Raw genomic sequence first — 57,671 nt, 5'->3', positions numbered from 1 at the left:
TCCTGTATTCAGAAAACCTGAAAGCCAAACAGAATGAAGTCATAGAGGAAACTTCCAAGCTGAAGGATGCACAAATGTGGGTAGGAACCCAGATGGTGGCAGCTAATGATATTCAGAACAGAATACTCAAAGGTTTAAAAGAAGTTTCCGGAACCTTACAAAATGGACTTCAGGTAAAAGAAATTTATTCAGAACTAAATAAGTGTTATAAATATTCTTCTGATGTGGTTCAACTAGCTTCTGCACATCCACAGTACGCCATTTTTGGAACTAAAGCGTCCCAAAAAACGTATGAGCAAAGTTTGAAAATCGTAACAGATGTATCGGATATTCTTTCTTCGGGAGAGCTCAACCTTGCTACGGCAGGTGATCGCTATAAAATTCTGCATAATATTTCGGGAAATGTAAAAAGTCTAAAGCTGTGGCTTCTGGCCATAAAACTGAGACTTGAAAAGGCTAATAGACTGGGGTTTTGGAATTCCATTAATCCTTTTGCGGGATACATCAATACGGATAAGGCTATTGTTGAAGACATTATGAACCGATACAAACGCAATTTTTAAATTTTTTGTATGAACTCGAGAAATAAGTTTCACCGACTTTATGGGCTCAAAAAAAAGATTTTTCTACGCCTCTTTATTCCGGTAGTTTATGTGGTATTAACTTCTTCAGGAGGGGGTTCCACCCCTGCCTGGCAGAAAGAAAATGTTTCCTTTCCGATGATGAATATAGAGATCAATGCCACGATGAAAGAGCATGACAGGCAAAAGGAAATGCGAAAGAATCAGGCTCTGAATGCTGGTATTGAGACCACCAACAGAAGCGAGTGGAATAGCTTTAAGGATAAGGTTACTAAGGTACAGGATAGGCTCAGGATTGTTTCATTTGCTCTGCAGGCCATTCCAACCGGAGTAGCGATGAGCAGGGAGGTTAAGAAAATTACTCAAAATCAGGCTTCCATTATTGATGAATTGAGTACAGCACCTTATTCCATTATAACGGTTTTACCTTCCACAGTGCAGTATGTGGATGATCTGCAAATGGTGACCCGCCTGATTACAGGAATTATCCTCTCTTACGGAGCGATCAACCAAATGGAAAAATCGGAGCGTAAAATTTTATTGGACTATGCTTTAGGAGAGGTGAAAACCCTTAGCAGGAATTCTACCCACATGCTTTTAAAAATACGTGACATTAAAGCCAAAGTTCTAAGGAATAAGAGAGCCTTCCAATATTATGTCAACAGGGATAGGCAGGTTGTGGAAAATATCATGAAGAATATCAAATCCTTTTAATAAGAAATGAAAAAAATAGTAACCTTCGGAATTATAGTGTTTTCTGCGGTTTACGTAAAAAGCCAGCAGATAGTGATTAATGACAAGCTGTTATCCCAGATTACCGTCAATCACGGCGTTCGTTTAGGAAGTGAGCAGGTGTTTTTAGATTCTTATGAAAAGCAAAATGAGCTCTATAATGAGATTAAAAATAAGACTGCACAAGTAATTGCCATTCAGGAGTATATCTATCAGCAGCTGAAAAATGTTAATTCAGCCCTTACCCAGAGTAAAAAGCTCATCTATCTCTATCAGTATGTGGGAAAAATCGTAAGCAATTCTAACAGAATGCTGGATTTATCGATACAACATCCTGAATATGCGGTTTTAGTTTCAAAATATTATAGCGCAATAGGAGAACAGGTACTAAAGCTTCAGCAGGAAGTATCGGCGGATATATTAAATGAAAACAAAGACTTTTTGATGGATGCTATGGATCGGGAAATGCTTTTGGAAAAGGTATTTACAAGGGCTAGAAACATCAATGGTAATATTCTCTATATCATTTTACGCTTAGAGAATGCCAAGAAGATCCCTTATCTCTATCAGGTCCCTGTCCTCAGGAACTATATCAATGTCGACAGAGCGATTGTAGGAGATATTATTCAAAAATATAAATACATATTTAATTAAACGATGAAATATCAATTCAGAAAATTAATAGGCTTTTCATTCTTGTTTATAACTATGGGTGTTTTTGCACAAGTGAGTGTAAAGCGCCTGAATGATCCTGCCATTGTTGCCCAACATAAAAGAATGGTTTTTGAAAGCTGGGGAGACTGGCGACCCTATCCCAAATATTTTTTAGGGATTCAAACCAATTTTGCTTACGCCACGGTATGGGGGATGTGGGCTCCAAATATCAATAGAGATTATAAGGATGGAGAGGACATAAGACCATTAAAGCCTACAGGAGTGCAGAATCAGCGATTTGCTCAATTGAAATATGAGGAAGAAGAGGCTAAAAAAATAAAGGCAGCTTCCGATACCATTTACAAAAGGAGCGTTCAGGATTTTGCCCATTGGACGAGTGTTACTGTAGATGCTGATCCGTTATGGCTCTTGTATTACAAGCGGATGTTAAAGCCAATCACAGAATTTCCTGATACGCCACAAAATTTTATGCAGTGGCGGCTGAAAAATCAGGAGGCTTATGAAACACTTCATACTACAGGAACACTCAAAAGACTTCAGGAGGAGCTTGATCTCATTAAAGAGAAATACGCTATGTCCCGATCTATGGATATGCCAAGGGGAAAACGCTTTATAATGTACCACGAAACACTCTTACGGTGGAGGAAATTTGTACAGGAATTAAGAAAGCAAAATAACAAGACGACCCTTCTTCTGGATTATAAAAATATTTTGAAAGATCATTCTCCTTCTGCATTGCCTTCGGGTTGGACTTCGGCATCAGATAAGCAGCGTGCCGAGCGTATAATGCAACAATACAAACATCGATATTAAATATGAATAAAAAGCTAACCTTATTTTGTTGTTTACTGGCAATAGTACTACCAGTAATGGGCTTTGCCCAAACAGACAGTGATTATGGTAATTTACTTCAGTTTTTAAAAGGTGATGGTGCTTTTGAGAAATGGTTTATGGAGGTATTTACAAAGCTCGATACCAGTGTTCAGGATAGTGCAAATGATGCTGCACTGGTTGGAAAGGCCATAGGCGGATTAGGTGCTTTGATGTATCTGGGGTATATGGGATGGCAAATGGCTGCGGGAGACAGAGAATGGGAAATTATGCCTATGCTAAAACCTGTTTTGATTGGATTTACCCTGATCTACTGGACAGGATTCGTGAATTTGATTCAAGCTCCCTTTGAAGCGATTGCAGAACCGGGAGTCGCCATTTTTAGTGATATAGAATCAGAGGTCAATGATTTAAGAGTAGAAAGGTTCAAGAAGCAACAACAGTTATTGGATGCCGTCATAAAGCTCAAAGCCAGTGAAGATGCCAAGCAGGAGGTTATTGAGAATACGGGTAAAGATGCAGATGACTCCTGGTTTGATATTAGTGACGGATTAGATAAACTTATCCAGCCTATTAAAGAATGGCAAATCAGAATGCAATTCCAGATGCAAAAATTAGTAGCTGAAGTCATTGAATTTATTTGCCTCTCCATTCTTCGGATTTGTGTCTATCTTATTTTCTTTATTCAGAAGATTTGGGCTTATATACTCATTATTTTGGGGCCTATTGCTGTGGGAATGGCTCTTGTTCCGGGATTTGAAAACTCTCTGTACAGCTGGGTTTCTAAATTCATCAACATCAATCTGTACACTTTCGTTGCTTATACCATTATCAATATAGGTCAGCAACTCATTGCTTCCGGTTATACTATGGAAATAGACCGCTACAATACACTTTTAACAGATGGTACTGTTACCAATTTAGATGCTCTAATGGTCTACATTAATAATTCAGGAATGATCTATAATCAGCTTTTTACATGTGTTGCTTATATCGTTACAGGCATAGGTGTTTTAATGACTCCTACAATTGCTGATACGATTGTAACGGCTGGAGGAGCAGGAGTAATGACCAAAATGAAGAATGCCGCTGGTAAAATGGCAAGTACTGTAAAAACGGCAATACTAGCAGCCAAAACAGGAGGTGTAGCGGCTGCAAAATCTGCTGCGGCAGGCTCTGCATCCGGCAGAGTAAACAGAGCCATGAAAAATGGAAAATAAATAAAATACTTAGTGTCTAATTTCTAATTCCTAAAATAAAAATGCTTATCAAAAATATTGAACAAAGAATAAAGATTAACAAGATTGTTTCTCTGGCGAGTATTGCTTTTGCTGTTTTTATTGTTATCGGTGGTTTTTTCTTTGCTTACAGAATCATTGAAGATTCCAGAAAATCCATTTACATATTGGATAATGGCGTTCCGGTTTTGGCCAAGCAAACCGATGTTTTGCTCAACAGACCTGTTGAATATAAAGCTCAGATTGAACTTTTTCACAGATTATTTTTCACGTTGGCTCCTGACGATACCTATATCAAGGACAATATTCAGAAATCCCTTTATCTGATTGATGACAGTGGAAAGAAAGAATACACCAACTTAAGAGAAAAAGGTTTCTATAACCAGATTATAGCTTCGAGTTCAATGGTTAGTATCCATACGGATTCGATAACCCTAAATCCGGAGCAAAAGAAATTCGTTTTTTTCGGAAAACAGATGATTACCAGGAAGTCATCCATTATTACCCGAAAATTAATCACAGAGGGTTTCTTTGAAGATCTCATTCGCAGTCCTAACAACCCGCATGGTGTGATCCTCAGAAACTGGCGTATCATCGATAATGAAGACATTTCTAATCAATCTAAAAATTCGTATTAGCCATGAACTCTTTATTTAAACAAACAAGGCGGAAATGCTTGGACTGGATAGTCCATCATCCTAAAAAGTTTTTTACCTATTCGATGATTTTTCTCTCAGTGTCCTTTGTAGGTTCTCTGATTCAAGGCATTTTCTTTCCCTTGGGGACGGTATTTAAAATTAAATCTCCCACTCTTTATTCCAAAAGTCAGATGCCCCAGAATCCTAATGTAAACAATGAAAAAGAGATGAAAAAGATTGTGGAAGAGCTTAAAATTTTAAAAGTGAAAAGGGACGAGAGACAACTGCAAAAACAGGACAGCTTGAGGATTGAATATTTGTTTAACCAATATCAGCAATTAAAAAATGACCGGTAGCACCGGGGGGCAATTTATCTAAAAATCGAAACTCAATGAAAAAACTGAATTTTAAGGAAAAAAAATATGTGCTGCCTCTTTTGGCTTTGCCATTCCTGCTTCTTTTTGCTTATGTGGGAGCAGGGTTTACCCAAAAGGAGCCGCCTACGGATAAACCCAAAGAGCTTTCTCTTTCCCTTGGTGAGTCTAAGGATTCTATTATGAGTAAAAATGATGCTTATGATGCATTTTTCAAAAAAGAGGATAACAGAACAATGCTGGAAGGGCTTGACAAAGAGAAGGATAGTTTATTACACTATGAAGACCAATTATCATTAGCTCAAAAAAGAAAAATAGATTCACTTAAAACCCTATCCAAAAGACAAAACGAATACGGGTCCAAGGGAAATTCATCCTCTTACTATAATCCCAAACAAGAGCAAAATAACGACAGAGACTATAAAAGGTCTTCGGAGATTATCCGAATGCTGAACAATAAATTATATGGGAGAGGGGAAAGCAGTAGTCCTATGGAAAGTCCAGGAACAAAACCTCGAAATAATGAGAAGGCTCCTGATCCGGCTAAATATCTGAAACAACAGATGCTGGTGATGGATTCTTTAGAAAAATCAAGAGATCCTGAATACCAAAATAAACTCATGGCTGAAGAAAAGCTGAAAGCCAGTAAGGAAAAGCTTGAAGAATTCCTTAATTCAACATTCAATGTCAGCAAATCAGGGATCAACAGTGAGTTTAATGCTTTTTATAGAGAGAGGGAAAATAGTTTTATCAAAGCGGTCATTGACGAAAATAACAAAGGTTATTTAGGAAGCAGAATCCGGCTGAGGCTATTAGAGGACATTTTCGTGGGAACTAAAAGATTAGAGAAAGGCTCTATACTGTATGGACAAATCTCTGGATTCTCGATGCAAAGGGTGAATCTTACTATAGTTTCTGCATTCATTAAAGGAGAAATCTATCCTGTCAACTTGTCTATATACGATGTCGATGGAATGAAAGGACTATATGTTCCGGAGAGCGTTTTTCGGGATATGATCCGGGAAATGGGAAGTAACTCCGTACAGGGAACGCAGATGGATATGGGAGGACAGGGATTTTTCACCAGTATAGGCTCCAAGTTATTCACCTCCACTTCAAAGTCCATTGCCAATCTGATTAAAACCAATAAAGCCAAGTTAAAATATGGCTCACAGGTATTTCTGATAGATGAAAAACAAATGAAAGACTCACAAAACCAACAAAAAAAATAAACAGATGAAAGCTCTATTATATACGTTACTTATTTTCATAGCTCAATTTTTTACTGCACAGACCGCTACAAAGCAGCAGGCTATTTCGGATTTACCGGAAATAGACATTACTGAAGGAATCAGCCTTCATCTAATTTCTCCGGAACCCATCCAATATGTTGATCTCTCAACTCAGCAGCTGACGGGTGATTTACCATTGAGCCATATTGCCAGGGTCAAAATTACAGATAAGTCTAATGTGAGCGATAAAGAGGGAAATAAAAACCTATCTGAACACAGCAACGGAGATCAAATTGGCATTATCACGGTAGTAGCACAGTCATTTATTGCCCAATATAAAGCAGTTTACAAGAATTCTGAAACCAGGAGTACTGTTACCAATGTCCATATTCAACCAGAGGCAATGCAGCCTATAGAGTTTAATAAAATGGTGTTTTCCAATTTCGAGCTTAGAAAATTTGCACTGAATATTATTCAGACAAAATCAGAAAAAGATCCGATTCGGCAAGAGAAAAACCTTAGACTCAGTGTTCAGCTCAATAATGTCTATGTCATGAGTGATTACATTTTCTTGGATATGACATTTAAAAACAATTCCAACTTAAGCTATGACATTGAAGCTTTGAAATTTTCTGTAGAGGATAAGCAGATTCATAAGGCTACCAATAATCAGAGCATTGAAATGACCCCGATTTTTCAGTTGAATGCTCAAAAATATTTTAGGAAAAATTTCAGGAATATTTATGTGTTCAAAAAATTTACTTACCCGAATTCTAAAGTGATGATAATTCGTATGATAGAAGAGCAGCTTTCCGGAAGAACTCTGGAAATGAAGATCAACTACTCGGATATTTTAAAGGCCGATACTTTTTAATTATCAATATCATGGACAATTTTAAAATTATCGCCATTATAGTTTTTGGGCTCATGCTAATTGCAATTATCTATTATTCGGTTTGTATAAGCATTTTTGAAAAAAAGCGGAAAGAACTTATAAAAGATTATGAACAATTATTAATCCTTAAAGACTGGTATGAGAAAATACCTGAAGAGGCAAATCGATCATATATTTTAGAAAGGGTTGAAAAAAGAGGACGTCAATTAATTGACCAATTGAATCTGTTAAATACCAATTTTGTTAAAATACATGAAGATCATGAAAAATTACAGCAACAGCAACAGAAGCTGCACAACAAGCTATTGGAGGAACATAAACTACTGAGTGAATACTTTGAAAATTATTCCTAATGCAAGAACAGCAGCATCAGATCAGGATTTACGGATTCCTGCAAAAAGTGGTATATGCCGTAGTTGCGTTGGATTGTGCATCACTATTTTATCTGCACGCAGATATTCCGGTACTCACGAATTTACTTAGGAACTTTTCTAAGATGAGCTTTATTTACCCTCCTGTCAATGCCAAATTTGCGACACTTATTCTGATAGGATTAGTAGCCATCGGTACAAAAGCCAAGAAAAAGAAAGATTTAAATATCGCTGTAGAAATAGTTGTTCCTATGGTACTGGGGCTTGTGATGATGTTCTCTTCTTTGGTTTGGCAAAAAGAAGCCGGAGATTCTTCATTACCTAAAATCTTTCCGGGAATGCATCTTTATCAGGTTGTTTATGCTTTTCTTTCTTTTCTGGGAGCAGTGATCCTTCAGATGGGAGCCGATAGTATTTCCAAACTGATGCAGCAGAAAATGGGAAAAGATAGATGGAATGTGGAAGAAGAGTCTTTTGATCAAAATCAGGAGCTTGTACAATCCGATACCAGTGTCAATATTCCCTATATATTTTGGTATGGAGGCAAAAAGCACGAGGGGTGGATAAATATAGATCCATTTCGTGGGACAATGGTCATTGGCGTTCCTGGCTCCGGTAAATCTTTTGGCGTAATCAATCCCGCTATCAGGCAGATGATAGCCAAAGGATTTTGTCTTATGATTTATGATTTTAAGTTTCCTGATCTGGGTCAGATTGCCTATTACCATTATTTATTACGTCAAAATAAACTTGCAAAGTCTGGGAAAAATGTAAGCGGAACTTCCGCCTTCCATGTTATCAATCTTAATGAGGTTGAAAAATCAAGAAGAGTAAATCCTTTCAAAAAAGAATATGTGAAAACTCTGGCAGAGGCGCAGGAGATGGCAGAAGCTATGGTATCTTCTCTGCAAAAGGGGAGTACCAGTTCCGGAGGAGGATCTGATCAGTTCTTCACCCAATCGGCAATTAATTTTCTTTCCTCCTGTATTTATTTTTTTGCTACCCACGAGAATGGAAAATATTCGGATTTACCTCATATCCTTTCTTTTATGAACAGAAGCTATAAGGAAATTTTCGATACACTTTTTAATCATGAGGAGCTGTATTCTTTATTATCACCCTTTAAATCAGCTTATGAAAACAAGGCTTTTGACCAATTGGAAGGGCAGGTTGGAACACTCAAGATATTTTTGTCCAGACTGGCTACCAAGGAAAGCTTTTGGGTGTTTTCAGGTGATGAAGTGGAACTGAAAATAACAGACCGGAATAACCCTTCCATTATTATTCTAGCTTCAGATCCGGGGACTCAGGATATTAATTCCGCCTTGTATTCTTCGGTACTCAACAGGACACTGCGTTTAATAAACTCCAAAAACAATCTACCGGGAGGTATTATTGCTGATGAGTTTCCAACGATTTACATTCATAAAATTGATAATGTCGTTGCCACAGCAAGAAGTAACAGGGTTGCCGTAATGTTAGGTCTTCAGGAACTCCCACAGCTTCGCCAGTTTTACAAGAAGGAAGTGGCGGATACTATTTCTGCTATTGTCGGAAATATTCTTTCAGGCTCTGTAAGAGATAAAAATACACTTGACTGGCTTGAAAAGCTTTTTGGTAAAATAAAACAGAAATCATACTCCCAATCAATATCTCAGCAAGGAACAACCACCAGTATCAATGAGAAAATGGATTTTATGATTCCCGCAGGAAAAATAGCAGCACTTAAAACCGGGGAAATGGCAGGGATTATTGCTCAGGGGGAAGAAAATAATACCGAAGAATATAAAACTTCTGCGATAAATGGTAAGATCAATTTAGATATGAAAGCCATTAAAGAAGAAGAAAGGCATTATGTTACAATGCCGACTTACTACTCTTTTATAGATAAAGCAGGAGCTAATCGTAAAGAAGAGGTCCTGATGACCAATTTTAGAAAAATTAATAAAGAAGTGGAATTAATCGTCAGAGAATTAGTAAAAGCATAATTATGATACAGAATAAAATAATAATTGCCAGGCTTTACAAGATGGTTTTACCCATTTTCCTATTAATAAGCAGTTTTACGTCTGCCCAATTCAATACACTTTCACCCTTGCAGCCTAAGAAAACCGAAAGCTCGAAGATAACTGAAACGGCAAAAGAGGATGAGCAGTTAAACAAAAAAAATGGGAAAAACTTTTGGAAAAACATCTTTAATACAACCACAAAAGCGGATTTGAAGAATGACATCGATTCTTTAAAGATACTGCTGAAAGAATATAGCCATGTAAATAATTCCAGAAGAGATATTCAAAGAATAAAAGATTCTTTACTTCTGGTGACTCAGCTTAGGTCTGAGAAAAAAAGAGAGGATTTAAAAAATCAAACCTCCGGTGCTTTATATGATTTTGTAGAAGAGCCTAAAGAAGTATTATCAAAAATTGTAATGCCTCTGCGTAATACGATGAGTATCACATCTCCTTATGGAACGAGGGTACATCCTATTTTCGGTACGAAGAGAATGCATGGAGGTATTGATTTAAAAGCTCATTATGAAAATATATATGCAGTAATGGATGGTGTTGTAACAGCCAGTGGTTGGGACCCTGGTGGCGGTGGTAACTATATTAAAGTACGGCACTTTAACCGCTTTGAAACGGCTTATCTGCACTTATCGGAGAGCTATTACAAAGTCGGAGAGCTGGTGAAAGCCGGATTTATCATTGGAAAGAGTGGAAATACCGGAAATTCTACAGGGCCTCATTTACATTTTTCGGTAAAAGAATTCGGACAAAGCATTAACCCTGCTGATTTTCTAAATGATTTAATAAGAGCCAGTAACCTTATGGTAAACCATCCTAATACCAGTACAGCATTATACAAACCCTACTAAATAGATTAAAAAAATGAAAAATAACAATTTACCCACAGATCAGCTGAAGAAATATGGAATTATCGACCAGGACAATACATTTTCCAAAAAATTAAGTCCTGAAGATATTCAGAGGTTTTTACAGGGATATACAATCGTTGCGGACAATGATAAAAGAAGAGCCACTTTTCAGCTCGTTGAGAACAATAGCCGGCTTAATGTCATTTTTTTAGAACGTGATAAAAATCTCTCGGAACTCCTTGAAAACAGTGAAAAGAGAATTGAATACACTGATATAAAAGAAGTCTCAAATAAATTGCCTTTGGGGTTTCCGGGACTTGAAAAGAAAGCTTTTGTCTTTGATGAAGAAACGGGAAAAGTATTTGAGTTTGATTTGATTAGACATGCTACTGAACTTACCGCCATCATTGCAGATAAAAAGGATGCTCAGGAACTTGGTCACTATAAAAATGAGTTATTAAAGCTCAAGGCATTTATTCAGGATAAGTTAGAGCTAGGATTTCCACCTGAAATAGCAAAAGAGATTTCCCGTGATCTGAATATAGTATCAAGAGAGATAGATATTGTTGATGGAATTCTCCAAAAACAGGAAAAATCGGATGTTCAGTTGAATGTAAACGATCCTGATCTCTATGAGGATGGTAACCGAATGAGAGAAGAAGAGGAGCAGGAGCGGGACGAAAAAAGGGGCTTTAGAAGATAAAACTCTGTTGATAAGCCTAGTATATAGTAGAATCTCAAAGTAAATAAAATTTAAGAATGGATTTATTTGAAGATTATGAGCATATTCCTGAAGAACTGAAGGCTGTATGTGATAAATGGCAACAAAAGGCAATGTACGAGGGACTTGACTATAATGATTGTGCCATTTTTCAGGAAGAATGCGAAGCTATCGGTTATACGTTTGATTACGGGCTGGATGCAGATCCTTTTGATTTACGTGCCATTGATCCGAAAGAGCAAAAATTAGAAAATCAGACTATTAATAATCAAAAAAATATGGAATTGGTCAATGATTTAGGCTGGTATGATAAGAATATTACTCCGATAACCCGGGCTTATAAAAATTTTGTAAAAGAAATGAAAAATACGTCTCCGGAACAATGGTTTAAGGATGGTGAACGGAAGTTTTCCGGTCAGGAAAAAAAGTTCATTGCCATTTATCAATTTAAGAATAAAGCTAAAATGGCTCATTCTGTAAATACTCATCCTTATTCTATAAATGAATTGATTGGTAATAGTTTTCAGGAAAAATTCAGAAATATGACGGCAAAATATGCGGTAGAAGTTCTAAATAATTATGATGATGATAAAATCCTACAGTTTGTAGATAACAAAAGAAATACAATAGTCAGAATAGATAATCCGTCAGATAGGCACAATTTACTTTTTGATTTATGGGCAAAAGAATTTCAGAATAGGACTGATTTAAGCTCAGGATTAGACAATAGACAGATTGAGGAACGAATGGTTTACCATTACCACAAATACGAAAGAATAGAGAATAACTTTAATATTGAAGTCAATCAACTCATCAAAGATTCACCTGAAAGCTGGAAAAGTACCCGTGATCTTGATTGGGAAGAAAACAATCTTGGATTTGAAGATCTGTTTTTTGAAGAAGATTTTGAAGAGAATCTGGTTCCCGCATCCGGTCTTCCGCAAGGATGGAACTGGCGGGAATATGATGATGGTAGCGGTTCGTTGATAAGCCCGAGTGAAAATAGCTACTACAGCTATGATCTTCAAACTCAGGAATACAGATTACCCGATGGCAGTGGATGGAGAACTATGAGAGATCATTATGACCATCCACAAACATTATTCGACTTTAGAATCTTTGCGGAACAGAACTTAAAAGAAAAGGTGGCAAAAAATGATTTTTCCCCGAAACTTTCACAGGAGGAAAAAAAAGATCTGCTCAACTACAGAACCTTTATGAAAGAAAATGAATTCATACTTGAAAAATTACAGATTACTGAGAATCAAAGAGCATCTTACACGCAAAAAACTGAATTTGGAACAACAAACGATGATTATTCTTTGACAAAGCAACAATTGGATCAAATACCTGATTTTCTTGATGGGCACCAACTATCGAAGAATGATAAATACGCATTAGTTTTTGGCTTATTGGAAAAGCAGGAGTACGGCGAATCTTATGAATTATTAGGAAATGGCGAAATTTTAAAAAACTATCTAAACGAAGATAACTTGCCTTCCTTTAAAATATTAACAATAAATGATATAAAGTTTAACAACCAAAATTCTAACATTATGGAAACAACAAAAGAATTTAATCAGGTACAATACCTAAAAGACCAGATGAAATATCTTGGTTTTGGAGAAGGTGAAAAGCTTCACAAAGATTTGGAAAAAGGAGTTAAATCAAAGAAAAATGAATTTGAAATTAAATCCTCATCCGATAAGGCTCTGCCCGGAAATAAAGTAGATTTTATATTGAAGTTCAATAAAACTGAAAGTGGTGGAGTTTTCCTTAATTCTTATCATTCAAAATTAACAAATGATAAAAATGAAGAGATATCCCATAATTTTCCGGTAAACCGTGAAAATACTTTTACAGCCAAGGAAGCCGTAAATCTTCTGGAAGGGCGCAGTGTGAAAATAGAGTTTCTGAATCCCAAGACTGATCAAAAGGAGCCAGCCTTTGTGAGATTTGATTTTAGTGAACCCAAAACTGAAAAAGGAAATTACAAATTCCAGAATTTTTATAAAAACTATGGTATTGATACTGCTGAGATTGTAGAAAAATCCAACCTGGTATTTGATAAACCGGAGTATAAAGAAAGCACCATCAAATCTCTGGAAAAAGGGAATATAGTTAAAGTAAAGATAAAAGAGAATGATCAGGTGGTTGAAGCAAAAGCGGTTTTAAACCCACAATACAAAAACCTGAACCTCTATGATCAGGATATGACCAGGATCAATACCAACAAGCCTTTACAGGGGATGGAAGATGAAAAAGGACATGATAAAGCTAATGTAAAGGAACAAAGCATTAAACGATAAAATCATACCTGTCCATTATTTTAAAGCGGCAAGTCTAAGAATGATTTGCCGCTTTTTTAAAATCCTTTAATATGAAAATAAATTTAATACTTCCATACCTGCTTTTTCTTTTCACCATCAGTTCCTGCCATAAAGAAATCAAATCTGATAAAGGAGGAATTGATATTATATCGAACGTCTATTTTGATGCGTCCAAAGGACTGGGTAAAATGCAGAGTTTTCATGTATCAAAACTAAATTACTCTAAAAATGAGCTTATAGAAGAGGTTCCTGATCTTTCATTTCCTGAAATGAGTAAGCAAATGTATTATATCAGGGATTCTCTTTGTTATCCTTTTGACCTCGTGGAGCGAAATCTCATTTTTTCTGACCTTTCTAAGAATAGGCAGCCTTTTCTGGTTTGGAACAAGAAAGAAGGGGCTGTGTTTTCAAAAGAGTGGATTCCTAATTATAGAAACAGAAGAAATCTATCTGATACGATCTTATTTCATAAGAAGTACAGGCGCTTTGAGATTAATTCTCCCTGGAGTTATACAAGATTTTATATCTATCCAACAGATACGATTTTACCGTATTCACTGTATAAACATGCAGAAAGGGATTATAACGGGAGATTAGAGCGTATCGATTCCTATAATAAGAAGGACGACATATTTGTGACCCTTCAATTATTACCCAGAAAGAACTGGGATGCTGGTGCCAAAGAACTGTTTGAATTTAATCATTTTGTAAAAAGCCGAGAAAGTGAGTGAAAATAGCTTAGTATATAAAGATAATGATCTTTCTGTAATAGAAGGAAATAAGGACGAGCTTATTGTTTTTAAAAACATTAAGGATAAACATTCTTTTTTGGAACTTCTGAAATTAAATAATCAGAATAATAATAGAACTCTTGTTGCGCTTCATTCCGGAGAAAATACCAAAAAGTTTATTGGCAGGTATCAGAATTATACTGGTAAAATATTTCTTTGTCTGGATGGAGACAGAGCGGGAAATATGATGACCCTTAAAATTCTTACAGACATGAATGGGAAGAATATAAAGGATATTCGTCCATTATATGGAATCTCAGAAAACGGTAATCAAAATTTAAGTGAATATTTAGAAAATAAACTAGGTCTTCAAAATAAAAATACTATTTTAGTCGAACAAAGAAAATCACAAGATGGATACATTAATACTAGATCAAACGAAATTTCCGACACTCAGCACTTGGGAACCGAATCTTCTGAACGAAGTTCTGGAAAACCTATCCCAAACAGCCAATCCGAGCAAAACGGAAATAACCAGGGAGGACAAGCTATGGGCAGCAACCATGTTGGAAATGGACTTGCAGGCACAGGGGGGAGCGATTTGGGAAACCCCGCAAGAGAAAGATCCACTTCTGGAGCACAACCGCAAAATGATGAAGAAGATGAAGGAAGAAAACATTCCGTGGGCGGAATCATATCCGGGAGAACTTTATCCGACAGAACAGGATCAGAATTAAATACATCCCATAAAAATAATGAGGATGTAGCCATTCTTATTTCAAAATATAAAGGGCAGAAAGTTAATAATGAGCAGGTTGCAGAAATTGTTTCTGCAACCTGCTTTGTTTCAGGGGACCGCAAAATTATTCTAAATGAAAATTTTAATCTCACGGATGATCTGAAAGATGTCTGTGGACAGTTCAAAAGTGGTGGTACAGCGAAAGAGGGTAGAGGAATATTAGATGAATACTACACTGATTCAAAGATTGTACATACTATCCGTAATTTGATCAAAGATCAGTTTAAAAACCGGCAGGAAATTTCGGTATTAGAGCCCAGTGTAGGAACAGGAAATTTTCTTTATGCTGCAAAAGAGTTGGGAGTAAAGACAAATGTTACAGCCTTTGAAATTAACGAGACCACAGCGAAAATTGCAAAAGTCTTTCATCCTGAAGCTGATATTCATCTCCGTTCCTTTGAAACTGAATTTATTGATGAAAGGGGTAATAAAAGGGAATTCTCTGAAAAATATGATTTGGTTATTGGTAATCCACCTTACGGGGAACACCGAGGGCTTTACAAAGGTTTGGGAGAAGAACCGAAAATCTCAAAATATGAAGATTATTTCGTTAAACGTTCTTTAGATTCTTTAAAACCAGATGGTATTTTGGCAATGGTGCTCCCTTCTGGTTGGCTAAACAGACAAAGCCAATTAAAAAATGCGCAGTTAATAGAGGGATTCCGTTTACCCAGTGGAGTTTTTGCCGGAACTGGTATTGGTACGGATATTATTATTCTAAAAAAGGATTCGCAGAAAATTTCCAGAGATATTTCCGATTATTTTGAAATTAATCCTGAAAAAATTCTGGGTGAAACCCGAGAAAAGACTAATCGTTTTGGACGAAAAGAAAATTATGTTCACGGAAATTTAGAAGATGCCTTATTAAAAATAGAGCGGCTGCGAGGCAAAAAGGAAGTTGAAAGAATCGGGAATCTTTTTGAAGATTTATTTCTGGAAGCTGAAGAATCTAAGATCATCTTAAAAAATAAGGATTCGGAGGACAAATCGGAAAGTATTACAGACACTAAACCAGATGAAGTAGACCTTACTGAAACCCATGAAAAAGTTGAACAGGTACTTTTGGCTCTTAATGCAGTAAAATTTAAATCTCCTGCTATTACAAAGGAGATTGATAAATATAAGGAACTTCAATCCCAAATTACCAATGAATCTCAGAAGTTCGATCAAAATCGAATTGATGATATTCTTCAGAGAGCGGATAAGATTATTCAGTCTTATAGTGGAAAAAATACGGAGTATAGAATTCAGACCCAGGTAGAGCTTAAAAAAGGAGTTCTAAAATACCAATTCCTTAAATCTGATGATATTGTAAATACTTCGCTCCAAAACAGCTCTGAGCTTTCTAAGCAGCAGATTGAGGCATTTCAGGATACTTCTTATGATGGGACTTTACATAATCACGGAAAGCACTCTCAATTTGCCAACTATATTGGAGGAAAATGGGTACATGATTTTTACTATGCTGAAGGGAATATTTATGCAAAATTGGGACAACTGGAAAAAGACTTCATAGATAAATATGCTGTTGGAGGAACGGAAAACCAGTATGAGAAACAAAAGGCACTATTAGAAAGTGTTTTGCCTAAGACAAAATCACTGGATGAGATCTTTATCAGTCCGAATCATGAGTTTATACATCAATTTGATTTGGGTTATGTAGAAAAAGATCAGTGGAATTCTAAGACAAGACAAACAGAGCCGGCAATGGTGTCATACAATCTTGCTGATAAGTTTAAAGATTTTGTCGGAACATTATCCAGTGAGGCTTTTGCTGGTTCTTCAGCATGGGAAGTCCGAAGTTTTGTAGATAATGAAACGGTTACAGGAAGTGATAAAGAAAGAAATGCTTTAGTTCGTGAAAGGAGAAAAGCTGCTGCCAATGATTTGTTTTATAAATTTTTGCGGGAAGAATTATCAGATGAACTAAGGCAACGTTTTGTAAAAGACTTTAACAGGAGCTATAATAATATCCATGTTCCGGACTATTCGAAATTTCCGCTATTTTCTAAAATCCATAAGAATTTTAAAGGACGGGAGTTAAAGTTAACCGAAGTTCAGAAAGCAGGAATCGGAAGACAAACCACAAAAGGTGTCGGATTATTAGCCCACGAGGTTGGTTTTGGAAAAACCTTGTCAGGAATACTGTCCATGCAAGAGGCGGTGGAACGTGGAAATGCAAAAAGACCACTTATTGTTGTTCCTAATGAGAGTATTCTTAAACAATGGGTAGAAACGATCTTTGAAACAATTCCTAATGCTAAAATGAATGTGCTGGGGAATCTTGGTAAAGATTACGACCTCTCAAAGTTTGATAATAAGGACGGAGAAATTACTATAGTTACCTACGAAGGTTTTAATAATATCGGCTTTTCTGAGAGCATTACTAAGGAATTGGCTTCCAAATTTTCTTACATTTCTGAAAGTGAGCTGAAAAGTGTAAATGCCATTAGCGAAAGGGATTTTCAGAAAGATTTGGAAAAAGAAAAGGAGGTGGAAGGAAAGATGAAGCGTGGCAAAATCTATGACTGGGAAGATTTTGGATTTGATCACCTTACTTATGATGAAGTACACAATGCCAATCATATTGTAGGAAAGGTTAGAGTGGAAGACCGTAGATTTGCTTCGGATTTCAGGAGTCAGAACCAGCAGACATCAAAACTGGGAATTAATACGTGGATGGCTGCGCAGTACATTCAGGATAAAAATAATGGTAGAAACATAACGCTGCTTTCGGCTACACCTTTCACCAATAAACCTCTGGAATATTATTCGATTTTATCCCTGATCGCTAATAAACGTCTCGAAGAGTCTGGTTATTTCAATGTCAATAATTTCTTTGAAACCTTTATGGAAGCGGATAATGATATGGAGATCGATGCCCGAGGAGATGTTAAATTCAAAGCTAATGTTCGACGGTTTAAAAACAATTCTCTTTTCCAGCAGCTACTGTCTGAATTTATTGACATCAAAGGAGAAGAAGATAATCCGGAGCTGAAGCGGCCTAACAAAATCAATAAAGAATATAAAACCGAGCAAAATGATCTGACGAAAGAGCAGTATGATTTGCTCAACGAGAGTTTTAGCGAAACGGAGAAAGGAGCAATCTTGACTCATATTCTCAATGCCCGATTGATTGCAATTTCTCCATATCTGTCGATTTATTATGATGGAGAAATTCCTACGATAAAGGAGTTTATAGAAAATTCTCCGAAGCTGAAACAGACTATGGATCTGATCCGCCAGAATAAGAAAGACATACCGGACTTAGGGCAAATTATTTATTCAGAATTAGCTGTTGCAGAATTTCCAAAGCTGAAAGAATATCTGGTACAGGAAGTAGGCTATAAGCCTGAAGAAATTGGAATTATTACCGGAGCGACAAGTAAACCTAACAGGCTAAAGATTCAGGATGATTTTAATTCTGGGAAAATAAAAGTAATTATCGGTAGTGAAGCGATTCAGGAAGGGATGAACCTTCAGGAAAACACAACAGATGTATATATACTTTCTCTTCCCTATAATTTTACTGCTCTGCGGCAGGTGGAAGGACGTGCATGGCGACAGGGGAACAAAAATGAAAATGTAAGAATAAATTTTATGCTAACCAATGATAGTATTGATGTTTTCATGCTCCAAAAGTTACAATCGAAACAATCTAGATATTTAGAAGCTATGAAGAAAGGGGCAGATGTTTTGGATATATCAGACATCAGTACCCAGGAATTAAAAACTGCTATTATTACCAATCCGGAAACAAGAGCTAGTATTGAAATTGAGCTCATAAAAAAGCGAATTGAAAATGAGAAAAGCAGGTTTCTTGCAGATAGAGCCTTTGTATTAAGGAAGTATGAAGATTTTATTAAAGTCCAGGAGGATGTAACCAAGGCGCAGCATAATTATAATAGGATTTTAGGATATTCTAAGGAAGAAGGAGAAAATGCTGAATATTGGAAAAATCAGCTTTCTTCCTATCAGAAAACAATTGATCTTACAAAATTAGAAGTTCAAAAAACAATCGGGTATCTGGCTGAAAAAGGAGTGAATGTTACAGAAATTGAGGACCAGACAAAAGCTACTGAAGATAAAATTACAGAGTTGGATGAAAAGTTAGAAGAGCTTCCTGAAATAAAAGAGAAATTAATAGAACAATATCAAAAGGAAAAAGATGAGCAGTTGAAAGTTAATAAGAATAAAGATTATGTAGGAGAAAGAGCTGCTGAGAATAGAACTTTGTTTAATGCTATATTGGAAGTTAACCCTGTACTTAGTATGAATGTTGAAGATTCTTCGGATATAGTGTTAAGCCAAAAAGAAGATATAAACATAGAGAATAATCCAGTTGTAATTAGGAAAAGATAAATGGAAAATATTCAGAGATACTTCAATGTTTCCTTCACTTTGACAAAATAAGAATATTAATATAACTGACCTAAATTAGAAAAATTATCTCAATTACATTTTGAGATAATTTTTTTGTGTAAAAATAGAATACAATATGTCAAATTTTAGTGAATAACTGGTTTGATTTAATAATATATTAGAAAATTTAACTATTTTTATAATTCAAATTTATTGACTTTTAACTATATGTATAAAACTGAACATGGTGATTTTGATGGAAATTCATGGGAAGAATTTTGTCAATTATGTTTTAAACATAAATACGAAAAAGAAGGTTATCAAGAGCTTCCTGCATGGCAGGGAGACTTAGGTATTGAAGGATATACAAGAGCAGGAAAAGTTTTTCAATGCTATTGTCCTGATGAAAATTATAATGCTGATGTACTTTATGGAAAGCAAAGAGATAAAATTACAAAAGATTTAGGAAAATTAATTTCTAATGAAAAAGAACTCAAAAGATATTTAGGTAATCAAAAAATATTACAATGGATATTTGTCACTCCTAGATATCAAAATAAAGAGTTAGTACGTCATTGTGCTGAAAAAGCTGAAGAATTCAAAGAAAAAAAATTGGACATTCTGGATCCAAATTTTGACATTCTTATTCATGATCTAGATTTTTTTTCGGAGCAGATACCTCTTATTATTGATGGGAAAGGCAGGAAAATAGAAATTAATCATCAAGATGAAACAGATCAGAATGCCGCTCAATGGATAAATTCCGAAATTGATCTTGTTGAAAATGCGAATCGGAAAAATGGGCATAGAATTATTGCAACAGCAAATAATCGTGATAGGAAAATTGAGAAATTAACAAAAATCACTATTTCAAATTTCCTAAATGGTAATATTACTATTAATAGGCTACAGCAGAAATTTCCAGATGACTATGAAAAGTTAATTAGAGTTGTATCTCAATTTGAGAAAAAAGTTGAAGAAATTTGTTTAACTAATGCTTCTAGCAGTACTGAATTATATTCGACAATAGAAAAAGATCTTAAAGATAGAGTTAGGATTACACTTCCTTATTTAAATGAAATAACTATTGAAAAATTGACAGAACAAATATTAGCAGACTGGATACTTAGATGTCCAATTGATTTTGAATAAAAAATAATCATGGAAAATTCAGAAATAAACTTTGAACGAATTACCTTTAAACAGAAACCAATTCCAATTCCCGTTGATTACAGACCAACTTATAAAATAAGTATTATTCTTTTGGTGTTAAAATTTTGTTGTATTGGTGAAACATCATCATTACTGAAGCTTCATTTATTTTCATGGGTTTTGAAATTTGACAAGAATATGGTCTTATTTCAAAAATTCATATTAAGTAATTATAAAGATGAATTTCAGGTGTGGAGTATTGAGCCCGCATTAAATAGAGCATTGCAATATGCTATTGCAGACAATCTTTGTGAATTGACATCTACAAGTAAGTACAAACTTACGGAAAAAGGGAATCAGTTTTGTGATTCAATTTTAGATTCCGAAGCTTTTGAAAAGGAAATTACTTTTTTAAAGTTTGTTGGTAAAAATAAAATTACAGACAGCAGACTTAATTCGATGATTAAACAATGGAAAATTGAATATGACTAAACTAAAAATCAACCGATTAAAAATTGAAATAAACACTGATGCCGGAATATTTGGGGCTCAACATAAATTCTCAAAGGGACTGAATATTGTCAGAGGAGACAATACCACAGGAAAATCATCCTTGTTTCAATCGATAATTTATGCTTTAGGATTTGAAGAATTATTAGGAGGAAAATTTGAAAAGACTCTTCAATCTGTTTTAAAAGACAAAGTAGAATACCCTCGAAATGAGCAGTACTTCAATATCATTCAATCTTATATATACTTGGTCATTGAAAATCAACATGGACAAATAATAACTATAAGACGTGGAGTGAAAACACCAAATAGAAAATCCCAATTAGTAGATGTTTTTTTTGGAGACTACATAACCAATTTGAAGGATATTACAGACGAAAGGCAGATGTGGGTTCATGATAAGGGAGGTGCTTCAGACAATGATTTTGGCTTTCATAAATTTCTATGTGAGTTTCTGGAAATAGATTTACCAAAAGTTATAACATACAAAGGAGATTATACCCAAATTTATCTACAGCAATTAGCTTCTTCCTTTATTATTGAACAAAAAAAAGGATGGAGTGATTACTTTATTACTGCACCAATATATTCAATACGAGACCTCAATCAGCGAATAGTTGAATATCTGTTGAATTTGGATGTGTTTGAAAATAATGAAAAAAGAGAGGAAATAAATATCCGTAGAAACTTACTACAAACTAAGTGGGAAAAGGTATTTAATGAAATGGATTATTTAGCTGACAGATCCAGCTCAGAACTTACTGGAATAAGCTCAGAACCTGAAATAATAAATGATCTAAATTCAATTAAGCTTCTTTATAAAAAAGAAAATTCCAATATCAGAATTGAAGAATATTTACAAGAACTCAGAGATGAACTTGTAACCTTTGACAACACAATCAATACAGTAGGTCAAAATTCAAGCAAATATGAGAAAGAATTAGAAGAAAAGCAGAATTTGCTAAATAAAATTGTAGTTAATTATGAACTGTTACTACCTGAGATAACTAGTGAAATTGAAAAATTAAAACAATATCAAAATCAGAGCAAAAATATTTCTGAAGACTTAAGGAAAAATAAAGGCGTACAAAAATTAAATAAACTTGGTGCAGAACAAGACATAAAATCCATACAAAACATTTGTCCAACTTGTACCCAAGAGGTTAAAGATCTTTTACCGAGTGATATTAATCATACACCTATGAGATTAGATGATAATATTAAATATCTTGAGTCCCAGATGGCAATGATTGAGGTCTATATATCGGGACAGAAAAAATTAATTACAGACAAAAGAGCTAAATCTGAATTATATCAGCAAGCTTCAACGAAATTAAGAAAAGAAATAAGGAATCTAAAAACGGAATTAGTCGAGGATTCCAGAGTTCCTTCGGTAGTTGAAATTGAAGAAAAATTCAGTTTAAATCAAAGGATAAACTTTTATAGTAAGACGATTGAAAAATTTGAATCTTTAAAAAATGACTTAATTCCTTTGATTGAAGAACATATTGAAATCCAATCGGCAGTATCAAAATTACCAAAACTGAACTTATCTGAACAGGATGCTAATAAAATCATTGATCTGGAAAATAATTTTGTTTCGTACTTACAAAAATTTGGATATACAAGCAAATCGTTCAACAGTATAAAGATTTCAAGAGATAATTACTTCCCAATTGTTGATGAGCTTTATAGTATTAAATTTGATTCTTCTGCTAGTGATTTCATAAGAAGTATATGGGCATTTACTATTTCATTAATGAAAACATCAGTAAATTATAATGGAAATCACCCTCAGTTTTTAATGTTTGATGAACCTAAACAACAGGATGCTTCTCTTGAAAGCTTTAAATCTTTTCTAAAAGAGTTATCTGAATTTAAGGAACAACAAATGATTGTCTTTGCTTCATTTGAAAATTCTGATGAGACATTTAACGAATCGACGGAAAAAATTGAATTTTCCCTAAACCGTATTAACGAAACTTTAATAAAACCAATAAAGTAAGAGATTGTTTTAGTAGTTAGGTAAAAATAACCTATTGTGGATGAATTTTATCGATTAAAAGGGACTATGAATTAATGATTATACTAATTTTGATGTGAAAAAAATGTCTAAAAAATATTTAGAATATTATCCAAACCAAATTGCATTAGAAAATAAATTTGAAAAGCATCTGAAAAACACTAAGCGATTTGCAGAATTTTGTAGAGGGAAGGATGTTCCGTATTATCAAGATGAAGGCAATTGGGGAACAAAGCTTGATCTTGAAGATGTTTCTGAGAGGGAAGGCGTAAAACGAGCTTATCTATTGCAAGAGTTTTACATATGGAAAGAGTGGAAGGAAAAAGGGCGAAACATTTTTCATTTCTCAGAAAATATAACTGATCTACTAAAACAAACTGACGTTCTTGATATTGATATTTCTCTAATTAAATTGCCATATTCAGACTTTTATATTGATTTATCATCAGCAAAAATTCCCTTTGAAGAAGATAGTTCTGAAATCATTGAAGGTGCCTTTATCAGAGATGAGTATCATGATGGGAAGGACTATGAAAGAGCAATAAATATAGATTTTGTCAGCAAAGAATATATTGGAAAATATTGGAATATTAACAAAGATTTATGTTGGGATACTGAGCGGGGATTTCATTCAATATTACTTTTCCTTGATAGGAAAGATAATCTGAAGACAATTGAAGATGCTATAAATTTTGATAAAGATGGATTTGTAAGTACCCCAATGTTTGATGATAGAGATGAGGATACAAAAAAGGGCTTATATAGCATTCATAAACAATTTGTAGATAGAACAATTAATTTCATTATCAATTGCCTCCTGTATTTGACAACTAAAGAAGTTGACATTGATGAGAAATATCCAGTCGATCTACCTGTTCATTTAAAAAATAAATTAGATAAAGCAACTACTAAACGAAAAAAAGAAGTTGTTCATTCAGAAATATTACAGAATGGATTTACTAAAGTTAAATATGTTGGGTATAGGTTGACCGCAGCAAAGCCTTTAGATAATTCAGGAAGAGAACTTAATCCTCATTGGCGAAGAGGACATTGGAGGAACCAAAAATTTGGTGAAAATTTAAATGACTCAAAATTGATTTGGATAATGCCTACAATTGTTAATAAAGAAAGGGGTGAGCCTCGAAAAGGGCATATTTATACTGTTTAAAAGTTAATAGAAGATTTGTTTTCTGGTAAATTGAGTATTTTACCAAAAAAATATATTTGATAGTCTGGTCTTTACAGTTGTTTGAACAGAAAAATACTTAATTTATTTGTTAAGAATAAAAATATCTATATCTTTGCACCAGTTAAAAACAGACGCTCTCAAACTTATTTATAAAAAGTGACCTATTCGGTGACCTATAAAATAAGAGAACAGTATAAAGCTTATGGATAGGGCTTTTCTTGAAAAAGTACAAGTCCCGTCCGGATCGCAGAAGTTTTATCAATTTCTTTAAAAAATTGATCCGGTAGTTCAGCTGGTTAGAATGCCGCCCTGTCACGGCGGAGGTCGCGGGTTCGAGTCCCGTCCGGATCGCATAAGTTTTGTCAATTTACTTTAAAAAAATTGATCCGGTAGTTCAGCTGGTTAGAATGCCGCCCTGTCACGGCGGAGGTCGCGGGTTCGAGTCCCGTCCGGATCGCAAAAAGTCTTCTATTTTTAGAAGACTTTTTTTTGTTTAGAACCTAAAGTATTCTTTGTACTTTTTGAGAACATGATGAAAAGGATAGTGCTGGTTTCATCCATTCATATCACTGTATCTCTTGCATCTGTTGGTATTGTAATAATGTCAATTACTCTTGCTTCTTTAGAGATTTTTAGTCCTGTTAATCCATATCCGTAAACCGCTCCTGTATCGATGTTCACTGAGTTAGATTTTTCATCAAACAAGGGCTTCTTCTGTTTCAGTGGAGTATGCCCATGAATTTGCAGTTGATGAATGTTCTTTAGCTCTTTTCTGTTCCATAAAACGCTATCTTCACTGTCTTCTTTATAAGGATCTTCTGTTTCCGTTATTCCGGCATGGGTAATCATTATATTTTCAGTTTCAAACTTTAGGGGTAGTGCAGCAAACCAATTTCGGATTTGTTCATGGTCTGCATGATGCTTATTGAAATCTTCCAGTGTCTTGTCTCCACATTGTCGGATCCAATTCAGATTGGGACCTTTGTCACAATGTTCGATAAATTCGGATTCATGATTTCCTTTTATTATAATACAATGAGGATAAAGTTCCTGCAATTGCATACATTTTTTGACAACCCTGAAACTATAATTCCCTCGATCTATTAAATCTCCTACAAAAACCAGATATTCACTTTCAGCATTCCAATATTTGAGCATTTCTTCCAAAGTATAAAGACATCCATGAACATCTCCTATGATAAAAAAATTCATTTGATTTATTTAAAGCTTTCAAAAGTAAGTAAAATAGGTGTTGTCAGGACGATTTGTATCCTTTATATCTTTGTTAAATACTGAAAAAAAGATCTTGACTTTTGTCCATTCGATAGTTTATGGGTACTTTAGTATTTAAAGATGAATTGGATGTCTAAAAAGAAGTTTATTTTATTCTCTATACTTAAAACGTGGCTTATTTCAACGGTTGTTTCAGTTGTTCTTATCATTATATATTTAAATGTTACCCGGGAAGTGGAATTGACGGAACATCCAAGAAATTGTGATATGAGCGGACTTGCCTATGCCTTTGTTATTTTTTGGATATTATTTCTTAGTATTTTATCGTTGAGCAGCCTGTTTTCCCTTTTAAAGTCATTTCATGGAAAAGTGAAAGAAGCCTTATGTTGGTTTCTGCTTCCGGTCATTTCTTTCGTTTTCTATTATCGTACAGTTGCAGACGGAACAATTAATAAGGATGACATTGCTTTATTTCTGATTACTTATTTGCCCTGGTTTGTTCTTTGGGCATTTTATTACAGCAGATTTAATTCCCGGTTCAAATAAAATTGATGAGTAGCATGAAAAGACAATTTAAAAACTGGACTCTATTCTTTATTTTGGGCTTATTAATCCTAATAGTGGGGATTATAGCAGCCATTGTATTGATGGCGGGAGTTTCGGCGCCAGATGGGCTTTATGGGATGTTTATTATGCTATGGATGATTCCTGTAGTAATAGTGATTATTAGTGATAGGATCCTTGTCTGGAAATTTGGTAGTAAGGCCGTCAATAAAATTCAGTTTTTTATATTACTATTCACTGCATTTTTATGCTTAGTAAGGGTTTTTGCCAATCTCATACAAGGTTACTAAATAGGCAAAAAAAATTACTGTCAAATAAGACAGTAATAATAATGATCTGTGATAGGGTGTAGATCAGTGTGTGTTTCTAAGCAGAGATTTATGCTGATTAAAAGGCTGATCTTTCTGAACTGCTTTACATTCGGTCAATGTCATTTAATATTTCAGTCTGAATTAGGTGTCTTTGTCTGAGTTATTTACGATAAAAACTTCATTTGACGAATCAACTTTTTAGACCGAATTGTTTGGGCAGCTTCTTTATATCATGGTTATTGATGACAATAGTATGGATAGCCTGTATGTGCCGATTTTTAGGCTCATCTTGAGATGATTTTCTAACAAAAGGTACAATCATGCAAATCGTTTGCAAAACTATGTCACCGTATTTTGAAAGTCGCTACACTTTTGTGTAGATTTGTGAGATCAAATCGAAAACTATCCTTTAGTGTAGTAAGTAGATATTTTTTTAAAAGATGGAACGAATTAAAAGGTTTTTCAATGATAAAAATGAGGTCAGTAAAGATGCTGATATTGACTTTAGCCAGTCCGGAGATTATCTGGAAGCAATAAAGGCTCTTGCCAGAACTACTTATCAGAGTCTGTATGTGATCAACTATCAAACTAAAGGATTTGAGTATGTTTCAGATAACCCTCTTTTCCTTTGTGGGAAAACTTCAGAGGAAGTAAAGGAGCTGGGCTATGCTTTCTATTTTCAAAATGTAAAACCTGAGGACGTCGAAATGTTGATTAAAATTAATGAAGCAGGATTTGAGTTTTTTGATAAAATTCCGATAGAGGAAAGAAAGCTGTATTCTATTTCCTACGATTTTTATCTTATCAACAGTAAGAAAAACCTAGTGCTTGTTAATCATAAGCTTACTCCCATGTTTCTTACAGAAGAGGGGCAGGTCTGGAAGGCCCTATGCGCCGTATCACTTTCTAATAATAGCTCTTCAGGGAATGTTATGCTTAGTAAGGATGGTTCCAATGAGATTTGGAAGTATGATCTAACGGTAGAAAAATGGGAAAAAAGCGAGAAAATAAAATTATCTTCCAGAGAATATGAAATCTTAAGCCTGTATGCCAGTGGGTTGACAATTAATGAAATAGGGGCTAAGCTTTTTATTACAGCCGATACCGTGAAATTTCACCGAAAAAAGCTTTTTGAAAAAATTGGAGTCAACAATATTGCCGAAGCATTATCTTACGCTAAAACGAATAAACTGCTTTAAATTTTTAGGAAAGAGATAGGAAAATATTTACTGTTCCAGCCATTTTTTAAATTCCGAAACTCTGTTTTTACTGATCAGTATTACTTCATCACTTTCAGGCTTTACTACTAATTTTAATTGATTTTTGCCATACACAAGAATATTATTAATAGCTTTTACATTAATAATAAACTGGCGATTGGCTCTGTAAAATATTTGTGAATCTAAAGTTTTGATCAATTCATCTAGACTGGAGTTAATCGAATACTGATTTCCCGAGCATGTTTTTATATAAACAATGTTATTTTCAAGAAAGAAATAGGCAATTTCGGAGGTCTCTAAAGATATCAGCTCGTCCTTATGATAGGTAATAATTCTTTTCTTTAAAGCATCAGTTGATTCTTCACTTACAGAATCATTATCGTTTTCCCTGTGTTTTTCATGAATTAAATGAAGCTGCGTATTGATAGCCGTTAAAGTATTCACTTCATCATTAAGACTTTTAATCTCACCATTTTTTTGATCTTCATATTTTTTATAGATCATTCTAATGAGAAAGAAGCTTATTCCAAGAATTAATAAAGTGGCAATTAAAAAAACAATTAAAAAAGTTAAATATAAATCAGAAATCTGCTGTTCTATTACATCAATATTGGCGTGGGAAGCCACCATCCAGTTACTGCCTTCTACAGGATAAAAACTTACGATTTCGGAAGCACGCTTTGAGGCTTTATTAAAATTATGTATTCCCGTACTCGCTTTTCCGGAATTTATTATTTCCAGAAAATCAAATTGTTTATTACTATCTGAAATGAATTCTGAACTGTTTATTTCAACTTTACGTCCAATTAAAGCAGGATTGGGATGGCAAAGTTCAATGCCGGCCTGATTATACATGCAAATAAAACCACTTTGTGTATCTGTATTTACAATGCTGCTTTGAAGATTCTGAATAACGGTTTCTTTTGATAGACCTTGCTTAAGTTGTAACTCCAGCAACTTTCCAATTTCCCGAGCTTCCCTTTTCCCGGCCTCAAAAGTACTGTTGAAAACATCTTTTTTAGAAGAAGAATATAGATAACGAAAAGAAAAAAAACTGACAAGTAAGATCACAATGCTTATTGCAAAAAAAGTGAGAATATAAAGATTGATCTTTTTCATGAATGAGGCGGGAATTTGTAATTCGCTTCAAAATTACGGATTAATTCGCAAGAAAATATTCGCTTTTAAAGGTTATATTTTCCCTTTCGTCGATTATTTAATAAGGTAAGGTGTTGATTTAGTATAGCTTTGGTCTCAGAATTTGAATAAACTAAAAATGATTCTCTCATGAAAAATAAGAATAAACTGATCTTGGTTTTGCTTGCCGGATTTGTAGGCTTACAGTTTTTTCGACCTGAAAAAATTGATCACGGAACAAAAACTCAGAACCTATCCCATGTTCCAAAAGAAGTAAACGCCATCTTGAGAAGTTCGTGTTTTGATTGTCATTCCTCGGAAGCTAATTTAAGATGGTATGATAAAATTACTCCCGCTAATTTTTTGGTTACGTCACATATTAAAGAAGCTCGGGAAGTGCTGGATTTTTCAAAATGGGATTCCTGGCCCAAAGCACAACAGAATTCAACAATTTACTATTCAATCAACAAAGTTTTGTCAGGTGAAATGCCACTTCCAAGCTATACGGCTGTTCATTCATCTGCAAAACTGAATCAAAAGCAGATTCAAACGTTGAAAAATTATGCGTTATCCCTCACTCCCCGTCAAGTTTCAGATGATTCGCAAATAAAAGATGCCGAAAAGCAATACAATTCCTGGGTAAATGGAGAATTGAAGAAAACTCATGTAAAAGACGCTCCCAACGGGCAGCATTATTTTCCGGATTATAGAAACTGGAAAGCGATCAGTACAACAGATCGGTTTGATAACGGAACAATGCGAATTATTTTTGGAAATGATATTGCCGTGAAAGCAATTCAGGATCATAAGGTAAACCCTTGGCCTGATGGATCTGTCCTTGCAAAAACTGTTTGGAAACAGCAGGTGCAAAAAGACGGAAGTATTTCTTCAGGTGAGTTTTTGGCCGTAGAGTTTATGGTTAAAGATTCTGAAAAGTATTCAAAAACAAAAGGCTGGAACTGGGCAAGATGGAAAGGAAACGATTTGAAACCCTACGGAGAAGATACTCCAAATTTTGAACAGGAATGTATTGAATGTCATAAGCCTGTGGCAAACAGGGATTATGTTTTTACCCCACCGTTATATTTAATTTCTCAACTTAAAAAAATTCAGACAAAATGAAAAAGTGTAGTTTATATTTAATTTTAGCTTTTATGTTGTTCGTTTCCTGTGAAAAAAATCCTCAAAATGTTCTCAATTTGGAAGCATCTGTTCAGCAAAGTGATGAACTGAAAGAAAATCCACTTTTAATGAATCCTATTACATCTTCCATTCAGCCGAAGATAAAAACAATGTCGACCTTGTATGGAAATGATATTGCATTTGACTATGCAAAGAAAAACTTTAATTCTAATTATCCCCAAAATGCAGTTTTATATGAGGTTACCTGGGCCCAACAACCCGATGAATTATGGTTTGGAGCAAATATTCCAAAAGATATTATCTCTGTCGAGAAAATTAGCTATCTTGATAAAGGCCTTATAACATATGAAATGTTTCAAGGAAAAACCTTAAAAAGAGTGAAAATAGATAATAATGATGAGGATTTAAGAAGAGAGGCAATACTCTCTCAAAAAATGGCAGTCTCTCCATAAATTTTGGGTTCCCGTATTTTCACGGTATTTTTATGGATGGTGGTTGTTATTTCATCTTTAGGTCTGATATTTGTATTGAGTAGAAAAACTGAAATACCAATTTATTTATAATGAACATATTTGTGAAAAAATCATTTCCATATGCTTGCTTATGTGCACTATTTCTGGTTTCCTGTAAGAAAGAAATAGAAAAAATAAGCGATACTTTTAAAGATACTGTTTCCGCCTCGGAGACTCCTGAAGCAGAAAAAGATTCTATAAAGAAAGATTCAGTGCCTGTGGTTAAAAAAGAATCCGTTCCACCTGTTATGCAGGAGAATGGTTTTTATAATGCATTTGTACTTCCAAAAGATAAAAAAATGAGGGATTCTGTGTACGCAGAGTTCAGTAAAAAATATAACGAGAAAGAACGTACAGCTATTTTAGCCTTAAACAGATTGGATTCTAAAAGCAAATGGAATGCTGATACATTGGTAGTTCCTGCTAAGATAGATACTACGTTGATGGCTTATTCGCCATTTCCAATGCAGTTGGATGTACTAAGCGGGGTGAAAAAGTTTGTAATATTCTCATATCCTATTCAGGCATATGGTGTATATTCTAACGGAAGCCTTGTTAAATGGGGACCAACGAGTATGGGAAAGAAAACGGCACAAACCACCAGAGGGCTTACATTTGCTAACTGGAAAAAGAAATTGTCTATTTCCACCGTAAGCACAGAATGGAAGCTTCCTTATAACTTTAATATTCACAACATCGGGGGTATTGGATGGCATGAATATACCCTTCCCGGATATCCGGCTTCCCACTCTTGCCTGCGATTACTAAGAAAAGATGCGCAGTGGTTGTATTCTTATGCTGATACCTGGATCCTGAATCCCGGTGGGGCTACCACAAAGGCAAAAGGTACCGCAGTAATGGTCTTTGGTGATTATAACTGGGGTGGAAGAAGACCTTGGAAAAAGCTTCTGGATGATCCTAATGCCAATAATATTTCAGTGGAGGAGCTTACGAAGCTATTGGAACCGGATGTTTCAAAAATGCTGAAAGAACAGACTAACAGAGAAAAGGTAGCCGATTCCATTAAAACGGCCAGAGCAATGGCTGCTCCGGCTTCAAATGAGAGACCTGCAGATACGCTGTCTAAATAATTTTCTTTTCAAATTGTAAAGTAGATTCTTCAGCAAACCGTCTCAAATTAAGCATTTCATCTTTCCCTTTATGCTGCCCGAACCTTGCGGCAAGATAAGTAAGAAGAATAAAAAATAACATGACAAAAGAAGCGCTCAGTGCCCACGGGTATTCAGCGCTTTTTATTTGTTTTTCTACATAATACATGGTGAAAAACGTCATCCAAAGAATAGAAAAGGAAAAATAAAGGAACATGAAAAAAGTCCAGACCGCAGAACTGGGACCGAATACTCCGCGTATTACAGTATCATCATCCTCCATTTCAACTCTCAGGGCAAGACGGGGCTTCCAGTAATTATCATATTCTGTTTCTACCCAAATGGTAGCAACTTCCTTGTTGATATTACCGGAAAATTCATCTTTATGTTCTATGAGGTATTTTTTGAGATTTTCTGCATACTCTTCTTTCGTAAGATGGGTAAACATCTTAAATCTCGGTCGGGTTCTTATTCTGTCTAAGGTGGTTTCTTCGGTTTTCATATTCTATTCTTGATAGGGAATTGGGTCTTCTAAAGTGAAACGTAAAGTGAGCTGTTCATTTTTTCTTTCAATAACCATAATAATACTTCGTCCTTCATCAGATTTCATGAGTTCTATGATTTTTTCCAGGGTCATATCTGAAGATTTATTCCCATTGATACTGATAATTCTGTCATCCTTTTGTAAGCCTGCTTCATAGGCAGGGGAATCTTTCCTTACACCAGCAATGGAAAACATAGGTTTGAGGCTAAATTTATACTGAAAGGAATTTTTATACCCTTCAGCTCCCATACTTGCTAAGTTTTGAGTTTCAATGGCAACCCTGTCTTGTTTCCATTCCAGGCCATCCTGTTTGAAATCTAATCCACTCATATTAAAATGAAAAGGATCACTAAAGTTTCTGTTTTTCCTCAAATATAGTTTTTTGTTAGGATAATCAAAAATAACGGTAAACCTGCGTGTAATTTCTCCGCCAATGGAACCTTTTCTATTTTCTACAAGATTTACGTGCTGAATAGAAAACTCATCGGGCATTGCGGTAAGTGGTTTTTCAAATTTGAAATCTCCCAGATAGAAGTTATGAATTCTGCTTCGTTTACCATAAATATCTCCATTGAATCCCCGTCCAAGAAAATCATCAATATTGGGTCTGTTGTATACAAAGTTTTTGATAAGAGTAGGGAAGAGCCATATGGCATCACTGTTTCCAAGATCAATTAAAAGTTTTGAATCCTTTTTTTCACTGGTCATTTCCACACCGGCATAAAGATAGGGCTTGTCTCTTTCAATGGTGATGGGAAGTTCTTCAAACTTTCTGATTTTCTTTTTTAAAAGATCAATGTTCTCATACACCGTAATTTTTTTTGAAATATAATCTATAAAAATAGGATGATCCTTGAAGAAATGGTAGCCTATAACTCCGTTTACGGGAATTCCTACGTGAGATGAAATATTAAATTCTTCATCAATAATCACATACAGAGACATGGAGGTGTTTACGAGAGCATCTCCAATTCGTCCAATATTACGATCAGATTTTAAGCCATCAATACTTAAACTTCCACCAAGACCTGAAAATTTTATCTTTTCAACATTTCCAAGCTTAAGTTCCTTATTCTCCAGGCTAAAAAGAATGGTTTCTGCTACTCCGGTATCCAATAGAAAGGTAAGCTCGGCACCGTTAACATTGATAGGAATAAAGATCAGGTTGTTGATAAACTGAAAAGGAATAACTGCTTTTTTTGTATTGATTAACTCAAAAGAGTTCTGGGCATGGGCAAAAATGCATAAAAGTAATCCCAGTAAAAAGAGCCTTGGTTTCATTTACTGAATTTACTGAATTTATCTTTATTATAACAGAAAAAACATTCCAAATGCAGGAATGTTTGTATAAACTACAATGATGTAGTAGTGTTTGTTGATTTTATTTGAATTTGAAATTAACTTACTTAGAGAAGAATTCCATTAAATCCATATAGTTCTTCTGATTGACACCATGCCCGCTCATATACTCTCTGAAAGTGAAGTAGCAGCTTAGGTCATACAGTAAATCAGCCGCTTTTCTTCCCCATTCAAGCGGAATAACAGCATCATCTGTACCATGAGAGATAAAGAATCGAAGTCTTTCCAGTTTCTTTTTATCCTTTACAATACCATCCATAATTTTTTCCTCAGGAAAAGAACTCATACAGGCTATTTTATTAAACAGCTCAGGATATTTAAGCGCCAGTGCATAACATAATATTCCTCCCTGACTGAATCCGCATAAATGTACATTGCTTTCTGTAAGCCCGTAGTGATTGATTACTTTTAGTATACTTTCCAATACCGAATTTAAAGATTCCTTGGCTTGAGGAACATCCATAAAGTTTTCAGGTTCGTTGAAATTAATATCAAACCAAGAATATCCTTCAAATTGGGTATCTCTTGGAGCTCTGAAGCTGACAATAATCCAATCATTCGGAAGTGTTTCTCTAAAGCTGAAAAGGTCTTGCTCATTGCTGCCGTAGCCATGAAGCATAAAAAGTATAGGAGTAGTAGAGGTTATATTTTCCGGCTCTCTTACGATGTAATCTAAATTCATACAGCAAATATAATTAATAAATTACATTGTAAATCTTAACTTTTGCTATTCATATTATAGTCAATTTTAATCATGAAAAGAGAGGAAAGCGGGGGGAAGATCCATTGAAATCCAAACACGCATTTCGTCTTTCACTATTTTAACCATATCTGGTTATTTTATGTTTAAGAATTGGTTATTTGGATTGTATTATTGGGTTTTATAAAATGTTTTTGTTTTTTATCAATTTGATATTGTTTGTAAATCTTTATTGGAAATTTTTTATAAAAGTTATTTTTATATTAATAAAAAACTTATATTTGAAACATTAAAAAATCTATTTGGAGAAATGAAGCAATTTTACAATTCAAAAAGTTTACTTAGACTTTCTTTTTTATTCGTTTTATTATTTTCTGCAATCACTGTTTTGAATTCCTGTAAAAAGGATGACGATGAAGAATTTCAGGATCATATGGTTCAATTTGAAGTGAAAACAACCGGAGGAGGAAAAATTATATCTGTTGTAAGACAGGTAGGTACAACTCAAAGTACCATTTATGATACTCCAACTACCCCTATTACATCCCCTTGGACAAGCGGAGATGTTTGGGTAAACTCAAGCCAGGCACAATTAAACCTTGATGCTAACGCAACACTACCGGATGATAATGCAGAACTGATTATTAATCTTTGGATAGATGGAGAAATCGTAAGAACTGACAAGAAAAAAGGAAAAGGGGTAGCAGTTGCATCCATTGATTTCAGTTTCTTGGAACCTTAAATTAAAATATCTTTATATAAATGAAAAACCGCTCACAGAGCGGTTTTTTTATTCTTCAATCATCTGAAACTGTATGGCATAGTTAACGAGTTCCGTAGAATTTTTTGCCTGAAATTTCTGTAGCAGATTTTTACGATGAGTATCTACAGTAAGCGGGCTCAAAAATAATTCTTCCGCAATCATATTACTTGTTTTGCCCTGCGCTACCAGTTGCAGAATCTGTTTTTCCCTTTTAGTCAGTCTTGGAATTTGCAGTTCATTTTGAGAAGGCCGGCTGATGATCTGCTTGGTTTCATTACAAAAAACAATATCACCCGATAATGCACCTTTGATGCATATGACCAGTTCATGTATTGAGGTATTTTTCAAAAGATAGCCACTGGCTCCATTTTGTATAGATTGCATGATGATACTTCTTTCAGAACGATTACTGAACATGATAACAGAAATATCCGGGGCTATTTTTTTAATTTCTCTGCACAGTTCTGTACCATTGGCATCAGGTAAGGTAATATCCAGAAGAATAATATCTACCTTGTTGGCTTTTATAAAGCTGATGATTTCAGAACCGGAGGTAAAAGTTCCGGCTATATTGATGAAAGGCTGGCTGTTCAGCATCATTTTTACTCCTTCGATGACAATGGGATGATCATCTACAATAACAATATTTATTCTTTCATTCTCCATCTGTATTGAGTTCTATATTAATTGTTGTCCCTTGGTTATCCGAATTGATCTCCATGTTACCTTTCAGATAATCAACTCTGTTTTTGAGATTCCGAAGTCCCATGCTTTTAGTCTTTTGCGCGGCATTATTTTCAAAGCCTTTCCCGTTGTCCTCAATGGTAATGAAGAAGTTTTTTTCAGATTGGGAACATTGTAGTAAAATATGGTCAGCCTCAGCATGTTTTACAGCATTGGCTAATAATTCCTGTACAATTCTGTAGATATTGAGTTGAATGTTTAAAGGAAGATTTTTTTCAATATTGATAGCCTGAAAGTCTATTTCAAGATCTTTTCTGTTATAGAATTCACAGAGGTCACTGATTGCTGTTTCCAAACCAAAATTAAGCAAAGATTCAGGCATCAGGTTTCTTGCCACATGCCGAAGTTCACTTACAGAATTGTCCAGTTGCCCCAGAATTTTATAAAATTCATTATCTTTTTCAGAATCCAGATGATTGGCAGACCATGTTGAAAAATTAATCTTTACCCCTGCAAGCATTCCACCCAGACCATCATGAAGATCTCTTGCAATACGTTCTCTTTCTCTTTCTTCTCCATCCAGAATTGCCTTCGTTAGTGAGAGCTCTTCTTTTTGTTTAATCTCATTTATCCTCTGTATTGATATCTTTTTATTCTTTCTAAAGATGATAAAAAGGAAGATCAGAAGACTTATAAGGAGGAGTAAGACAAGGCTTAACACCCATAAATAAGAGTTTTTCTTATTAACTTCAAGGTCTTTCTGGTTTTTTTCAGCATTTAGGGTGGCTATTTTTCTTTCTTTTTCAGCAGCATTAAACTTAGATTCAATTTTATTGATTTCAAGATTTACATTCTCTGTATTCAGACTATCATTAAGCTTAGAATATTTTTGTTCCCAGGCCAGGGCCTCTTTAGGGTTTCCCATTTCCTCATTCAATGCAGAAAGCTGCTTATAAATGGTTTTCCTGTTTCTAAGATCTAGGGAAAGGGATTTTTCCGTTAAAACGTCCTCCAGAACACTTTTGGCCTCGTCATATCTTTTTAGCTTTCTCAGAATATCATATTTATTGAAATAAAACATCTGTGCCAACAGACTTTGGTTGAACTTTTTTGTATAAAAGATTCCCTTTTCAATAACAGGAAGTGCCTCCAGGTTTTTCTGTCGGGTAATATAATAAAGTGTTTTACTATAATAATAAAAAGCGTTGACTGAAGATTCCGGGTAAGGATGGACCAGCTTTTCAGCTTTATCCAAAAACTTTTTAGCTTCATCTCCTTTGGCCTGATAACAGTAATTGTTGGAAAAATTCAGGTAGGTGAAGAATAACTCGGAAGAATTTGGGAAATGTTTTTCAAGAATTTCCAACGCTTTGTTGTTGTAATCTTCGGATTTTTTAAGCTCACTATTATAAGTAAGAATTACAGCAAATTGAGTGTATAAAAATCCCAGGTTTCTGCTGTTTTCATATTTCTTAGCCAACGGAATACTTTTCTCAAGAATGGTCTTCACCAAAAAAGGATAACCCTCTTTATCTTTCTGTGTTACTCCATAGCTATACCACGCTGAAGCTTGAAGAAGATCCGATTCCTCACTTTTAATTTTGGATAATCCTTTAATAGCCTGTTGGTAAGATACGCCGGCTTTCTCTTTATTTCGATCCAGGTTATACTGCGCCTTGTAATAATCATATTTTGCGGAGAGAAGAGGGCTGTCTTTAATGAATACTTTTCCGTTTTCCAGATACTTTTTGCTTAAAAGAGAATCAATATTTCTGTAATAATTGGATAACAAAAAGTAGGCATTGGACTTTAAAGAACTTGAGGAAGCGGTTTTTACGATATTTTGTAAACTGTCCAGATAAGGTTTCTCATTGAGCGGAATTATTTGCTGTGATCGTAAGCTAAAGGAAAGCAATATGCTTAGCAGGATAAGTAATCTCTTCATTAGATAATCTGTTCTGTAGAATATATTTTTAACTGTTCAATTTAACTAAAAATTTTTTCATGAAAAATACCTGAATTTAGGTAGAAAAAATTACACAATTTTCAGGATTGATAAAGTTTAAGGACTCCAATAGCTTTGCAGGTACAGAATCACTAATCATAGAATATTAAATAAAGTAACTAAATTTTAAACAAAAAGATTATGAAAAAAGCGGGAATGAGTCAACTGTTGAGAGGAACATTTTTTGTATTGCTGGCAGCCATGTTATTCGGGTTTGTAACCTCTTGTAGTAAAGATGATGACAATGTGAATGGAGCAGGTAAAAGTCATAAAGTAGTTTTTAAAGCTATTGCGTCTTCAGGAGCTAATATTGATGTAGCAGTATATGGAATTGATGGTAATCCTACTACAGCCTCCAGCCTTAGTGGAGAAACATGGTCAAGCCCGGAAGTAACTTCAGAACCAGGAGCTTATAATGCAAATGTAGCAGTAAGTGCAGTGGGAACAAATGCTTCTTCTACTTTAAAAGTTCAGATCTGGGTAGATGGTGAACTGAAAAAAGAAGGAACCTCAAGTGGTCAGTATCTATCAGCTTCTGCAAGCTATGTATTTTAAAAATTAATAACTTTCTAAATAAAATGGGCGCCGAGATTAATCTCGGCGCCCATTTTTTATATCGTAGTTAAACTAGATTACCTTTACTATGAAGTAACTTTTTTTACCTTTTTGAAGCAATAAGAATTTACCGTCAATAAGGTCTGTTTCGTTAGCTGTAAAAGTATCATTTACCTTTTGCTTATTTACAGAGATTGAATTTCCTTTCATTTCTCTCTGAGCTTCACTTTTAGATTTCAGGAATCCTGATTTTTCAGAAAGAAGATCAATAATGTTGATTCCTAATACATCTGCTTTTGCAACCTCTTTTTGTGGAACTCCATCAAAAACCTCCAAAAATATTTCTTCATCAAGGCTTACTAAATCTTCAGCTGTAGAACGTCCGAAAAGGATTTCAGAAGCTTTAAGAGCTTTTTCGTACTCTTCTCTTCCGTGTACCCATACGGTTACTTCCTCAGCCAGTTTTCTCTGTAGCTTTCTTTCGTGTGGAGCTGTTTTGTGTTCCTCAACCAAAGCCTCAATTTCCTCCTTTCCAAGGAACGTATAAAACTTGATGAATCTTTCAGCATCTTCATCCGTAGCATTCAGCCAGAACTGGTAGAATTTGTAGGGAGAAGTTTTCTTTTTATCCAGCCAATAGTTTTCTCCACTTTCAGACTTTCCGAATTTGGAACCATCAGCCTTTGTAATCAAAGGAACCGTTAGAGCAAATGCTTCTCCTTGAGCTTTTCTACGAATTAACTCTGTTCCTGTAGTGATATTTCCCCACTGGTCAGAACCACCCATCTGTAGCTTTACATTATTATTTTGGTATAAGTGAAGGAAATCATAACCTTGAATCAACTGGTAAGTAAACTCTGTGAAACTCATCCCGTCAGCACTTCCGTCTCCTGAGAATCTCTTCTTCACAGAATCCTTGGCCATCATATAATTAACAGTGATGTTCTTTCCGATGTTTTTAGCAAAATCAAGGAAAGAAATATTCTTCATCCAGTCGTAGTTGTTCACCAACTCCGCTTTATTAGGCTCATTACCTGCAAAATCTAGAAATCTTGATAGTTGGTTTTTCAAACAATCTACATAATGTAAAAGAGTTTCTTCATCCAAAAGGTTTCTTTCTGCAGATTTTCCGGATGGATCACCAATCATACCTGTAGCTCCTCCTACCAATGCAATAGGCTTGTGACCATGCTGTTGAAAATGAGCAAGGATTTTTATCTGAATAAGACTTCCGATATGTAAAGAATCGGCAGTTGGATCAAAACCAATATATGCAGTTGTTACCTCTTTATTCAGTTGTTCATCGGTTCCAGGCATCATATCAGCAAATAGACCACGCCATTTCAGTTCTTCTATAAAGGAATTCATTGATTTTTACTTTAAAATTTTACGGTGCAAAGATAGTAAATTCAGAAGTATGAAAGGCAAAAGGGTGAAAAGGCAATATTTCAAATTCCGATTCTTGATAGAAATGTATAATGACGTCCATGATTGGGTTGTTTTGACCTATCTCTTCTTTGCTTTTTTACCTTTTCGCAGATTTGCCTTTTCGCCTCAAATACTCTATATTTGTTATTAATGAATGACGAACAGCTATTTCTGCTCATCCAAAAGGCCAAGGACAAAGACCAAAAGGCCCAGACGAAACTCATCAATGTTTTTTGGGTGGATGTTTTCTCCTTTGTGATGAAGAAAGTAAGAGATGAAAATGATGCCGATGAAATTACTGTAAATGTTTTTTCTAAGGTACTTTCCAAATTAGATATGTTCGATCCTCATTTTCAGTTTAAAACCTGGATTTTAACCATTGCCCAAAATACAGTTATTGATTTTTGGCGAAAAAAGAACCGCGAAAATGAAGATGCTGTTGAGAATCTTGATGAGGTTAAAAATCAGTACGCAAAATCTCCCGAAGAACTTCTCATTTCTGAAGAAGAACAAAAAAAGATCATCAAAGCCATAGAATCTCTTGATGCCAATTATCAGGACATTATTAAATTAAGATTTTTTGAAGAAAAAAGCATTAAGGAAATTGCTGAAGAATTAGGAATTTCTGTAGCCAATACTAAGGTAAGGGTGATGCGGGCTAAGAAAGTTCTTGCCGAATTATTGAAGAATAATGAGTTTGAAGATAACTAATCATAATCTTTCTTTATACTTAAAATCTGAGCCTCCCTACATTTTCCAACAAATTTAGATTCATATTATTAGTTTCATCAATTTTTCCAGTTGATGGTTTCCATTAAAAAATCCTTAACTTTGAACTTCAATTTTAGAAATGGAAAATTCAGTTCAAGACACTACCGTTCAAAAACCAAAGTGGATTCGTGTAAAACTTCCTACCGGAAAGAATTACAGAGAACTAAGAACCTTGGTTGATAAATATAAATTAAATACCATTTGCCAAAGCGGAAGCTGCCCGAATATGGGTGAATGCTGGGGAGAAGGTACAGCAACGTTCATGATTTTAGGAAACATCTGTACAAGAAGCTGTGGATTCTGTGGAGTAAAAACAGGAAAACCGCTTGATGTAAACTGGGATGAGCCTGAAAAAGTGGCGCGTTCAATCAAATTAATGAAGATTAAACATGCTGTTCTTACTTCTGTAGATCGTGATGACTTAAAAGACATGGGGTCTATTCTTTGGGGTGAAACAGTAAACGCTGTAAGAAGAATTTCTCCGGGAACAACCATGGAAACGTTAATTCCGGACTTCCAGGGAATTACAAAACATCTTGATAGATTAGTAGAAGTAGCTCCGGAAGTAATTTCTCATAATATGGAAACCGTAAAACGTTTGACCAGAGAAGTGAGAATCCAGGCGAAATATGAAAGAAGCCTTGAGGTTTTAAGATATTTAAAAGAAGCTGGGCAAAGAAGAACAAAAACAGGTGTAATGCTAGGTTTGGGAGAAACCAGAGATGAGGTTTTCCAAACAATAGAAGACATCAGAAATGCCAATGTGGATGTTATTACCCTTGGGCAATATCTGCAGCCTACTAAAAAGCATCTTCCTGTAAAAAAATTCATTACGCCGGAAGAATTTGATGAATTCGGAGATTTTGCAAGAAGTTTAGGCTTCAGACATGTTGAAAGCTCTCCTCTTGTAAGAAGTTCTTACCACGCAGAAAAACATATACATTAAAATATAAACCGTTCAGTAATGAACGGTTTTGTTTTTTTAAAGATAGGTTGTAGATTATCCTTAAAATTTATTTATTACAGGAAGAATCCCTCGTAATGGTTCCTATCCGTCCATTTATTTCAATGGGCTTAAAGTGTTTTTTCTTAAACTCTGAAGGAGTCTCACCGGTATGCTGTTTAAAAAGTTTATTAAAATACGACAGACTTTCAAAACCTACCTGAAAACAGACTTCTGTTACAGAATAATCTTTTAGCAGAAATATTTTTGCCTGATTGATCCTGTAATTATTGACAAAATCTGTGAATGTCATATTGGTTTGCTTTTTAAAGTACCTGCAAAAGGCAGGAGTACTGAGGCTCACAATTTTTGCAATTTCATTCACATTAGGTTTCTTATCGTGATTCTCATGAATATAGTCGTAGATGGTTCCCATTCTGATCTTGTCATTCAAGAACCATTTGATTCTTGTATCCTCTTTGTTGAGTTCCTTTACTTCCGTTGAGTCTGCCAGAATCTGTAAGATCTCAATCATTCCTATCAATGACTCAAAAGAGTTTTTATCTTTAATGATCTGAAGTTTTTCAACAACAATGTTTTTTGTCTCTCCGAAGAATGATAATCCAAGATAAGATCTGTCCAACAGCTTTCTGATGTTTTCAAACTCAGGAATGGGCAGGATAAGGTCATGAAGAAAGTTTTCACGCATCTGTAGGACCAGTTGTTTGCACTCTGTCTGAATGCCATAGTCAAAGTTAAGATGAGGAACATTGGAACCAATCAATAACAAATCATTGTCTGTAAATCCTGAAATGTTTTTTCCAACATGTCGGATTCCATTGGAAGCTTCTACATATACCAGTTCAATTTCAGGGTGATAATGCCAGAAAAAACAGTTTTTCAGAGAAGGGGAAAATAACTTAAAAGATTTCCCTTTTTCAAACTCAATAATTTCTTTCTGAATTTTCATTTTGTTCTGTTTTGATTGTTTGTGAATTTAAAATTAAACAAAAAGGTTAATACGGAGCAAATTTTTATCATTCAAAGAGAAGTGAAATTCAATCTTTCTTTCGATTTTTGCACTGTCAAAATAGTACATGGGAAACCATTTTAAATTTCTACCGATTAATTCAGACAAAAGAATAGACCAATGAAGATTGATAAAAGAATAATACCGCTGGCAATAGGCGGGTTGGGAATAGGAACCACGGAATTTACCGTTATGGGACTATTACCGGACATTGCAAATACTTTACAAATTAGTATTCCTCAGGCGGGACATTTAATTTCTGCCTATGCTATGGGAGTGGTGATTGGAGCCCCTCTTCTTATCGGGTATTCCGTAAAGTTTCCTCCTAAAAAGGTATTGATTGCCTTTATGATCCTTTTCACACTGTTTAACGGGCTTTCCGCTCTGGCGCCGAATTATACAACCATGCTGATTATCAGATTTCTGTCCGGTCTTCCTCATGGAGCATTCTTTGGAGTAGGAACAGTTGTCGCTTCAAAAATGGCCGGAAAAGGTAAGGAGGCATTTTATATTTCAATGATGTTTACAGGGCTCACGGTTGCCAACCTCGCCATGGTTCCTCTGGTGACGTATATCGGACATACTTTCCATTGGAGACTGTACTTTATTATTGTAGCAATAATCGGCCTTTTTGCCTTATTGTTTTTAAAATTATGGCTTCCTGCCATGGAAGCAAATCAGGATACCCATTTTCTGGAAGAACTGAAATTCCTGAAAAATAAGCAATCCTGGTTGGTATTGGCCATCACTGCGATTGGGTTTGGGGGACTTTTTACATGGCTTAGCTATATTACGCCTTTAATGACAGTGATTTCTGGAGTTCAAAGCAGTCAGATGGCCTATGTAATGGTTCTTGCCGGAGCCGGAATGGTGGTAGGTAACCTTGTAGGGGGGATTGTTTCCGATAAGCTGGGACCGGAGAAAACATGTGCTGTTCTTATCTTTTTGATGATGATTTCGCTTATAGGTGTATTTTTCCTTTCCGAGTATCAGAATATTGCCTTTATATTGACCTTTATGTGCGGGGCCTTATCAATGTCCATTGCAGCACCTATTAATATCATGATGATGAAAGCTGCTCCAAGAAGCGAAATGATGGCAGCTGCTTTTATGCAGGCAGGCTTTAATATTGCCAATGCCATGGGAGCTTTTCTTGGTGGTATCCCTTTGGAGTATGACTTGCCGTTCAATTATCCTTCACTGGTAGGAGTGGGGATGACCTTTATAGGATTTGTGATCAGTGTAAGATATATGTATCTGTACGGCTCTAAAACGTCCAATGAAGAGGAGCCGGTTCAGGAGTGTATTTCTTGTGATAAATAAAGACATCAATTTAGTCTTACAATAAAAAAAGAGCCTGCTTCTATGTTAGAAACAGGCTCTTTTTTGTATTAATAGGTTTATACCTCTACTTCATTGCCGTTTTTGCACCAGTAGAGCGCATTGTATAAATTTTCTTTTGGGAAAGATTTAAACTCTCCCGGCATCAGAACACTGAAAATATCCGTAAAGTTCTGAACGCTTTCCTTGTCTGTAACAATGGCTGCACGATTCCACTTTGCCAGGTTTTTGAATCCTAAAAGTAAATCCTCAAGCCATGCCCCCATGGTAAATTTATCCAGATCAGTATCCAAATACAGTAAGTAATTCAGCTCACCAAATTGATCTACTTTCTCTTTCACACGCGGAATTACCAGTTTTTCAAAATCCTCTTTCGTTATTTCTCCGGTTGCATTGAATGCCGCAACATTCTCCGGAGCTTCTGGAATAATTGTTATCATAGTGAATATTTTATGGTGGTTGGAACTTAGTAAAGTAACAATAACTACACCATAATTTACTCATAAATTGTTAAAATAGGTATAAATATTGTTATTTTTAATGTAAAATATTAATATGGATCTCAAATCGAACGAACCTTTTTGGCTTTTAAAAAATGGATTAATGGCTTCCTATCCGTCTTTAAAATCAGATGAAAAATGTGATGTCTTAATTATTGGTGGTGGAATTACCGGTAGCCTTGTAGCACACCAGATGATCAAGGACGGTCATGAAACAATTCTTATTGATAAAAGAGAGCTTTGTAACGGAAGCACCTCGGCCACAACTTCAATGCTTCAGTACGAAATAGATATTCCTCTTTATGAACTGATTAGAAAAATAGGAAAAAAAGGTGCTGTTGAAAGTTATAAAGCCTGTTCAGATGCCATTGATAATCTTGAGAAAATTTCAGGACAGATAAGATCCAATGCCGGATTCAAACGTAAAAAGTCATTGTATTTTGCCTCAAAAAAGAAAGATGTGCAATGGTTGGAAAAAGAATTTGAGGCTAGAAAAAGTGCAGGTTTTGAAGTAAAATGGTTAAATGCAGAACAGGTTCTGAAGAATTTTGGATTTGAAAACACCTATGGCGGTATCGTATCCGGACAGGGGGCCAGTATTGATGCTTTCCAGTTTGCTCATGAATTATTTAAGCATAATACGAGGAAAGGACTGAAAATATTCGATAAAACTGAAATGATAAAGGTAGAATATCACAAAGGGTTCAACCTTGTCACAGTAGACAGTGGATTTCGGATTAAGGCAAAAAAGATAATCTATTGTATTGGTTATGAAAGCAAAAACCTCTTGAAAGAAAATTTTGTGGATCTAAAAAGCACCTATGCTGTTGTCTCTGAAATAGATAAAGATAAGTTCAAAAATATCAATAATACATTGGTCTGGAATACGGATGACCCATATATCTACATGCGTACAACGGATGACGGACGGCTATTAATTGGCGGCGGAGATGAAGATTTTTATGATGCTGAAAAGCGCGATGCTCTATTGGAAAAAAAGAAGAAAGAGATTTTAAAAAACCTTAGAAAGATAAAACCGGATTATCACTTTTATCCCGACTTTGTATGGGCAGGAACTTTTGGTGAGACTAAAGATGGACTGCCTTATATTGGCGAACATGAAAAATTCAAAAATTCCTATTTTGTACTAGGTTTTGGAGGAAACGGAATTACTTTTTCAGTAACAGGAATGGAAATGGTTTCTTCATTTTTAAAGAATAAAAAACATCCGCTGTCCAGATATTTTAAATTCGGGAGATAGTATTTATATGTGCAAAGCTTGGCGCTTAAAAATAACTAAAGTGTTTACCCTTTTGTAATTTTTATGGTTTGTCATTTTATTAAAAAAGAGTAGCAGCATAAAAAACTCATAGTCATAAAAAAATCTTGATTTTCAAAATAATTAAGTGTCCTTTATCCAAACAAAGTTTATCCCTTAAAATAACTTAAGTGTTTACCCTTTTGTGGTTTATAATTATATTAAAAAGTGCAGTTTTCAAAATAAAAGCGGCGACTAAAATTTAGCCGCCGCTTTAAAGATTATCTGCTGTAATATTGTATCTGCATTTCTTTCGGATACTTTACTTCATAAGAGAAGCTGATCTTTTCAGAGCCTCCGGAATTGATCTTTTTGTTCCAAAGGATACTTCCTGTTTTTTCATCAAGACTTCCACTACCTAGATCTATTGTTTTTACCATAATCTTGGAATTTTCACTGATAGGCAGCTGATCAAGAATTTCCAGCTCAATGCTTTCCTTGGTATTATTTCTGATGCTTATCTGGTAAGATTCTGTTTCCCATTTATTAGAATTCATCAGTTTTTGAGAAGTTTTGTCTTCCAGCTTGGTTCTTTTTACTGTTATTCTTTCATCTACCCCAAGTGAGATAGGGAATTCATCTTTCACATAATTGCTTGTAATATTGGTTTTTCCGATATAGTTATCTTCAAAGTAGATATTGGCCTCGCCGTTGATAAGGTTGAGGTTCTGCCAGTTTTTCACAAATGCCATCAGGAAGACCTGGTTGTTAACCTTTGGAACTGTGTGGTATTTGTAGGTAGCATCAATTTGTTTTTTATCCAGAATAACATATTGTTCTTTCTCCTGACTTAGAATTGTTTGATTATAGTTCAGTTCATAGATTATATTCATCTGGCTATCAGAAACAGAAGCTATAGGAACCTGACTTGGCCTTGCTACGGCATCCTCTCTCATTTGATAGGCATTTACTGCAGCAGTTGTTTTTTTAAACTTATAATCAGCAATCTCCTGCATTGGATTGTGTACTGTGTATTCTGCAACATAAAGCGGAGAAAGGATAGGCCTGTCCTGATTATATGAAGGCCTGTAAGTAGATACAAACAATTTTATATTCTTCCAGTCTTGTCCGGTTTTCTGATAGATTTTCCCTTTGTAAACCATTTCAAGAGGTTTCTTTACAGACTCAGCGCGTAGATCATAGGATGGTACCCAGCCTGCATCAGAAACAATATAGCTTACCCCAAGATTCAGATTGGTATCATTATCTGCGAGAATTTCAAGCAAAAGTTCTTTTCGGTTGGTATTTTTATGGGTTTGTTCCTCTGTCGCTTGCTTGTTCAGTTTTGCAATACTTTCATCCAATACCAACTTCTGTTCATTTAGTAAAAAGACCTGATTATCTATTTCCAGCATTCTCTTTCTGTAGAAGTCTGTAAGCTTAATGAGTTGTTCCTGAGGTGTAGATTTATCATTGGTAGATACCTTTAAATTATCATTGATGATATTCTGTTCTCCGGTAAGGTTTTTCACCTGAATATTCAATAGGTTTACCTGTCTTTGAAGCTTTTTTCTTTCATCATCAAGTTTCTTTTCACCATCAGATAATTCGTCATTTTTCAAAAAATTACTTTGCGGGGTAATTGAAAGAAGGGTTGTATTTTTTTCAAGATTGATTTTGTAAGTGTTTTCATCCAGATCATTGGGCAGATTTACAATTCTTACCATATTACGTCCTTTCTGAAGATTTACATTGGTGCTTCCAAAGACTTTAGCTCCCTGCAGAAAGACGGTAGCTTGCTTTACATCAATTTCCTTTTTTATTTCCTGTGCTTTTAGGAAAGCAACTGAAAATGTCATGAGTATTAAAAAATAGTGTTTCATCGTTTATTATTTTAAATTATGAAGTAAAATTACCTGTATTACGCCCTGAAAATGGGAAAACTTGGTGAAGTGAAGCTTTCACTTGGTGAATATGATGAGCATAAAAAAAACAGCTCCAAAAGGAACTGTCTTCTTAAATCTGTTATTTTAATTTAAAGGATTTCGTATCTTGTTTTGATACTGTATTTCAGCTTTATATTTTCTATATTGTCAAAAGAAATATCGGCAGAGGCATCGGCCATTTCCATTTGTACATTGCTCATTCTGCCTTTATAGGCAACAGGCATTACAGTGTCACTGGTGTATTCTTCTATTTCTACAATTTCAATGGCATTTCCTGTCTTTTTGCCCATGCTTTCTAACAGATAATCTGCTTTTTCCTTAGCTGCTTTTAAGGCATTGATCTTTACTGCTTTTCTGAAGTCGGCAATTTTAGTATTCTTTACCTCTGAAATATTCAGGCTGCTTACCCATTTTTGGTTCAGGTCTTCAAAAATTTTGCTGATGTTTGATTTTGCATTTGCCTTAAACTGATAGTTCTTGGAAAACTTTGCCGTTTTTGAATAGATATTCTGATACATTGACTTGAATTTGATATCCTCGTTCTTTACACCGGCATTTTTTAAAATATCAAACAGCTTCTTTTCATTGTCTGCCAGATCATTTTTGTTATCTGCCTTTATTCCGATGCTGAAGATAATTTCATCCGGTTCTACTTCTATTTCGGCAACGCCTGTTACTTCGATTGCGTTTTTCTTTACTTCCTGAGCGTTTACAAAACTTCCCAGCGTTAAAATTCCGATTAATAAAAAATGTTTCAATTTCATAATTTCCTGTTTTTAAGTTTAAATTCTGATGTAAAATTAGCCATCCCTAAAACTGAAAATCGGGAGACTTGGTGAAATGAAGCTTTCACTTGGTGAGTTGTGATAAAAAGGGTATTCTGTTAAAAAATATAAAAAGAAAGGATGTTAATGGTAATTGTAAGGAGGCTTATCTTTAAATATGAATAATAAGGATGTTGATGATAAGTTAATGATTGGTAGTGTTTTAAATGCGTGACTTGGTGAAGTGAGGTTTTGACTTGGTAAGGAATGGAATAGGATAGATAAAGTTTTAGTTACTTTGCAATAAAGATTCAAAGTCTGTGAAATTAGTTTTTAAAATATTGTTTATTTCAATGCTTGCTGTGGGAAATGTTATTTCTGCACAGGATTCTACAAAGGTATCGCAAGTATTGAAGTCTGCTGCAAAGCTAAAAAAAGCGGTGGATAAAAATGATGATAAGGCTATTGCTGATACCTATGTGGGAATGGCCGCTGATTATTACAATCAGGGAAATTATGCTAAAAGTGAAGAATATTTAACCAAGGCTAAAACTCTTTTTCAAAAGCTTAATGATAAGAAAAACCTGGAATCCGTTACCAGAAAACTAGCTCAATCACAGGAAAAACAGAATAAAATAACACCCGCCCTCAGTAATTACAGCATGGCAGCCCAGATGAGCTATAGCGAGAAAAGCAAAGCGGTAAACTCCAATGATGTTGCAAGGCTTTCTTCTCCTACACCCGAACTTAGAGCAGAAGCCATTCAGGATAATATTAATATCAGTAAAAAAGAGAATGAGCAGGCTAGCGTAGCAGAGGGCTACAGTCAGTTGGCAGAGATCAATCTACAACAGAAAGATATCAATAAGGCAGAAGAAAACCTGAATAACGCGTATAAAATCTCCAAAAAAGGAGCTCCACAGCAGGCCCTGGCCATCAATCAAAAATTAACCGACCTTTATGTTGAAAATAAAAATTTTGACAAGGCCATTGAAGCCAAAAAGAAAGTTCTGAAAGAAGATTTTGTAAAGGAAAACTCACAGGAAAAAGTCAATCAAATTCAGGAGCTGGCAGATATTTATATTAAGAAGAATGACCCAAAAGAAGCAGTAGATTTATTGAAAAATGCCTACGGAATTGCGTTGGATAAAGGCCATACACTGGAGGCCCAAAAGAGCGTAAAAAGACTGGATAGTCTATATGCCATTTCAGGAAATACAGATGCTTCTGTTCAATTATACAGAGACTTTTTGGGAAAACTTCCAAATCTGGTTTCAAAAGACAGAAGCCTTGTAGATAATAAGATTCTGGAAGATACAGAACAGAGAATTTCACAGTTGGAAAAGGAAAAAGAACTGAAAGACGAACTGATTCGCAAGAAAAATGTCTTCAATTATGGTTTAATTGGAGCTTTAATCCTATTGACAGGTTTGGTTATTTTTATTTTTAGAACCCTTAAAAAAGTTCAGACTAAGAATAAAAAAATTGCCCTTCAGTCGCTTCGAAGAGAAATGAATCCGCATTTTATCTTCAATAGTTTGAATAGTGTCAATCATTTCATAGCAACCAATAATGAATTGGAAGCCAACCAATATCTGACAAAATTCTCCAAGCTGATGCGTGGTGTGATGGAAAACTCTACAGATGATTTTATTCCCTTTCAACAGGAACTGGATCTTCTGCAAAATTACCTGGCCCTGGAAAAAACACGTTTTGCAGATAAGTTTGATTATGAGATAGACGTAGACGAAAGTCTAAATATGCATAGCCTGCAGGTTCCCGGAATGCTCGTACAGCCGTTTCTTGAAAATGCAATCTGGCATGGACTTCGATACAGAACGGAAAAAGGATTTTTAAAACTCAGCTTTGAAAAAAGTGATCAGTACCTGAAGATTATTATTGAAGACAACGGAATTGGAATTGAAGAAAGCAAAAAGCAGAAAACCCAGCATCAAAAAACAAGAGAGGGCAGAGGTATGAAAAACACATTGGAAAGAATCCAACTCTTGAATGATCTGTACAAAAAGAATATTACCTGCTCTGTAAAAGATAAAGAAAATAATAACGGAGTATTGGTTACCATTCAAATTAATCTGATATAAACCAAAGATGAAAAAGAATATATTTCTGATAACACTTATGCTTGGTTTATTCTCCAGTGTTTTATCCGGACAGGATTTCGACAGTATCCGGTTGAATAATATCCTAAAAAACTTAAAGCTGGATAAAACAAAAATAAGGGAAGAACTCTGCATTGAGAAGAAAATGCCCAATGGAGAAGGCTCGTATATTGCAGTGATTCCTGTTGTAGTAGAGCAGGAAGATAATGATTACGTCTTTACTATCCGAAATTATATTTTAATTACAGACGTTAACGGAATAATAAAGAATAAATATCTGGATCCAACAGACATCAACTCTGATGCCATAAGTCTGAGAGGCTTTACAATTGATACAGGATTATATACTATCGGAACAAACATCCGTGCGTTTGGGGTGAAAGCTGATTTTGTAGGAAGCAGCAAGCCTAATCCTTATGAGCTAAGTACAATGTCCATGTATTATCCGGATGGTGCAACTTTTAAGAAGGTTCTGGATCAGTTTACTATGGATTTATATCGTGGAGAATGGGACACCCGATGCAATGGGGAGTTTGAGGATAATCATGCGTATATCATTATGGATCAATCCAAAACCAATAATTTCACAGACCTTAAGATAAAAACCATTTCTGTTACCACAATAAATAAAGAAGTGAATGGGGAGTGTAACAATAAGGAAACATCAAAGACTTCCTATAAAACCCTAAAGTTCAAAAACGGAAAATATCAATAAGTAAATTTTCGCAGTCCAATATCTATCATCTAATATTTATTTCCAATGAAAATCAAAGCCGTAATCGTAGACGATGAAATAATAGCAAGAGAAGTACTGAGAAGCTACCTTACCAAATATTGTCCCCAGGTAGAAATTCTCGGTGAAGCGGAAAATATAAAAGAAGCGGTTCCTCTGATCGCTGAAAAACAACCACAACTAGTTTTTCTGGATGTGGAAATGCCCTTTGGAAATGCCTTTGATGTATTGGAAGCTACGAAGGAATTTTCTTATGAAACAATCTTCATTACTGCATTTTCGCAATATTCTTTACAGGCTTTGAATAAGTCGGCAAGTTATTATATTCTAAAACCAATTGACATTCAGGAATTGATTCTTGCAGTAAATAAAGTTGCTGAAAGTCTTGAGAAAAAAGATGAGCTGAACCGTAACAAAATTCTATTGGAGAACCTAAAGCTGAAGCCGGAAAAACAGCAGCTTATTCTCCCAACACTACAGGGTTTTGATGTCGTGAAAACAGAAGATATTGTAAGGCTTCAGGCAGATGGAAACTTTACGCAGGTTTATCTTACCGATGGCTCCCGGAAAATGGTATGCCGCTTTTTAAAGCATTTTGATGATTTGCTGGAAAGTCCTTTCGTAAGAGTTCATCGTTCCCATATCATTAATACAGCCTTTGTGAAATCCTATCATAAAAGTGGAACTGTAATGCTTTCTGATGATACAGAAATTGAGGTTTCGGGAAGCTTTAAGGATAGCTTTCTGAAAGTGTTTTCATAGAATTTATTGTTCCTTAACATCCCAAAGGCATTATTTTTGAAGTTTTTATCAGAATCACACAAAATATTTCTGTCATGAAGACCTTTCATAAAATTATACTTCCCGTTTCGTTAGGAGCATTGGCATACATTGCCTTTCATTCATATTCTGTGGGAATCCCAAAAGGAGCCGTTGCTGTAAAGAATTTTGACGTTAAAAAATATCTCGGAAGATGGTATGAAATTGCACGGTTTGATTACAAGTTCGAGAAAAACATGGACAATGTTACGGCAGAATATTCAGAAAACCCTGATGGAACAGTTCAGGTAAAAAATAAAGGCTATAACTATGTGAAAAAACTGTGGAATGAATCCATAGGAGAAGCCAAATTTGTAAAGGATAAAACTGAAGCCCGCCTTAAAGTATCTTTTTTTAAACCTATTTGGGCCGGATACAATGTCATAGATATAGACGAAGACTATCAGTATGCTCTGGTGGCAGGCAGCAGCCTAAAATATCTGTGGATTCTTTCCAGAACTACTACAATCCCTGAAAGTATCAGGCAACGATTTATTGAAAAAGCAAGAAAAATAGGTTATAATACAGAGGAATTAATCTGGGTGAAACATACCTAGATGAAAAGGCAAAATCGTAAAATACATGATAACGATTTTGCCTTTTATTTTTTGTTATTTAACTCTGAATGTATTCTTTCCATTCTTCAAAACGATGATCAATAACCTGTTTTATCAGGTCATAATTCTCGTAGGTATCTTCAATATGGTAGAACGTTTCGTATTCATAATCATTCTCTTCTGCTTTGGTATCAAAAAGATTAACGTAGTCATCAGCAAATGAGCTGTATCTATTTCCAAAATCAGTATCATCTGCGTAGTAATCCTTTGCAAAGCTGTTCCCAAGATCACTCAGGTCATGCTCAGAGAATTTTCCGTCACAGGTATCCATAACGAATTCTGCACCGGTAATTTCTCGTCTTTTTAATCTTTCAATTTCCTCTTCTCCGTCTTCCTTTAGTTCATTAGAAATAAGATCATTATTAATGCACCAGTTCAGGAACATTCCTGTATGGGTTGCCCCATTTTTTTCAGGAAGTTCTTTGGGAAAATCACCACCATAATGCCATGAAGCATCATCATATTTAGACATAATTTTAACTAATTTTTGTCAAAAATAGAAAAAATCAATTTATATTGCCACAGCCGCAGATTTTCCCGTCATTTGCAGGAGAATTTTTTTCAAGAAATTGATATATGGAAAAAGCTGTTCTGATTACTATTGGTGATGAAATCCTTTCCGGAAATACGATAGATACCAATTCCAATTTTATTGCCACCGAACTGAAGAATATCGGGATCAAGGTGGTCCAGATCTTTACAATTTCAGACGAAATTGAAACCATCAAAAATACATTGGATATAGCCTTTAAGTTGGGTGATTTGGTGATCACAACAGGAGGATTAGGCCCTACCAGAGATGATAAAACCAAAAAAGCTCTTGCAGAGTTCTTTAATGATGAAATTGCACTGGATGAGGTTACCTTTAACCACCTTAAAGGATATATGGAAAAACGCGGACGTCTTGATATTCTTGAAAGAAACAAAGAACAGGCTTTTGTTCCTACAAAATCCATAGTTTTTCAAAACCATTTCGGAACTGCACCATGCATGATGATGGAGCTGAACGGAAAGCTGTCCTACAGTCTGCCGGGTGTTCCTTATGAAGTAAAACCATTAATCAAAGGCCAGATTATACCTTATTTACAAGAAAAATTTAATCTTAATTTTATCCACGGTAGAATTATTTCCGTAGTTGGGATTCCTGAAAGTATTCTTGCAGATACCATTGAAGATTGGGAACTTGCTCTTCCTGAAAATATTTCCCTGTCTTATCTTCCGGTGGGAACCCGTGTAAAGCTGAGGTTAACGGCTTCCGGAGACAATGAAGATGTTTTAAAGCAGCAGACAGAAGATGAAATTCAAAAGCTTCTTCCCCTCATAAAAGATAATGTGATTGCGGTTTCTGAAGATAAAATTGAAAATATTCTGGCAGAAATTCTTACGGAAAGAAAACTGACTATTTCTACCGCAGAAAGCTGCACAGGGGGCGAGCTGGCAAAGATGATTACCTCAGTTTCAGGAAGTTCAAAATACTTTCTTGGAGGAATGGTTCCTTATGCTACAGAGAAAAAGATTAAAATTCTAAATGTTTCCAGAGATACGGTAGACCAGTTTACGGTAGTCAGTGAGCAGGTAGCTCAGGAAATGGCGAAAGGATGTCAGGATTTATTTGATACAGATATTTCCCTTTCTACAACAGGGGTTGCAGGTCCGGGAAAAGGAGAAGATGGAAATGAAATAGGAACAGTTTATTACACCATACGAATCAAAGATCAGGAAGTCACCTCAAAATTATACATGCCTCATCTGGAAAGGGTGGACTTTATGAATTTTGTTTCTCAAAAGGTTATTCAGGATCTGGTAGGACTTCTTGTAAACCAGTAAATTAAAGTTTTATATTTTTAATTTTTTTTTAATTAATTTTCATCTGCTTTTTCACACTTTTTGAAATTCACTCAATAAATTTCAAAAGCGTGGAAAATTCAAAACAGATTTTTCAGACCAACAGCAAGAAACGCTGGAAAAGTGTACAATGGGGAAGCCGTATTTTTATTTTTATGGCTGTGCTTCTTCTTTTGGCTTTAGGACTGATGATGACCCTGGACAGAAGTCCTAAAATTCCTTTTAAAGAAGATTATAAGGCAGTGATGACTGCTAACAAACCCTATCTTCAGGAGAATAAAATTTCTAAAGAATATAAAGGATTCAGAAGCTTTATTTCTGAAAAAACAATCCATACCAATCTTGCCAAAATTGAAAAGGCAAGGGCAGAGAGATACAAAAATCAAAACAGAAACTGGGCTCAGTTCCCCGGAGGTATTCGATCCGCATTTTATGTAGCGTGGGATCCACAATCTCTCATGTCTCTAAAACGAAATATCAGACATATCAATCTTGTTTTTCCGGAATGGTTCTTCCTTGATCCTAAAACGGGAGACCTGAAAACCAATATCGACCCTGAGGGATATAAAATCATCAAAAGAACAGGAATTGCAGCAATGCCTATCCTGAGTAATAACTCTGATAGAGAATTTCGCTCCGAAGGATTGGGAAAAGTATTGAATGATCCGCAAAAAAGAACAAATCTTATCCGAAAAATTACCCAGCAGTGTAAAAAATATCATTTTAAGGGTATTAATATTGACTTTGAGGATATGAACCTTAATTCTGACGAAAATCTGATTGCTTTTATGAAAGAACTTTCAGAAACATTCAAGCAGAATCAATTATTGGTTACCATGGATATCATGACGGATAATGACGACTATAACATCCCAAAACTAGATCCCTATGTAGATTATTTTGTACTCATGGCTTATGATGAATATTCTGCCAGTGGTGATGCCGGCCCCGTTTCTTCACAAAAATGGATAGAGGAACAAGCAGGAAAGCTTGTGAAAAAAACTTCTCCCCAGAAGATTATTTTAGGATTGGGAGCCTATGGCTACGACTGGAGTTCAAATCCGGATGATAATAATTCTGTAACCTACATGCAGGCTATTACAAAGGCTAGTGCGAGTAAAGCCGTTATTGATTTTAATGACAATACTTTTAACTTAAATTACTCTTATACAGATTCTAAAAATAATACCCACACCGTATTTTTTAATGATGCAGCGTCTATTTTTAATACAATGCGATTTTCATCCGAATATCCATTGGCAGGTACTGCACTTTGGAGATTAGGAAGTGAAGATAGCAGGGTTTGGAATTTTTATGATAAGGACCTTACGTTTGCCGGACTTTCCAAACTGAATTTGAAAACACTGGAGAATGTAAAAGGACAAACCATGGTCGATTATATTGGAGATGGTGAAGTCCTAGATGTTTTGAACACTCCTCATGACGGAAAAATAGCCTTGGAAATAGATCCTAAAGAGAAAATTATTACAGATGAAAATTACATTACCTACCCAAGCTCCTATGAAGTAAAAAAATACGGAAGCGCTCCTCAAAAGGAATTAGTGTTGACATTTGATGATGGTCCCGATGAAACCTATACCCCGCAGGTATTGGATATATTATCTAAATATCATGTTCCTGCTGCTTTCTTTTTAGTAGGCCTAAATGCAGAGAAAAATCTTCCGCTTGTTAAAAGAATCTATCGGGAAGGCCATGAAATAGGAAATCACACCTTTACCCATGAAAATGTAGCCAAGGTAAGTCCCGAAAGAGCACTGCTTGAACTGAAACTGACGAGATTGCTGATAGAATGTGTAACCGGACATAGTACCATTCTGTTTCGGGCACCCTATAATGCAGACTCTGAGCCTACAACCTCAGAAGAGATTATTCCCGTAGCATTGGCAAGACAGCAAAATTATCTGGATATAGGAGAAAATATAGATCCGGAAGACTGGCAGCCGGGAATAAAGGCTGATGAAATTATAAAACGTGTAATGGCGGGAATTAAGCAGGAGAGAGGAAATATTATCTTGCTTCACGACGCTGGCGGTGATACCAGAGAAGAAACGGTGAAAGCATTGAAAATTTTAATTCCGACACTCCAGAAACAAGGATATCATTTTACCAACCTTACCAGTCTTTTGCATAAAAGTAAAAGTGAACTGATGCCCGAAGTTCCTAAAACGAAGTCCTATTACATCATGCAGCTTAATCTTGTATTGGCAACGGTAATTTATGGAATAAGCCATTTTTTGGTAGCCCTGTTTACTATTTTCATTGTACTGGGGCTGATCAGATTGCTGTTAATGGCCTATTGGGCCTTTAAAGAAAGAAAAAAAGAAAAACAACTGAGTGAATTTCCTATCCTGGAATTTTATCCAAAGGTTTCAATCATTGTTCCTGCTTATAATGAAGAAGTGAATATTGTTTCTTCCCTGCAGAATCTGTTGAAACAGAATTATCCAAATTTCAACATTATTATGGTGGATGATGGAAGCAAGGACTCAACCTATGAAAAAGCAAAAAATGAATTTCCGAATCACCCGAATCTGAAAATTTTTTCCAAAACAAATGGAGGAAAAGCAACAGCTCTCAACTTTGGTATTTCACAAACTGATGCTGAATACGTGGTGTGTATTGATGCAGATACCAAACTACAACAGGATGCCGTAAAATACTTGATTGCAAGGTTCTTAAATTCAAATTCTGAAGAGAAAATTGCTGCTGTAGCTGGAAATGTGAAAGTGGGAAATACCGTAAACTGGCTTACCAGATGGCAGGCAATAGAATACACAACAAGCCAAAACTTTGATAGATTAGCTTACGCACATATCAACGCAATTACAGTTATTCCTGGGGCTATTGGAGCGTTTAAAAGATCGGTTATTCTTGAAGCGGGAGGTTATTCTTCAGATACGTTGGCTGAAGACTGTGATATTACCGTGAAAATTTTAAAAGCAGGATACACTGTTGCCAATGAAAACAGAGCGATAGCAGTAACTGAAGCTCCGGAAACCGTGAAACAGTTTTTGAAACAACGTTTCCGATGGACTTATGGAATTATGCAGATGTTCTGGAAACAGAAACAGACTTTCCTTAATCCCAAGTATAAAGGATTAGGACTTTGGGCAATGCCTAATATTTTACTATTCCAATACATCATTCCGTTTTTTTCGCCATTAGCAGATTTGATTATGTTTTTTGGAATTTTATCCGGAAATGGAGACAAGATATTTACTTATTACCTGATTTTCCTTTTAGTGGATGCTTCGCTGGCTTTGACGGCATTTATTTTGCAAAGGGAAAAATTAACCAGTCTCTTGTATATTATTCCACAAAGATTCGGATATAGATGGCTGATGTATATTGTATTGTTTAAGAGTCTCAGAAAGGCTTTGAAAGGTGAAATACAATCCTGGGGATTCTTAAAACGAACAGGAAATGTAAAAGAGATA

Annotated in this window: 50 protein-coding genes and 2 tRNA genes (2 of these 52 cut by a window edge); 39 read left to right on the top strand and 13 right to left on the bottom strand. The window is 35.2% G+C overall.

Annotated features, from left to right (window positions below):
* From C7D53_RS11805 to C7D53_RS11700, 21 genes are all read left to right on the top strand, one after another.
* Positions 1–563, top strand: partial view of a hypothetical protein gene (locus tag C7D53_RS11805; protein ID WP_024566503.1) — the 3' portion only. Its footprint begins 91 nt before the window's first position; 563 of the gene's 654 nt are visible here — the last part of the coding sequence; the start codon falls outside the window, past its left edge; it ends in the stop codon at positions 561–563.
* Positions 564–572: 9 nt separating this feature from the next.
* Entirely contained in the window at positions 573–1,295 is a 723-nt protein-coding gene (locus C7D53_RS11800) for a hypothetical protein (RefSeq protein ID WP_106916650.1), read from the top strand.
* A gap of 6 nt (positions 1,296–1,301) precedes the next feature.
* Positions 1,302–1,967 carry a hypothetical protein gene (locus tag C7D53_RS11795; protein ID WP_024566854.1) on the top strand — a complete coding sequence of 222 codons (666 nt, stop codon included), beginning with the start codon at positions 1,302–1,304 and terminating at the stop codon, positions 1,965–1,967.
* Positions 1,968–1,970: 3 nt separating this feature from the next.
* Positions 1,971–2,801 carry a hypothetical protein gene (locus C7D53_RS11790; protein ID WP_106916649.1) on the top strand — a complete coding sequence of 277 codons (831 nt, stop codon included), beginning with the start codon at positions 1,971–1,973 and terminating at the stop codon, positions 2,799–2,801.
* Between the two features lie 2 nt (positions 2,802–2,803).
* Positions 2,804–4,039, top strand: a complete 1,236-nt coding sequence (locus C7D53_RS11785) for a membrane protein (protein WP_024566432.1) — start codon at positions 2,804–2,806, stop codon at positions 4,037–4,039.
* A gap of 41 nt (positions 4,040–4,080) precedes the next feature.
* A complete protein-coding gene (traK, locus tag C7D53_RS11780; protein ID WP_024566422.1) occupies positions 4,081–4,695 on the top strand; it encodes a conjugative transposon protein TraK in 615 nt (204 codons plus the stop codon).
* A gap of 391 nt (positions 4,696–5,086) precedes the next feature.
* Positions 5,087–6,301 (top strand): conjugative transposon protein TraM, encoded by a 1,215-nt coding sequence (gene traM / locus C7D53_RS11770; protein ID WP_106916647.1) that lies wholly within the window; start codon positions 5,087–5,089, stop codon positions 6,299–6,301.
* A 4-nt stretch (positions 6,302–6,305) separates the two neighbouring features.
* A complete protein-coding gene (locus tag C7D53_RS11765; protein ID WP_024566429.1) occupies positions 6,306–7,175 on the top strand; it encodes a DUF4138 domain-containing protein in 870 nt (289 codons plus the stop codon).
* 11 nt (positions 7,176–7,186) lie between these two features.
* Entirely contained in the window at positions 7,187–7,549 is a 363-nt protein-coding gene (locus tag C7D53_RS11760; protein WP_106916646.1) for a hypothetical protein, read from the top strand.
* Entirely contained in the window at positions 7,549–9,555 is a 2,007-nt protein-coding gene (locus tag C7D53_RS11755; protein WP_106916645.1) for a type IV secretion system DNA-binding domain-containing protein, read from the top strand. Before C7D53_RS11760 ends, C7D53_RS11755 begins: the two co-directional genes overlap by 1 nt.
* Positions 9,556–9,557: 2 nt before the next feature.
* The gene (locus C7D53_RS21215) at positions 9,558–10,442 is read left to right on the top strand and encodes a M23 family metallopeptidase (RefSeq protein ID WP_106916644.1); all 885 of its coding nucleotides are present in this window, start codon (positions 9,558–9,560) and stop codon (positions 10,440–10,442) included.
* Between the two features lie 13 nt (positions 10,443–10,455).
* Complete coding sequence (locus tag C7D53_RS11745; protein WP_106916643.1) at positions 10,456–11,145, top strand: hypothetical protein; 690 nt, start codon at positions 10,456–10,458, stop codon at positions 11,143–11,145.
* Positions 11,146–11,201: 56 nt separating this feature from the next.
* Positions 11,202–13,472: a hypothetical protein gene (locus C7D53_RS11740; RefSeq protein ID WP_228422308.1), complete on the top strand. Its 2,271-nt coding sequence runs from the start codon at positions 11,202–11,204 to the stop codon at positions 13,470–13,472.
* A 71-nt stretch (positions 13,473–13,543) separates the two neighbouring features.
* Positions 13,544–14,224: a hypothetical protein gene (locus C7D53_RS11735; RefSeq protein ID WP_106011349.1), complete on the top strand. Its 681-nt coding sequence runs from the start codon at positions 13,544–13,546 to the stop codon at positions 14,222–14,224.
* Positions 14,217–19,385, top strand: a complete 5,169-nt coding sequence (locus C7D53_RS11730) for an Eco57I restriction-modification methylase domain-containing protein (RefSeq protein WP_106916642.1) — start codon at positions 14,217–14,219, stop codon at positions 19,383–19,385. Before C7D53_RS11735 ends, C7D53_RS11730 begins: the two co-directional genes overlap by 8 nt.
* A gap of 228 nt (positions 19,386–19,613) precedes the next feature.
* Positions 19,614–20,537 (top strand): hypothetical protein, encoded by a 924-nt coding sequence (locus C7D53_RS11725; protein ID WP_024566022.1) that lies wholly within the window; start codon positions 19,614–19,616, stop codon positions 20,535–20,537.
* 9 nt (positions 20,538–20,546) lie between these two features.
* A complete protein-coding gene (locus C7D53_RS11720; RefSeq protein ID WP_024566023.1) occupies positions 20,547–21,029 on the top strand; it encodes a hypothetical protein in 483 nt (160 codons plus the stop codon).
* On the top strand, positions 21,022–23,052 hold the full coding sequence (locus C7D53_RS11715; protein WP_106916641.1) for an AAA family ATPase: 2,031 nt from the start codon (positions 21,022–21,024) through the stop codon (positions 23,050–23,052). The genes C7D53_RS11720 and C7D53_RS11715 overlap by 8 nt, the downstream gene beginning before the upstream one ends.
* A 103-nt stretch (positions 23,053–23,155) precedes the next feature.
* Positions 23,156–24,238, top strand: coding sequence for a hypothetical protein (locus tag C7D53_RS11710; RefSeq protein WP_024566025.1), 1,083 nt, complete (start codon positions 23,156–23,158; stop codon positions 24,236–24,238).
* Between the two features lie 298 nt (positions 24,239–24,536).
* Positions 24,537–24,610: transfer RNA gene (locus C7D53_RS11705), tRNA-Asp, on the top strand.
* 32 nt (positions 24,611–24,642) lie between these two features.
* Positions 24,643–24,716 (top strand) — tRNA-Asp (locus C7D53_RS11700).
* Between the two features lie 104 nt (positions 24,717–24,820).
* Here the strand turns inward: C7D53_RS11700 and C7D53_RS11695 are convergent.
* The gene (locus C7D53_RS11695; RefSeq protein ID WP_106916640.1) at positions 24,821–25,471 is read right to left on the bottom strand and encodes a metallophosphoesterase family protein; all 651 of its coding nucleotides are present in this window, start codon (positions 25,469–25,471) and stop codon (positions 24,821–24,823) included.
* Positions 25,472–25,621: 150 nt separating this feature from the next.
* Between C7D53_RS11695 and C7D53_RS11690 the strand changes: the two genes are divergently transcribed.
* From C7D53_RS11690 to C7D53_RS11680, 3 genes are all read left to right on the top strand, one after another.
* The gene (locus C7D53_RS11690; protein ID WP_106916639.1) at positions 25,622–26,038 is read left to right on the top strand and encodes a hypothetical protein; all 417 of its coding nucleotides are present in this window, start codon (positions 25,622–25,624) and stop codon (positions 26,036–26,038) included.
* A gap of 14 nt (positions 26,039–26,052) precedes the next feature.
* The gene (locus C7D53_RS11685) at positions 26,053–26,346 is read left to right on the top strand and encodes a hypothetical protein (RefSeq protein WP_162926159.1); all 294 of its coding nucleotides are present in this window, start codon (positions 26,053–26,055) and stop codon (positions 26,344–26,346) included.
* A 461-nt stretch (positions 26,347–26,807) separates the two neighbouring features.
* Entirely contained in the window at positions 26,808–27,566 is a 759-nt protein-coding gene (locus C7D53_RS11680; protein ID WP_106916637.1) for a response regulator transcription factor, read from the top strand.
* A 27-nt stretch (positions 27,567–27,593) separates the two neighbouring features.
* On the opposite strand, the gene C7D53_RS11675 is transcribed toward C7D53_RS11680, so the two are convergent.
* Positions 27,594–28,706 carry a LytTR family transcriptional regulator gene (locus C7D53_RS11675; protein WP_106916636.1) on the bottom strand — a complete coding sequence of 371 codons (1,113 nt, stop codon included), beginning with the start codon at positions 28,704–28,706 and terminating at the stop codon, positions 27,594–27,596.
* Between the two features lie 168 nt (positions 28,707–28,874).
* On the opposite strand from C7D53_RS11675, the gene C7D53_RS11670 reads away from it, so the two are divergent.
* The 3 genes from C7D53_RS11670 (at position 28,875) to C7D53_RS11660 (ending at position 31,470) form a co-directional block, all read left to right on the top strand.
* Entirely contained in the window at positions 28,875–29,846 is a 972-nt protein-coding gene (locus C7D53_RS11670; protein ID WP_106916635.1) for a heme-binding domain-containing protein, read from the top strand.
* On the top strand, positions 29,843–30,319 hold the full coding sequence (locus tag C7D53_RS11665; RefSeq protein ID WP_162926158.1) for a cytochrome P460 family protein: 477 nt from the start codon (positions 29,843–29,845) through the stop codon (positions 30,317–30,319). Before C7D53_RS11670 ends, C7D53_RS11665 begins: the two co-directional genes overlap by 4 nt.
* A 122-nt stretch (positions 30,320–30,441) precedes the next feature.
* On the top strand, positions 30,442–31,470 hold the full coding sequence (locus C7D53_RS11660) for a L,D-transpeptidase (protein WP_106916753.1): 1,029 nt from the start codon (positions 30,442–30,444) through the stop codon (positions 31,468–31,470).
* Here C7D53_RS11660 and C7D53_RS11655 read toward each other — a convergent pair.
* The 3 genes from C7D53_RS11655 to C7D53_RS11645 form a co-directional block, all read right to left on the bottom strand.
* Positions 31,463–31,990, bottom strand: a complete 528-nt coding sequence (locus C7D53_RS11655; protein WP_106916633.1) for a hypothetical protein — start codon at positions 31,988–31,990, stop codon at positions 31,463–31,465. The two genes, C7D53_RS11660 and C7D53_RS11655, sit on opposite strands and share 8 nt — an antisense overlap.
* A 3-nt stretch (positions 31,991–31,993) precedes the next feature.
* Positions 31,994–33,313 (bottom strand): PDZ domain-containing protein, encoded by a 1,320-nt coding sequence (locus tag C7D53_RS11650; protein WP_106916632.1) that lies wholly within the window; start codon positions 33,311–33,313, stop codon positions 31,994–31,996.
* A gap of 121 nt (positions 33,314–33,434) precedes the next feature.
* Positions 33,435–34,073: an alpha/beta hydrolase gene (locus C7D53_RS11645; protein WP_106916631.1), complete on the bottom strand. Its 639-nt coding sequence runs from the start codon at positions 34,071–34,073 to the stop codon at positions 33,435–33,437.
* 328 nt (positions 34,074–34,401) lie between these two features.
* On the opposite strand from C7D53_RS11645, the gene C7D53_RS11640 reads away from it, so the two are divergent.
* The gene (locus tag C7D53_RS11640; protein ID WP_228422306.1) at positions 34,402–34,833 is read left to right on the top strand and encodes a hypothetical protein; all 432 of its coding nucleotides are present in this window, start codon (positions 34,402–34,404) and stop codon (positions 34,831–34,833) included.
* Positions 34,834–34,881: 48 nt separating this feature from the next.
* Here C7D53_RS11640 and C7D53_RS11635 read toward each other — a convergent pair whose 3' ends face one another.
* Entirely contained in the window at positions 34,882–35,520 is a 639-nt protein-coding gene (locus C7D53_RS11635; protein ID WP_106916629.1) for a response regulator, read from the bottom strand.
* The gene (locus tag C7D53_RS11630; protein WP_106916628.1) at positions 35,510–37,483 is read right to left on the bottom strand and encodes an ATP-binding protein; all 1,974 of its coding nucleotides are present in this window, start codon (positions 37,481–37,483) and stop codon (positions 35,510–35,512) included. The genes C7D53_RS11635 and C7D53_RS11630 overlap by 11 nt, the downstream gene beginning before the upstream one ends.
* A gap of 201 nt (positions 37,484–37,684) precedes the next feature.
* Between C7D53_RS11630 and C7D53_RS11625 the strand changes: the two genes are divergently transcribed.
* Positions 37,685–38,098: a hypothetical protein gene (locus tag C7D53_RS11625; RefSeq protein ID WP_106916627.1), complete on the top strand. Its 414-nt coding sequence runs from the start codon at positions 37,685–37,687 to the stop codon at positions 38,096–38,098.
* 72 nt (positions 38,099–38,170) lie between these two features.
* Here the strand turns inward: C7D53_RS11625 and tyrS are convergent, their stop codons facing one another.
* Entirely contained in the window at positions 38,171–39,466 is a 1,296-nt protein-coding gene (tyrS, locus tag C7D53_RS11620; protein WP_076353539.1) for a tyrosine--tRNA ligase, read from the bottom strand.
* Positions 39,467–39,676: 210 nt separating this feature from the next.
* Between tyrS and C7D53_RS11615 the strand changes: the two genes are divergently transcribed.
* Both C7D53_RS11615 and lipA read left to right on the top strand, forming a co-directional pair.
* A complete protein-coding gene (locus C7D53_RS11615) occupies positions 39,677–40,237 on the top strand; it encodes an RNA polymerase sigma factor (RefSeq protein ID WP_106916626.1) in 561 nt (186 codons plus the stop codon).
* Positions 40,238–40,376: 139 nt separating this feature from the next.
* Complete coding sequence (gene lipA / locus C7D53_RS11610; protein WP_027374985.1) at positions 40,377–41,243, top strand: lipoyl synthase; 867 nt, start codon at positions 40,377–40,379, stop codon at positions 41,241–41,243.
* Positions 41,244–41,310: 67 nt separating this feature from the next.
* On the opposite strand, the gene C7D53_RS11605 is transcribed toward lipA, so the two are convergent.
* Positions 41,311–42,210 (bottom strand): AraC family transcriptional regulator, encoded by a 900-nt coding sequence (locus tag C7D53_RS11605; protein WP_106916625.1) that lies wholly within the window; start codon positions 42,208–42,210, stop codon positions 41,311–41,313.
* A 180-nt stretch (positions 42,211–42,390) separates the two neighbouring features.
* Between C7D53_RS11605 and C7D53_RS11600 the strand changes: the two genes are divergently transcribed.
* Positions 42,391–43,593, top strand: coding sequence for an MFS transporter (locus C7D53_RS11600; RefSeq protein WP_185126693.1), 1,203 nt, complete (start codon positions 42,391–42,393; stop codon positions 43,591–43,593).
* A gap of 77 nt (positions 43,594–43,670) precedes the next feature.
* Here C7D53_RS11600 and C7D53_RS11595 read toward each other — a convergent pair whose 3' ends face one another.
* On the bottom strand, positions 43,671–44,051 hold the full coding sequence (locus tag C7D53_RS11595; RefSeq protein ID WP_106916624.1) for a SpoIIAA family protein: 381 nt from the start codon (positions 44,049–44,051) through the stop codon (positions 43,671–43,673).
* Between the two features lie 115 nt (positions 44,052–44,166).
* Between C7D53_RS11595 and C7D53_RS11590 the strand changes: the two genes are divergently transcribed.
* Entirely contained in the window at positions 44,167–45,372 is a 1,206-nt protein-coding gene (locus tag C7D53_RS11590; RefSeq protein ID WP_106916623.1) for an NAD(P)/FAD-dependent oxidoreductase, read from the top strand.
* A 278-nt stretch (positions 45,373–45,650) separates the two neighbouring features.
* Here C7D53_RS11590 and C7D53_RS11585 read toward each other — a convergent pair whose 3' ends face one another.
* Both C7D53_RS11585 and C7D53_RS11580 read right to left on the bottom strand, forming a co-directional pair.
* Positions 45,651–47,252, bottom strand: coding sequence for a DUF4139 domain-containing protein (locus C7D53_RS11585; protein ID WP_106916622.1), 1,602 nt, complete (start codon positions 47,250–47,252; stop codon positions 45,651–45,653).
* 152 nt (positions 47,253–47,404) lie between these two features.
* Positions 47,405–48,079 carry an SIMPL domain-containing protein gene (locus C7D53_RS11580; RefSeq protein WP_106916621.1) on the bottom strand — a complete coding sequence of 225 codons (675 nt, stop codon included), beginning with the start codon at positions 48,077–48,079 and terminating at the stop codon, positions 47,405–47,407.
* 320 nt (positions 48,080–48,399) lie between these two features.
* On the opposite strand from C7D53_RS11580, the gene C7D53_RS11575 reads away from it, so the two are divergent.
* The 4 genes from C7D53_RS11575 (at position 48,400) to C7D53_RS11560 (ending at position 52,308) form a co-directional block, all read left to right on the top strand.
* On the top strand, positions 48,400–50,181 hold the full coding sequence (locus C7D53_RS11575) for a tetratricopeptide repeat-containing sensor histidine kinase (protein WP_228422304.1): 1,782 nt from the start codon (positions 48,400–48,402) through the stop codon (positions 50,179–50,181).
* 7 nt (positions 50,182–50,188) lie between these two features.
* Positions 50,189–50,914: a PA3715 family protein gene (locus tag C7D53_RS11570; RefSeq protein WP_106916619.1), complete on the top strand. Its 726-nt coding sequence runs from the start codon at positions 50,189–50,191 to the stop codon at positions 50,912–50,914.
* A gap of 45 nt (positions 50,915–50,959) precedes the next feature.
* Complete coding sequence (locus C7D53_RS11565; RefSeq protein WP_106916618.1) at positions 50,960–51,694, top strand: LytR/AlgR family response regulator transcription factor; 735 nt, start codon at positions 50,960–50,962, stop codon at positions 51,692–51,694.
* Positions 51,695–51,768: 74 nt separating this feature from the next.
* The gene (locus tag C7D53_RS11560) at positions 51,769–52,308 is read left to right on the top strand and encodes a lipocalin family protein (protein WP_106916617.1); all 540 of its coding nucleotides are present in this window, start codon (positions 51,769–51,771) and stop codon (positions 52,306–52,308) included.
* Positions 52,309–52,366: 58 nt separating this feature from the next.
* On the opposite strand, the gene C7D53_RS11555 is transcribed toward C7D53_RS11560, so the two are convergent.
* Positions 52,367–52,840, bottom strand: coding sequence for a DUF7832 domain-containing protein (locus tag C7D53_RS11555; RefSeq protein ID WP_106916616.1), 474 nt, complete (start codon positions 52,838–52,840; stop codon positions 52,367–52,369).
* A 104-nt stretch (positions 52,841–52,944) separates the two neighbouring features.
* On the opposite strand from C7D53_RS11555, the gene C7D53_RS11550 reads away from it, so the two are divergent.
* Both C7D53_RS11550 and C7D53_RS11545 read left to right on the top strand, forming a co-directional pair.
* Entirely contained in the window at positions 52,945–54,195 is a 1,251-nt protein-coding gene (locus tag C7D53_RS11550; protein WP_106916615.1) for a CinA family nicotinamide mononucleotide deamidase-related protein, read from the top strand.
* A gap of 89 nt (positions 54,196–54,284) precedes the next feature.
* A protein-coding gene (locus C7D53_RS11545; protein ID WP_106916614.1) for a polysaccharide deacetylase family protein crosses the window boundary here: on the top strand, positions 54,285–57,671 show its 5' portion. 12 nt of this gene lie beyond the right edge of the window; only the first 3,387 of its 3,399 coding nucleotides appear in the window; the start codon lies at positions 54,285–54,287; its stop codon lies beyond the right edge, outside the window.

Source organism: Chryseobacterium aurantiacum, from assembly GCF_003020585.1.
In the GTDB taxonomy this organism is placed as follows: domain Bacteria; phylum Bacteroidota; class Bacteroidia; order Flavobacteriales; family Weeksellaceae; genus Chryseobacterium; species Chryseobacterium aurantiacum.
The sequence above is the reverse complement of the archived record's forward strand: the minus strand, read 5'-3'. Positions and strand labels throughout refer to the sequence as shown.

What these genes read in the sequence shown, in the direction of transcription:
- C7D53_RS11800 (WP_106916650.1), top strand. Translation starts at nt 573, where the DNA reads ATGAACTCGAGAAATAAGTTTCACCGACTTTATGGGCTCAAAAAAAAG.
- C7D53_RS11795 (WP_024566854.1), top strand. Translation starts at nt 1,302, where the DNA reads ATGAAAAAAATAGTAACCTTCGGAATTATAGTGTTTTCTGCGGTTTAC.
- C7D53_RS11790 (WP_106916649.1), top strand. Translation starts at nt 1,971, where the DNA reads ATGAAATATCAATTCAGAAAATTAATAGGCTTTTCATTCTTGTTTATA.
- C7D53_RS11785 (WP_024566432.1), top strand. Translation starts at nt 2,804, where the DNA reads ATGAATAAAAAGCTAACCTTATTTTGTTGTTTACTGGCAATAGTACTA.
- traK (WP_024566422.1), top strand. Translation starts at nt 4,081, where the DNA reads ATGCTTATCAAAAATATTGAACAAAGAATAAAGATTAACAAGATTGTT.
- traM (WP_106916647.1), top strand. Translation starts at nt 5,087, where the DNA reads ATGAAAAAACTGAATTTTAAGGAAAAAAAATATGTGCTGCCTCTTTTG.
- C7D53_RS11765 (WP_024566429.1), top strand. Translation starts at nt 6,306, where the DNA reads ATGAAAGCTCTATTATATACGTTACTTATTTTCATAGCTCAATTTTTT.
- C7D53_RS11760 (WP_106916646.1), top strand. Translation starts at nt 7,187, where the DNA reads ATGGACAATTTTAAAATTATCGCCATTATAGTTTTTGGGCTCATGCTA.
- C7D53_RS11755 (WP_106916645.1), top strand. Translation starts at nt 7,549, where the DNA reads ATGCAAGAACAGCAGCATCAGATCAGGATTTACGGATTCCTGCAAAAA.
- C7D53_RS21215 (WP_106916644.1), top strand. Translation starts at nt 9,558, where the DNA reads ATGATACAGAATAAAATAATAATTGCCAGGCTTTACAAGATGGTTTTA.
- C7D53_RS11745 (WP_106916643.1), top strand. Translation starts at nt 10,456, where the DNA reads ATGAAAAATAACAATTTACCCACAGATCAGCTGAAGAAATATGGAATT.
- C7D53_RS11740 (WP_228422308.1), top strand. Translation starts at nt 11,202, where the DNA reads ATGGATTTATTTGAAGATTATGAGCATATTCCTGAAGAACTGAAGGCT.
- C7D53_RS11735 (WP_106011349.1), top strand. Translation starts at nt 13,544, where the DNA reads ATGAAAATAAATTTAATACTTCCATACCTGCTTTTTCTTTTCACCATC.
- C7D53_RS11725 (WP_024566022.1), top strand. Translation starts at nt 19,614, where the DNA reads ATGTATAAAACTGAACATGGTGATTTTGATGGAAATTCATGGGAAGAA.
- C7D53_RS11720 (WP_024566023.1), top strand. Translation starts at nt 20,547, where the DNA reads ATGGAAAATTCAGAAATAAACTTTGAACGAATTACCTTTAAACAGAAA.
- C7D53_RS11715 (WP_106916641.1), top strand. Translation starts at nt 21,022, where the DNA reads ATGACTAAACTAAAAATCAACCGATTAAAAATTGAAATAAACACTGAT.
- C7D53_RS11710 (WP_024566025.1), top strand. Translation starts at nt 23,156, where the DNA reads ATGTCTAAAAAATATTTAGAATATTATCCAAACCAAATTGCATTAGAA.
- C7D53_RS11695 (WP_106916640.1), bottom strand. Translation starts at nt 25,471, where the DNA reads ATGAATTTTTTTATCATAGGAGATGTTCATGGATGTCTTTATACTTTG.
- C7D53_RS11690 (WP_106916639.1), top strand. Translation starts at nt 25,622, where the DNA reads ATGTCTAAAAAGAAGTTTATTTTATTCTCTATACTTAAAACGTGGCTT.
- C7D53_RS11685 (WP_162926159.1), top strand. Translation starts at nt 26,053, where the DNA reads ATGAAAAGACAATTTAAAAACTGGACTCTATTCTTTATTTTGGGCTTA.
- C7D53_RS11680 (WP_106916637.1), top strand. Translation starts at nt 26,808, where the DNA reads ATGGAACGAATTAAAAGGTTTTTCAATGATAAAAATGAGGTCAGTAAA.
- C7D53_RS11675 (WP_106916636.1), bottom strand. Translation starts at nt 28,706, where the DNA reads ATGAAAAAGATCAATCTTTATATTCTCACTTTTTTTGCAATAAGCATT.
- C7D53_RS11670 (WP_106916635.1), top strand. Translation starts at nt 28,875, where the DNA reads ATGAAAAATAAGAATAAACTGATCTTGGTTTTGCTTGCCGGATTTGTA.
- C7D53_RS11665 (WP_162926158.1), top strand. Translation starts at nt 29,843, where the DNA reads ATGAAAAAGTGTAGTTTATATTTAATTTTAGCTTTTATGTTGTTCGTT.
- C7D53_RS11655 (WP_106916633.1), bottom strand. Translation starts at nt 31,990, where the DNA reads ATGAAAACCGAAGAAACCACCTTAGACAGAATAAGAACCCGACCGAGA.
- C7D53_RS11650 (WP_106916632.1), bottom strand. Translation starts at nt 33,313, where the DNA reads ATGAAACCAAGGCTCTTTTTACTGGGATTACTTTTATGCATTTTTGCC.
- C7D53_RS11645 (WP_106916631.1), bottom strand. Translation starts at nt 34,073, where the DNA reads ATGAATTTAGATTACATCGTAAGAGAGCCGGAAAATATAACCTCTACT.
- C7D53_RS11640 (WP_228422306.1), top strand. Translation starts at nt 34,402, where the DNA reads ATGAAGCAATTTTACAATTCAAAAAGTTTACTTAGACTTTCTTTTTTA.
- C7D53_RS11635 (WP_106916629.1), bottom strand. Translation starts at nt 35,520, where the DNA reads ATGGAGAATGAAAGAATAAATATTGTTATTGTAGATGATCATCCCATT.
- C7D53_RS11630 (WP_106916628.1), bottom strand. Translation starts at nt 37,483, where the DNA reads ATGAAGAGATTACTTATCCTGCTAAGCATATTGCTTTCCTTTAGCTTA.
- C7D53_RS11625 (WP_106916627.1), top strand. Translation starts at nt 37,685, where the DNA reads ATGAAAAAAGCGGGAATGAGTCAACTGTTGAGAGGAACATTTTTTGTA.
- tyrS (WP_076353539.1), bottom strand. Translation starts at nt 39,466, where the DNA reads ATGAATTCCTTTATAGAAGAACTGAAATGGCGTGGTCTATTTGCTGAT.
- C7D53_RS11615 (WP_106916626.1), top strand. Translation starts at nt 39,677, where the DNA reads ATGAATGACGAACAGCTATTTCTGCTCATCCAAAAGGCCAAGGACAAA.
- lipA (WP_027374985.1), top strand. Translation starts at nt 40,377, where the DNA reads ATGGAAAATTCAGTTCAAGACACTACCGTTCAAAAACCAAAGTGGATT.
- C7D53_RS11605 (WP_106916625.1), bottom strand. Translation starts at nt 42,210, where the DNA reads ATGAAAATTCAGAAAGAAATTATTGAGTTTGAAAAAGGGAAATCTTTT.
- C7D53_RS11600 (WP_185126693.1), top strand. Translation starts at nt 42,391, where the DNA reads ATGAAGATTGATAAAAGAATAATACCGCTGGCAATAGGCGGGTTGGGA.
- C7D53_RS11595 (WP_106916624.1), bottom strand. Translation starts at nt 44,051, where the DNA reads ATGATAACAATTATTCCAGAAGCTCCGGAGAATGTTGCGGCATTCAAT.
- C7D53_RS11590 (WP_106916623.1), top strand. Translation starts at nt 44,167, where the DNA reads ATGGATCTCAAATCGAACGAACCTTTTTGGCTTTTAAAAAATGGATTA.
- C7D53_RS11585 (WP_106916622.1), bottom strand. Translation starts at nt 47,252, where the DNA reads ATGAAACACTATTTTTTAATACTCATGACATTTTCAGTTGCTTTCCTA.
- C7D53_RS11580 (WP_106916621.1), bottom strand. Translation starts at nt 48,079, where the DNA reads ATGAAATTGAAACATTTTTTATTAATCGGAATTTTAACGCTGGGAAGT.
- C7D53_RS11570 (WP_106916619.1), top strand. Translation starts at nt 50,189, where the DNA reads ATGAAAAAGAATATATTTCTGATAACACTTATGCTTGGTTTATTCTCC.
- C7D53_RS11565 (WP_106916618.1), top strand. Translation starts at nt 50,960, where the DNA reads ATGAAAATCAAAGCCGTAATCGTAGACGATGAAATAATAGCAAGAGAA.
- C7D53_RS11560 (WP_106916617.1), top strand. Translation starts at nt 51,769, where the DNA reads ATGAAGACCTTTCATAAAATTATACTTCCCGTTTCGTTAGGAGCATTG.
- C7D53_RS11555 (WP_106916616.1), bottom strand. Translation starts at nt 52,840, where the DNA reads ATGTCTAAATATGATGATGCTTCATGGCATTATGGTGGTGATTTTCCC.
- C7D53_RS11550 (WP_106916615.1), top strand. Translation starts at nt 52,945, where the DNA reads ATGGAAAAAGCTGTTCTGATTACTATTGGTGATGAAATCCTTTCCGGA.